Genomic DNA, 57,671 nt, shown 5'->3' on the forward strand with positions numbered 1-57,671 from the left:
CGCCAGCGTTCTGGAGACCCTGGTTGCCGCCGACATTCTGCAGAGCGTTGTCCTGATCGCCGCCGACATTCTGCAGACCCAGGTTGCCGCCCTCAGTCAGAGAGTGGAAATTCGGGAACAGAGAGTCGACCTGAACCAGCGGGCCCTCCGGGAAGTTCACGTTGAACTCAGGAGCCGGCAGCGGAGCCGGTGCTGGCAAGGAGGAAATCAGTTCGCAGATATTGCACAGGTTATCCATGATGATCCTTTAGAAAAACGAAGTGTAGATAGATATGTGGCGCGATGCCCAGAGCTGAAGGTAAAGGGCTTCTCGCCTTCTCCTTTGCGGCCACTGCCGTGCTCACACGAAAACCGTACCGGTGTTAAAAAATGGTCACAATATAAAAATTCGATACACTTCAGCCAACAAATTAAAAACAGAAAACCGGCAAATTTTAACCTGCACTTATGCCCAAACGGTGCATGTCACACACCACATTGTTAGCCTTTTGGTCACCCCAGACCAGGCTCGCCTTTTCCAGCAGAAAAGCCCCGGCACCTAAGTGCCGAGGCTTAACTTTTTGCGCTCTCAAATACCGCGGTTAACTACTGGTCAGCGACCAACAACTCCGCAATCTGGATGGTATTCAGAGCAGCGCCCTTACGCAGATTATCGCCAGAGACAACCAGCACCAGGCCACGCCCCTCCGGAACCGACTGATCGACACGGATACGACCCACCAGAGACTCATCTACACCGGCGGCAGCGAGCGGATTCGGAACGTCGACGACCTTCACACCAGGCGCAGACTCCAGCAACTCAGTTGCCTTCTCCACCGACAGAGCATTCTCAAACTCAGCGTGGATTACCAGCGTGTGGCCAGTGAAAACCGGAACACGCACACAAGTACCAGCAACAGCCAGCTCAGGGATAGACAAAATCTTGCGGGACTCATTACGGAGCTTCTGCTCCTCATCGGTCTCCAGCGAACCGTCATCAACAAAGTTGCCGGCCATCGGCAACGCGTTGAAAGCAATCGGTGCGACGTACGGACCAAAGTCCTCCGCAACCAGAGCCGAACCATCAGTGGTCAGCTTCTCCAGATTGTCGATGTTCTCGCGCACTTGACCAGCCAAAGTATTCACACCAGCAAGGCCCGAACCCGAGACCGCCTGATAGGAGGACACACGCAGACGCTGCAACCCGGCCTCGTCGTGAAGCGGCTTGAGAACCGGCATCGCAGCCATCGTGGTGCAGTTCGGATTCGCGACAATGCCCTTCGGAATGTCCTGCAAAGCATCCGGGTTGACCTCGGAGACCACCAGCGGGACCTCCGGATCCTTACGCCACGCCGACGAGTTATCAACAACAACAGCGCCAGCAGCCGCAAAACGCGGAGCCTGCTCCTTCGACAGCGTACCGCCAGCGGAGAACACCGCGACATCAATGCCCTTCAGATCCTCATCCGAAGTAGCCGCGACATCCTCGACAACAATCTTCTCGCCGCGGAACTCCAACTCCTTGCCCGCACTACGAGCAGAAGCGAAGAAACGAACCTTATCTGCCGGGAAGTTACGCTCCGCCAGCAGAGTGCGCATCACACGGCCAACCTGGCCAGTGGCACCAACAACAGCAATTGTGGTCATAAGAACTCCTTAACGTCCCGTACCAGCGTAAACAACAGCCTCAGTGTCGCCACCGAGATTGAAAGCGTCGTGCAGAGCCTTCACAGACTTATCGACATCCTGGTCATTAACCAGCACCGAGATACGAATCTCAGAAGTGGAAATCAGGTCGATATTCACACCCTCATCAGCGAGCGCCTCACAGAACGTCGCAGTCACACCCGGGTGGGACTTCATGCCAGCACCGACCAAGGAGACCTTGCCCACGTGATCGTCGTAAAGCACGTCATTCCAGTCATTGTCAGCCTGCAGCTTCTTCAGCAACGCCATCGCCTTCGGAGCGTCCTCGCGCGGGCAGGTGAAAGTAATGTCAGTGCGGTTATCCGCGATGGTAGAGACGTTCTGCAGCACCATATCGATGTTGATCTCCGCATCCGCAACAGCACGGAACATCTTCGCCGCCTGGCCCGGATCATCCGGAATGCCCAGCACGGTCACCTTCGCCTCGGAGCGGTCATGCGCCACACCGGTCAACACTGCTTCTTCCATAGGGATATCCTCCATCGATCCATCAACAAGGGTGCCAAGTTCATTGCTATACGACGAACGCACACGCAACGGGACGTTAAACGCGCGGGCGTATTCGACACTTCGCAGCTGCAAAATCTTCGCGCCGACCGCGGCCATCTCCAGCATCTCCTCGAAGGAAATGTTGTCCAAACGCTGTGCATTCGGCACAATGCGCGGATCCGCTGTGTACACGCCATCCACATCGGAGTAAATCTCGCAGACGTCTGCCTCCAAAGCTGCCGCGAGAGCGACCGCAGTGGTATCCGAGCCACCACGACCCAGCGTAGTGACGTCCTTAGTCTCGCGGTTCACGCCCTGGAAACCGGCCACCAGACAAATATGGCCCTCATCGAGAGCCTCACGGACACGCCCCGGAGTGACCTCGACAATGCGGGCGTTACCGTGGCGTTCCGTAGTGATCACGCCGGCCTGCGAACCGGTGAAAGACCGAGCCGAGGCACCGAAGCTTGCAATCGCCATAGCGACCAGCGCATTGGAAATACGCTCACCGGCGGTCAGGAGCATATCCATCTCGCGTCCCGGCGGGACCGGATTGACCTGCTCAGCGAGGTCCAGAAGCTCATCGGTGGTGTCGCCCATTGCCGAGCAGACAACCACGACGTCATTGCCCTGCTTTTTGGTTTCCACAATTCGTTCTGCAACACGACGAATGCGTTCGGCGCTCTCCAGGGATGAACCACCGTACTTCTGCACAACCAGTGCCATGGTCGGCAACCTCCAAAAACTAGGCAACTATATGCACGTAACTATTATTGACTCAATTTACTTGAGTTGCATTCGTAAATACATAGTGGGTTACCAAAACGTAGCTTGTGGGGGTTGCGTGGGAGTTTTGGGGCGGGTTGCGCGGGGGTTTGTGGGGTGTTTGGGCGCGGGGTCGTGGTTGGGCGTGGGGTGAGCGCGGCTGCGCGTTGAGAGTGTGACGGCTGGGGTGTTTGGGGTGCTTGGGCTGTGGGTTGGGTGTGAATCGGGCGCGGCTGCGGGCTGCCAGCGGGCTGCAAATGTGAAACTGATTGAGTTTATGACAAAAATAGGCCCTGAAACTTGTCAAAACTGACATAAACTAGGTCAGTAACTCTCGGTACTGTGCCAGGAACTCCGGGCTCAGTCAGTGTCACTCCCGAACTCCCGGTATCCGCCAGCATCTTGGCCGGGCCAGCTAATCCGCCAGCGACTCCCCACGGCGCTGCGGGCACCAAACACTGCCCCGCCCAACCCCTGCGAAGTGGACATGACAAGTGTTGCATGCCTAGCATTCCCTACGTGAACAATGACCTTCTCGCTGCGATACTGGCACTGCTGTCCGCGCTCAGCATCGCGTGGGGAACCGTCATCCGCCACAACCTCTCCGGAACACTGGAAGAGGGCACCAGCACACTTCGCGGAGTGGCGAAGACCCTGAAACTGCCGCGCTGGTGGTTGGGCTCGGGCCTGGCGATTGCCGGGTATGTATTTCAGGTCGCGGCGTTGGCATTTGGCACGTTGCTCCTGGTGCAGCCGTTGTTGGTCATGAAGCTGATGCTCACGCTCCCGCTGGCGGCGAAGGTCAATGGTCGGCGGATTTCGCGGTCAGAGATGATTTGGTCCGTGGCGCTTACTTTTGCGGTGGCGACGCTGGTGTTGCTCGGCAAGCCGACTGCGGGCTCCACCGATGTCCCCACCTACCTGTGGGGATGGGCTCTTGCCGCCGGTGGCGTGGTCACCTGCGGACTGTACGCCGCTGCAGTTCAGTGGCCCAATACCGACACAGGTAGCGGCTCCAACGCAGGTAGCGGCTCCAACACGAGTGACAGCCCAGCCATCGCAGACCGCTCCAGCACCGACAACAGCACAGGTAGCACCTCAGACACGAAACAGCGCGGAGTGCTACGCCAGAACCCGAAGGCCCTGCTGCTCGGCACGGCAACCGGCTGGCTGTACGGCTTCGTCGCGCTGCTGTCTAAGTCGGTGGTCGATACCTATGTCAACGGCGGACTCGTCCAGCTCTTGCTCTCCTGGGAACTCTGGCTGCTGGTGGCACTGGCAGTTATTGGCGTCGGCCTGCAGCAGGCGGCTTTTAACGCGGGACCGTTGCAGGCTTCGCTGCCAGCTATGACCGTCGTGGAGCCGATTGTTGCCTTCAGCTTGGGATACATCGTTCTTGGTGAACGCTTCCAGGCAGTTGGTGTGCAGTGGGTGGCGCTGTTTATCGCACTGGCGACCATGATTTCTGCCACTATTGCCCTGGCGGCTCGGCCGGCAGAAGCCACCGCCACAGCCTCCACAAGCGCCCCAAGCACCGCAAAAGCCGATGCAAACACCGCAAACGCCGACACCACAAGCTCCGCAAACACCACCACAGATTCCACCGATGCCGCAGCGCGGTAAGTAGAGTTCAACTCTCCCGGGCCACATCACCTACATTGGTATTTGCACTTATTAAGTCGTTAGCGATTTGTCGGCCTGGCTATCCCCTGCCCGGGAACTGTCCCTGGTGAGAAAGACCCCGTGGCCGCTATGCACAAGGTCACCAAAGGTAGGATTCGATGGGGCGTCATTCCCATTCCAAGCGGGCATCTAAACCGACATCTAAGCGGAAGTCCGAACGCGCAAACGATACCAACGCCAGCGCCGCAACCAACACCAAAGCAAAGCCCCAAAAGGGCAAGAAGCTCAACTCGAACACCATCATCGCCCTACTGCTAATCATTGGTGGTTTGGGCGTGCTGCTGTACCCGGTTGTCGCAACGCAGTGGAATAACTTCCTGCAGGCCCGCGCCGCAGATGAGTACTCCAAGCTGGAGAAATCCGCTCCTCCTGAGGTCTTGGACACCGCCTGGAACGAGGCCCACGAGTACAACGCCAGCCTCGGCGAGGTCAATCCGGGCGATGCCTGGACCACCTCCGATGACGAGTCTTCCCCGGAGTACCAGCGCTATCGCCACTACCTCGACGTGCTTGGCGAGACCGACGCGCTCGGCCGCATCGTCATCCCGTCCATCAACTCTGACCTGCCCATTTTCCACGGCACGTCGGAAAAATCGCTTTCGCGCGGGGTCGGTCACCTCTACGGCACCGACTTCCCGGTCGGCGGCGTGGGCGAGGGTGAAGGTCGTCACGCGTCGCTGTCGGCGCATACGGGTCTGCAGAATGCGACGCTGTGGGACAACCTCGACAAGGTCAAGAAGGGCGACGCGTTCTACATCGCAGTCGCGGGTCACAAGTTGAAGTATGAGGTCCACGACGTAGCCGTCGTAAAGCCGGATGAAACCGATGCTTTACGACGCGTCCCCGGAGAAGACCTAATCACCCTGATTACGTGCACGCCTTACGGCATTAACACGCACCGCCTGCTGGTGACGGGGCACCAGGTGCCGATGGATCCTGATGAGGAATCCGTGTTCGACGGCAGCGGTTCGCAGTGGCAGTGGTGGATGTGGGCCATCCTGGCAGCAGCGGCGGTGATTATTGCGCTGCTGATTTGGTGGCTGCGGAAGCTCTCGCGCGATGGCAAGGGCGAACCGGAGGCCGAGCGCGAGAGCGACGAGGCGGGCGCAGTGCCGGAGGCGGAGGATTAGGCCACTTACGAGGTGGCCATCACCTTCGTCTCCTCGATTGCGTCCTTGATGCCGTTGATTCCCTTTTCAAAGATGCGCTGGAGGCCCAGCGCCAGGATCAGCGACGGGATGATGAACAGCGCCAACATGAACATCAGCTTCCAGTAGTCGGCCTCGTAAATACCGGCGATGGAGCTGCGGAACATATCAATCGCGTAGGTACCCGGCAGCCACGGGCTAATGTTCTGGACCCACTGCGGCACCAGAGGCAGCGGATACGCGCCACCTGCGGCCGAGACCTGCATCACCAGCAACAGCACGCAGATGGCCTTGCCGGCGTTGTCGAAGGTGAAGACGAACGAGAAGACGATCATCATGAACACCAGCGAGATCATCCAGCCGGCCAGCAGCATCAGGAATCGGTGTGCGGGATCGACGTCCACGTACACCTGGAGTCCCAACACCATCAGCGTGGCCTGAACCAAGCCAACGGTGGCGAAGGTGGCGAACCGGCCGAAGTACTTCTCGACGCGGGTGTAGTCATCGGTCTGGGCAGCGTTGATTTGCTGGTCGCTGGGCTCGACGGCCTCGGCGTCAGCATCATCGCCGACCTCAGCGGCTGCATCGCTCTGCGCATCATCGAGCGCTTCATCGCTCTGCGCCTCATCGACCGCGGCCTCGACCTCATCAGCACCGACCTCATCGCCGACCTTCTGAGCGCCGCGGCTACGCACCGTGGTGCGAATCAGCACCGACGACAGCAGCGCACCGATCCACAGTGCGAGTGTCGCATAGAACGGCGCCATGCCCGCACCGAAGCTCTTGACTGGGAAGACGGGGTCTTCCTCGACCTGCACCGGCGCGGCCAACTGCGCTGCCAGGGCACTGGGGTCGTCACCGATGGCCGCGGCAATGCGCGAGAGATCACCGGTGTCCTTCGCCTCTTCCAGCGCGTTGTGGATCTCGTCGAAACGAGCGGCCAGATCATCGAAGCGGTTGCTCAAGCCCATCGTGGCAGCGCTGGTCTTACGCAGCGTATCCACCGGCGAGCCGGAAATCGTACCGCGAATGCCGCGAATGTCCTCGCCAATGACCTCGATGTCATTGCTCAGTCGCGACACCGGTTCCGACAGTGCGTCGATCTGCGGGCGCAGGTTCTGCTCGTAGGAGTTCTTGGCATTTTCCACAGCGGCAATCGCAGCCGTGAAAGCGTCCTTCGCCTGGCTTATCGACGATCCCGTATCCCGACCACCACGCAAATCCGCTGCCACGGCAGAGAAACTCTCCTGCAGCCCACGGGTGCGAGCAATCGAGGTGTTCAAGTCGGAGATTGCATGGTCATAGCCCGGCTTCGCGATACCCGGAACCACTGCCCCAACAGTGTCTTCCAGGCGGTCGCGCATCGCAGTCAGACCATCGGCCTGCTGGCCGAACTTGGCCGCCATCGCATCAAAGGTATCCGCGGTCGCGCCGCTGGTGGCCTGGGTGCCGTCGACAAGCTCGTTGACCCGGTCGCGCACGCCTTCGTAGCTCGCCTGCGTTGCGTCGAGCGCCGTGCTAACCGAGCCGCGGACATTGCCGACCGCGGCCTCCAGATCGCCGGCGACGTTGCCGTCACCCGAACCATTGCGCAGAATATCCATCCGCGCACCAGCGTTTTCCAAGATGGAATCCGCAGTCTCCACCAGTGGCACGGTGGTCTCCACCAGCGTGGACAGCGAACGAGCAGTCTGCGCGCCAGAACGCAGTCGCGCGGCGGTGTCATCAACGCGGTTTTGCACGCGCGTCAGCGCCTGCTTGGAGTCGGAGGTGTCCAGGTACTCATCCAGCGAGGTGATTGCGCCCAAACCAACGCTGGCGACGACCTGCGTGAAGTTCTTATCGATCTCCTGAATAACGCCACTTGCGCCCTTGCCCGTAATGATCGACGACAGCGCGTTCTTCTTCTCATTCGTATAGAGCGTCAGCTTCGGCGCCTTGGTACCGCGGACGTAGAAGGTCATCAGTTCGGTACTGAAGTTCTCCGGAAGCACGATTGCCGCGTAGTAGTCACCGGACTTGGTGCCATCGATGGCGTCATTGGAATCCGTAATCCGCCAGTCAATGTCGTGATTACGGCTCAGCTTCGACAGCACCTCATTGCCCAAGTTGAGGTCAATCGCACCGATATCCGTGCGATGACCACGGTCATTACTGGCGACCGCAATCTTCAGCTTTTCGGTGTTCTCAAACGGCTCCCAGCTGGCCAGCACGTTAAAGCAGGTGAACAGCAGCGGAATCAGCACCAGACCGAAAACCATGATGCCGGTCATCGTGTTCTGGCGGATCACCCGAAAGTCGTTCCGCACAATTTCAAGAACGTTTCTCATTAGGCTTCACCTTCTGGGGAAGTCTTCACGCTTGCCGACGACACCTTCGTCTGTGGCTCAAACGTATCGCCAGCATTTTCCAACGAGTACGCATGCGGATGGGAAGTCTGGTGCTCCATGTAGGCGCGCAGCTCTTCCTCCGACAGCTCGCTGAGCTCCTGGGCGTGAATCACAGACTGCTTGACGTACTCGCGCACCGCGATGTAAGCGAGGCAGAGCAGTACGAACAGGCAGGCTAGACCGAAGAACAGGGCCTTCTGATCCGGGTAGTTGCGGGCCAGAATACCCAGTATCACCAGGGCGACCACTGCGACACCAATGGCAATGCGCATGAACAGCGTGTAGCTGCCACGCAGGTTCTCCATCCGCTCATCGACTCGCGTCTGGTACTCCTCGCGGTTGCGCAGCGCGAAGACCAGGTCACTGAGCTTGTACCCACTACCGACCAGATGGACTTCTTCGTTGTTGACCAGACCGCCCTCTTCAAGCTGGTGGTTAACCAAGACGTTGACCGAGGACAAGCTGCGGCGCAGCCAGTAGCCGACCACGTAGGCGATCACTGCCATGACCATTAGGGTGAGCATGTTCTTCAGGTAGTAATTGGAGTAGAAACCACCAATTGTCTCGCGGAGAGCATCAATACCGTAGGTCAACGGCAAGAACGGATTCAGTGCCTGGAAGAAGTCCGGTGTCATCTCAATTGGATAGAGACCGGCGGCACCAGGGATTTGAATAAACGCGAGCACCACGGCGATACCGCGTCCCACGTGCCCAAATGCCGCCACCATACTGTAAATAATGGCGAGATAACACAACTCCACCACGACACAGGTGAGGACGAACGCAACCGCGCTGACATTCTGCACACCAATGACAATGTCACCGATGGAGACAATCAGCGCCTGGAAAATAGCGATGATGCCCAGCAGCAAGGTACGGCCCATGTACGCCTGGCCGACCGTGATTTCCTTGAAACCTTCCGCATCAACTTCCACGCGGAAAATCACAATCAGGATGAACGCGCCAATCCACAACGACAGGTTGGTAAACAGCGCCGCCATACCCGAGCCGTAGTGATCCACCGGGAACACGGCCTCAGTCTGGATCTCGGCCGGATCGCTCAGGAACTGCGAAATTCCCTCGGGGTCGAGGTCATTGACCATTTCCATAGCTTCGCGCTCTTCGGTGGTGCCCAGGGTAAGAACATCGAGACGCGCGGTTTCCAGGCCATCGCGTACGCCATCAAGGTCAGCCTTGAAACTCTCGAGGACCTGATTCGCGGCGGAAAGCTGCCCACTCGTAGCGTCGAGAAGCGCGGACGTTTCCCGGACGGTGTCCTTTTGCGCGCCGAGCGCCGCCGCGTACGAGCCCACGCGCGCGTTGAGCTGATTAAGCGCCCTGCTCAACTGCGGGAGCGCGTCCTGGGACGCCTCGCGGATCTGATCCGAGGCGGCCTTGCCGTCCTTGGTGGCCTGCGCCAATGCCTCGCTGGTGGCGTTGAGGGAGTCGAGAGTTCCCTGCGCCGAGCCGGAGACGTTCTTCAGGCCCTCCACCAGCTCTTTATTGGTGGCGTTGCTCTCGTCGAGCGCATCGATGGTGCGCTGGATTGCCTGCTTATCCGGGCCGTTGAGCGGGCTGGCATCCAACAGGGAATTCAGCCCACCAATGACCTGATCCGCCTGCTTGACGATGTCCTCCGCCGCAGCCGTCGCGGAATCCGAACGGGAAATTGCGCCCTGCAGATTGCCAGTCATCGCGCCGATCGCGGCGTTGGCATTGCCGGTGCCCTCTACCAGGGCGGTACTGCCCTGCAGGTAGGCATCGTTGAGATCCGCGGAGAAATTCAGGACCTCGTTGTTGAGCTCACCAGTAATCGCCTGCACCTGCGTCAACGCATCCTGGGCATCGTCGAGGGCCGTATCTACGCTGCCAAGAGTCTTCTTAATCTGCGCAATCGTCGGCTGCAGATCGCCAATCTGCTCCTGGATAGCGCCGACTTCATCGCGGCTATTGGCAACCGCATCAGCGACATCCTGGAAAGCGTCGGCGGAATTGAGACGGGCAGCGTCGAACCGGCCTTGCATCAGACCGCCAGCTTCCTTGACCTGCTCGGTGACCGCCTTCGCGATCTCCTTATTAAAGGAAGCGGAGATCTGACCATCAATGCCGGACGCGCCCTGCGCCGTGATGTGCGGCGAGATTGCGTTGATCTTCTGGTTAGCGCGGTAGGTCAGTTTTGCTGGATGCCCCTTGCCTTGGATCAGATCAACCATTTCCTGGGAGAAATTCGACGGAATGGTGATTGAGGCATAGACCTTACCGCGCTTTAGATCTCGGTCTGCCTTCTCGGCATCGGGGAACTGCCAGCCCAGTTCATGATTTTGTTTTAGTTGTTTGACCACCTGGTTACCGATATTGAGGCTTCCAGTAACCGTGGAACTCGCGCCTTTGTCCTCATTCACAATTGCCACACCGATGTTCTCGGTGTGCTCGTACGGATCCCAGAAGCCTGGGATGTTGAACCAGGAGTACAAGGCAGGGGTAATCATCACACCGATGATGATTACCCACACTCTTGGGCTATTGCGGAGACGGCGCAAGTCTCGCTTAAGAATAGACCAGCTAGTTTGCACCTTAAGGAGGCTATCATCTTTACTTCACTAAATACATTGGTACTAGTTTTAGAACTATCGGCGGGCGGGGTGGTTGACTGGGAGCCGTCGACAACGCCGTTCACCCCTTATGGCACGTAACTCTTACGGCACGGAAAACCCGAGCACATTTCCCCCACCAAAACCCCCGAATGATGAAATTCATATAACCATCGGGGTAAGGTACATCACATGCAACGCGGACTACTGCTTCTATGCCGCGGCGGGGCTTGGGTTTAAGGCCGGCTCCCCGTCGCGGGGTTAGTTGTGCCGGCCTACAAGAAAAGTCCGAATTAGAAAGGCCCACAACATGTCTCCTTCCGACGCTTTTATTTCCGCTCCTTCTGTAATCTCCACTCCTGCTGGCGAGATTCCGGAAGGACAGCCTGCTTGGAATAAGCAGCGCAACTCCCAGATGGCAACCAACCGCTACCTGCCTTACGACCAGGAAGTTCAGGACTTCCAGCTGAAGGACCGCACCTGGCCGGACAAGCGCATTACTAAGGCACCGGTTTGGTGTGCCGTCGACCTGCGCGATGGCAACCAGGCGCTGATTGATCCGATGAGCCCGGAGCGCAAGCGCCGCATGTTCGAGCTGCTGGTTCAGATGGGCTACAAGGAAATTGAGGTCGGATTCCCGTCCGCTTCCCAGACCGATTACAACTTCGTGCGCGAGATCATTGAGAAGAACATGATCCCGGACGACGTCACCATCCAGGTTCTGGTTCAGGCTCGCGAGCACCTGATCCGCCGCACCTTCGAGGCGTGCGCCGGCGCTAAGAACGTCATCGTTCACTTCTACAACTCCACCTCGATCCTGCAGCGCGATGTTGTGTTCCGTAAGGACAAGGACGCAATCAAGAAGATTGCCACCGACGCCGCAGAGCTGATTAAGACCATCGCGAAGGACTACCCGGACACCAACTGGCGTTGGGAGTACTCGCCGGAGTCCTACACCGGCACCGAGGTTGAGTACGCCAAAGAAGTTGTCGACGCCGTGGTGGATGTCATCGACCCGACGCCGGAGAACCCAATCATCATCAACCTGCCGTCGACCGTGGAGATGATCACTCCGAACGTCTACGCAGACTCCATCGAGTGGATGCACCGCAACCTCAACCGCCGCGACTCCATCATCCTGTCGCTGCACCCGCACAACGACCGCGGTACCGGCATCGCCACCGCCGAGCTGGGCTACATGGCCGGCGCCGACCGCATCGAGGGCTGCCTCTTCGGCAACGGCGAGCGCACCGGTAACGTCTGCCTGGTCACCCTGGGCCTGAACATGCTGACCCAGGGGGTCGACCCGCAGATTGACTTCTCCGACATCGACCTGATCCGCCGCACCGTCGAGTACTGCAACCAGCTGCGCGTTCCGGAGCGCCATCCGTACGGCGGCGACCTGGTCTTCACCGCTTTCTCCGGTTCCCACCAGGACGCCGTGAACAAGGGCCTCGACGCAATGGCAGACAAGGTCCGCCCGGGCGCTGCCGTCAAGGAGCTTTCCGACGAGGACCTGCGCGCGGTGACCTGGGAGGTTCCTTACCTGCCCATCGATCCGAAGGACGTTGGTCGTTCTTACGAGGCCGTTATTCGCGTGAACTCCCAGTCCGGTAAGGGCGGCGTGGCCTACATCATGAAGACGGACCACGGTATGAACCTGCCGCGCTCCATGCAGGTTGAGTTCTCCTCCGTCGTGCAGGCAGTCACCGACGCCGAGGGCGGCGAGGTCAACTCCAAGGCGATTTGGGACATCTTCGCAGGTGAGTACCTGGACCGCGAGGCTCCGCTCGAGCAGATCGCCCTGACTGTCGATGCCCCTCAGAACGAGTCGGATGCCACCAAGATCAAGGCTCACATCGTCTACGAGGGTAAAGAGCAGACCGTCGAGGGGGTCGGCAACGGCCCGCTGGCCGCTTACGCCAACGCTCTGGAGAAGCTCGGCATCAACGTCGACGTTCAGGAGTATGTCCAGCACGCTCGCACCGCAGGTGACGATGCCGAGGCTGCGGCCTACGTCCTCGCAGATGTCAACGGCACCAAGGTCTGGGGCTCCGGCATCGCTGGTTCCATCACCTACGCATCGCTGAAGGCAGTCACCAGCGCGGTCAACCGCGCACTGGCTTAAGGCCTGTCGCGCTGGAAGCTGGCTGTGGAGTTGGGGCTCAGCTCTACAACCTTCCGCTCCACAGAGTTACTGACCAAGTTTATTGCGCTTCCGGCCCGAATTTGAGGCCGAATCTGCTATAAACCTGGTCAGTTTCTTTTTGGGGCAAACTATCCAGCGGCCCAGCTATCCAACTATCTAACGGCCTGACCCAACACCCCAACTACCCAATCAACGGACCGGCATTGCGCACATCCGCACGGAAGGTGACCCCACCTGCGGCTATGACGCGTTCGCGCTCGATGAGGATTGAACGGAGCGTCGATAAGCGAACTGCATGCGACGATTCCACCTCGTTCCACACCACCCGCGCGACATCAAGCCCCGTTGCGCGCAGCGAACGCTCACGATAGGTCTCCCGCGTGAGCAGCTCGGACTGGGCCGCGGGCGTCGGTGCGACCTCGCTCGCCGAATACTTGATGTGGCCGTCGAACTCCACCACAAGCAGCAGGTCGGGGACGTAAAAATCCACTCGGGCAAGAAAATGCGGCGCCGTGTGGCTGGTTCCGCGGGTCCAAATCTCGGCTTGTTCGTGGAATTTCAGGCCGAGCTCGAGAAGCGCCGCTTTGGTCAGAGCCTCACCGGGCGTTTCGCAGCGACCATGACAGACCGCAGACGCACGGTGAAACAGCTCCTGACCCCGCAAGCTAGGATAATGCGCTGGCATCTCCGCGAGCTGATCACGCGTGACGCCATGCCGCAGCGCACCTTCGACGGCCAACACCGCCGCCCGCCACGACACGGATTCCTGCCCCTTCTGTCTGAGTCGGACCCGACACTCATCGAAAGCCGCACGCGCGAGCACCGCCACCCGCCGGTCCGCGAGCCCCTGCGTGTGATCCAGATGGATCTCCGACCGCAGGCGCATACAATAGTCGATGCCGTGGAACTTCTGGCTCCCACCCACGACCACGATCTTCGCGTCGCGCACCAGCACCCACGAGCCATGCAAGGCCAGCGCTGCAGCTCCCGAAATAACGCCTGACGACGTCTCGGAGACCACCGCCAACGCAGTAATAGCCAGGCGTTTTTCGCGGTGGAGTCCCTCCCACGAGTGTGCGACTACATAGTGGCCTCGGCAAAGCCGCTCCAGATAACCGGCCCGCGCTTGCCTTGCGACCTCGCGGTACCCGTCCCCCGGCTGGTTCTCCGGCCTAATGATTCCATACTGGTCCGCCACCAGTTGCTTGCGTTTCTTATTGCTCACTTCTCCCCGCCCCGTGGTTAATGTGCTCCTTATTTAATAAGGCGCGAAAAGCACCCTCCCGGTTCCATCCCTTTCCGCTGGGCACCCTACCGGGGGAGAAACTTTGGGAAGTGTGTGGTTTACGTGGTTTATGGGACCCATGTGACCGTGCCCAACGACCCTTCCGATTGGGCACCCAAGTTACTGACCAGGTTTATAGCAGTATCGTCGCAAAGTTTTTGCTTAAAGTGCCATAAACCTGGTCACTTTCTCCGTGGGTGAGCGCACCCGCTAGTCTTGAGGCATGACTGAATCGGCGCGCGAGGAGCGCAATGCGACTGGGACCTCTTCTCATACGAAGAGGAGGCGGCGGAATCGTCGTCGTTCTCAACGCGCGTCGGGAGCTGGACAGCGCCAGGGCCAGCACAATCCGCAGCACCGAACCGACCCGGCTGCAACCGCCGCAACCACACCGGCCACAGCCGAGACCGCCGCAACAAAGGCCGCTGACGAGCACAAACAGTTCTCGTCGGCGGAGGACGCTCCCTACGCAATCGTGTCCATCCAGGCCACGGGCATCCATCCCAAGACGTCTCGGCTGGTCAGCCTGGGAGTGTCCACCGCCGACAGCAGCGGCAACATCGTGGACACCTGGCATGTCGTCATCAATCCCACCGAAGATCCCGGCCCGACACACCTCCACGGCCTCGAGCCCGCGGACTTCGAGGGGGCGCCGAAGTTCGGGGTGATCCAGGCCAAGCTCGCGCACGCGCTCGATGGGCGCACGTTGGTTGCTCATAATGCACCGCTGGTCTGGGGTTTTATAGTCGCCGAGGCCAAGAGGGCCCGTCGTCAAGCGAATCGTGAGCGGTCCGCACGGAACAAGCGGGGGCGTCGTCGTACGCGTACTCGCGTCGCGCGGATTCCGGCGCCCGCGCGGATTGCCGATACGTTGGAAACGGCGCGTCGCCAGGGCAAACGGCTTGACGACGCTCGCCTGCGCGCCGTCGCGCGCGCCTACGGCCTCGATGTGCCTTCACCCGAGGCATCGATTGCCGGCATCTCGGTGCCAGAGCGGGTGCGGACGTTGGATGATGTCACCACTACGCTTGCGCTGTTCCGCGCACAGGGTGGATTGGACGAGGGCGCAACCCTGAACATGTACACGCCCGACCAGCTGCGCGAGGACATTGTGGGCCTGCAGCGCTCGGCAGTGCGTGTCGACGCGATGGAGGCGCCGCGCCCCGTGGAGAACCCCGGCCGCTATACACCAGGGCGGAAGCTCGCTGCGGGCATGGAGTTCGTCGTGGCACCAGAGGTGTCGCTGGACCCGGATGATTTGATTGCGGCGGGCGTGCGGGCTGGGCTGGCGTACTCGGAGAAGGTCACGCGAGAGTCGTCGGTGCTGGTGTGTAACCGGCCTGCGGATGTGACGCCGGATCAACTGACTGGCAAGGCCATGCATGCCCACCGGAAGGACATTCCGATTGTTTCCGATGAGGCATTTTTGCGGCTGGTCGGAGAGATGGAGAAGTAGGGCTAGGGCTTGTCGCCAGCGCATTCGTTCTACGAATTATTCACAGTAAAATACACAGTTATGAAAGAAGGCACTTCACATAACGGCGTAAGTGACCACCGTCGCGATCGCGCAAGCTCCCCGAGCCTGCGTGCTCGGTTTGCGACTGCCGCCGCCCACGCCGCCACCTGGGCCTCCCGGAAGTCCGGCCGCGGCGCGGGTGGGATGATTGGTGGCCTGATTGCGCAGAAGATTGACCCGCGCATTCTGGCTTCCCTCGGCAAGGGACGCCCGGCCGCGATCATCACTGGCACCAACGGCAAGTCCACCACCACCCGCATGTTCGCGGCCGCCATGCGCGCCGCTGGCCACAACGTGGCCACCAACGAGGGCGGCGACAACATGGACGCGGGTATTATCTCCGCGCTGCTCGCCACTCCCGATGCGGACAGCCTGGTCCTGGAGGTCGATGAGCTGCACGTCCCGCACATCGCAGAGGATCTGAAACCACAGGTCCTGGTGCTGCTGAACCTGTCCCGCGACCAGCTCGACCGCGTCGGCGAGATTAACAAGATTGAGGCCACACTCCGCGCTGCGGTGGACGCTAACCCGCAGGCGACGGTCATCGCCAACTGCGACGACCCACTCATCGCGTCGGCTGCATGGGATGCCAAGAAGGTTATTTGGGTCTCCGCGGGCGGTGGCTGGACCAACGATGCCACCTCTTCCCCGCGCACCGGCGGCCCCATCATCCAGGACGGGCACAACTGGTATGCCGTGAAGCCACTCCCGGATGGCTCGGAGTTCAAACGCCCAGAGCCGGACTACCGCATCACAGCCGAGGGCGTCATCACGCCTGCTGGCGACACCCTTCCCATGAACCTCACGCTGCCGGGTAACGCCAACCGTGGCAACGCCACCTTGGCGATCGCGGGCGCTGTCGATATGGGTGCGGACCTGGAGAAATCCCTCCGCGCCACCGAAACCGTCGACAACGTCGCGGGCCGCTACTCCACCATGATTGTGCGAGATGACAAGGGCGCCGAGAAGCACGTGCGCATGCTGCTGGCCAAGAACCCGGCCGGCTGGCAAGAGGCGCTGTCCATGGTCGACCGCACTGCGGATGCAGTGGTCATCGCGGTCAACGGTCACGTCGCTGACGGCGAGGACCTGTCCTGGCTGTGGGATGTCCGCTTCGAGGACTTCGACGGCATGGATGTGTTATCCGCGGGCGAACGCGGAACTGACCTCGCGGTGCGGTTGCTGTATGCGGGCATTGATGCGAGGTTGGTCGCAAATCCGCTGCAGGCGATCCGGTCGTGTGAGGCGCGGGGGTCGTCGTCAAGCGTCACCCGAGTTGAGGTGCTGGCGAACTACACCGCCTTCCGCGATCTGAAGCGCGACATCGAACGAGCACAGGAGGAAAAGTAAATGAGCGAGCTATCTATCGGTCTGATCCTCCCGGACGTGCTGGGCACCTACGGCGATGATGGAAATGCGCTGGTGCTGCGGCAACGCGCGCGGATGCGTGGGATTGACGCCGAGATCGTCCCGATTAAGCTGGGCGATTCCGTACCCACCAACCTGGACATTTACACCGTCGGTGGCGGCGAGGACGTCGCGCAGACCATCGCGGTGGAGCACCTGATTAACGACGGCGGCATCAAGAAGGCAGCCGATGCCGGCAAGCAGATCCTCGCAATTTGCGCAGGCTTCCAGATCTTCGGCAATTCTTTCCGCGCGGGCGGACGCGACGTCGCAGGTCTCGGTCTTGTCGACTGCACCACCGATTCGCTGCCCACGCGCGCAATCGGCGAAATCTGCACGCTCGTCGATCCCACGAACGGTTTGCTTGACGACGTCGACGCCAGCCCGCTGACTGGCTTCGAAAACCACATGGGTCGCACGACCCTGGGAGCCGATGCGAAGCCGCTTGGTCGGGTTGTCCGTGGCGTGGGCAACTCCGGCCCTGAGGTAGAGCAGGCGGACTCCGGGATTGCTCCGGGAGTAGACGTTGCTGCACTTAACCCCGCCGGTGGCGTCGAGGGCGCGGTGCAGGGCTCGATTATCTGTACCTACCTGCACGGACCTGTGTTGGCCCGCAATCCGCAGCTGGCCGACCTGATGCTGGCCCGCGCGACCGACCAGGACCTGTCGAGCCTGGCTCCTCTGGACCTTGAGGTCGTGGATAAGCTGCGCGAAGAGCGCATCCTGTCCAAGCCGCGTCCGAAGAGCGAGCGCTAGTTTTTGTGGTTTCGCGCGACCGGCCGAGCTGACTGGTCAGCGGCCGGTTGGCGGGCCTAGACCTTCAGCCGGCCCGTCAGCGCGCGGGACAAGGTGAGTTCATCGACGAACTCCAAGTCACCGCCGAGCGGCATGCCGGAGGCCAACCGAGTGACCTCGAGATCCGGGAAGTCCCGGAGCAGCCGGGCCAAATAGGTCGCGGTTGCTTCGCCCTCGGTGTTGGGGTCAGTCGCGATGATGACCTCGTGGATTTCGGGGGGCTCGGTCTCGTCGACGTCGTCAAGCACGCCGGCGATACGTTGCAGCAGCGTGCGGATATTGAGCTCGTTCGGACCGATGCCGCCGAGCGGATCGAGCGCCCCGCCGAGCACGTGGTAGCGACCGTTGTACTCCCCCGTGCGCTCGATGGCCTGGATATCGCGCGCCTCTTCAACGACGCACACCAGACCACGGTCGCGGCGTGTGTCCGAGCAGTACTGGCACACGTCGCTTTCCGAGATGTTGCCGCAGACCCGGCAGAATTGCACACCCTCGCGCACCCGCCCCAGCGCGGATTGGAGTCGCCCGATGTCCTCCGGCTCCGCCTTCATCAAGTAGAAAGCGATACGCTGAGCTGACTTCGGGCCGATGCCCGGCAGGCGCGAGAACTCATCAATGAGATCTTGGAGTGGTCCCTCGAACAATGATAATTACCTACAATTACTGGTCTGAAAAGCTAATTTAGAAACCGAGGCCACCGAGACCGTCGAAGCCCTGGGACAGCGGGCCCATCTTCTGCTCTGCCAGCGACTGCACCTTAGCGGTAGCGTCCTGGAAAGCTGCGAGGACCAGGTCCTGCAGCCCGTCGACATCCTCCGGGTCTACGACCTTCGGATCAATGGCGATGTCCGTGACCTCGCCCGAGCCCTGCATAGTCACCTTGACCAGACCGCCACCGGCCTCACCGACGATGGTGGAGGCGACGATCTCCTGCTGTGCTGCCTGCAGCTGCGCCTGCATCTGCTGTGCCTGCTGCAGAATTGCGTTCATATCTGGCTGAGTCATAACTAACTTTCCTAACTATTGTGCTTTTTACGTGCTGATTTATAGTTACGCGCACGCTTAAAGGCTCATCGCCCTTGCTTTACGACGCGCATCGCCGCCCCATTCTAACGGCTCTAACGGTCATTGAGCGGTTTGGCTCCCAGCTCCTTTTCCAGCATCTCCATGACCACGTCCTTTAACGAACGGTGATCGAGCGACCCGACCTCGTTCGCGGCCTCGAAATACTCGGAGGTGTCCTCTTCGTAGTTGTTGTCCTGCGGGTTTTGGGAAACCGGGTTGTAGGTGGTGTTGGCGTTGGACGGGGTGTGCAAGCCGTAGCCCCCTGCGCCCTCTGCGCCCTCTGGTGGAGCGAACTCCTCCATCGGTTCTGGCGGCAGCGGGACGCCGCCGAAGCCCGAATCCTGATTGGCCTGAGCTTGGGCATTTGCCTGGGCGTTGGCCTGCGCCGCGCGCAGGAACGACTGCGGCTGCGGCTGGTTTGGCTGCTGTTGCGGCTGTTGATGGACCGAGTTCGGGTTCGGCTGAGTCGGTTGGCTTGGCTGAGCTGGTTGATTTGGCTGGCTTTGCTGATGTGGCTGCGCTGGCTGGTCGTGACCTGCCTGGTGCCCCATCGCAGCACGCTTGGCAGCCTCGATTTTTGCGCGGCGCTCAGCAACAGACGCGTAGGCCGACGATCGCTGCGGGCGCGGTGCTGGCTCTGACTGCGTCTGCTGTTCCCGCTGCTCAGATGTCTCTGGTTGCGCTGGCGCTGCTGGTGTCGGTGCAGGGGCGGTGTCGTTCGGCGAGGACGAACCTCTTGACGACGAATCATCCTCCCCAGCAACACCACTCGTAGCTGTTGACCGCGGTGCGCGCGGGCGCGTACCGACGACACAGTGCACCTGACCATTGAAGCCCGTCACCTGCTTCACGGCAGCGGACAGTGCCTGTGCGTAATCCGGTGTGTTTAGCCTGGTAGCGAGCGCTCCTGTGCTGTGCCCGATGATGAGCCTGTCATTTTCGACATCGAGTGGCACTGCCTGTTCAGCTAGCACGCGAATGGGGAACGCGTGCGGGCCGTCAACAGCTGCAAGGATGTCCTGCCAGCGCTCGCGGATTTGCTCGATACGAGCGGGTGCAGGTTCGGGCTCCGGCTGCGATTCTGGTTCCGGCTTGTGAACTGGCTGTTCAGGCTGCTCGGGCTGGGCGGCCTGAGTTGGCCGTGCCGACTCGGCTGATTGCTCGGGCTGGGTTGGCTGTTCAGACTGTGCGGCCTGAGTCGGCTGGGTTGGCTGTTCAGAGTGCGTTGGCGAGGAAGAGACAACTGGCTCCTCCTCGACAATCGACATCGAGCCGCCTTCACCCTCACGCTCACGAGTCTGCTGCTCACGCTCCTGTGCAAGCTGCGCCCGAGTCTGCTGCTCGCTAATCCGGGCATGCTCCGCCATCTTCCGACGGAACTCACGAATCTTCTCTGCCTGAGCCTCTTCCTCGGACAACGGCTGCTCAGCCGATTCCGGCTGCTGCAGTTGTTCGGTCTGCTGTGACTGCTCAACTGATTCGGCCGGCGTAGCCTGCGTAGGCTGCTCAGGCTGCTCAGCGGGCGCAGTAGGTGCTTCTGGTGCAGGCTTCGGCTCAGTTACCGACTCCTGCGACACCGCTGCCGCTGGCGCCGATTGCTGCTCAACGGGTTCCGACTGAACCTTAGGCTGCGGTTCCGGCTGGGGTTCTGGCTGTGCCTGGGACGGCACATGCGCTGCTTGCTCAGTACGTCCGCGCTGAGTGACCGAAACCGACTGCGCACCCTTCTTCCGCTGGGCATTCCGCTGACGCCATGCCTCCCGAGCCGACTGGCCAGACTGCATCGGCGACGCTTCAGCCGCACCCGCATCGGAAGACACCGGTGCCGCTGCGGGCGTTGCAGCCCCCGAACCGTCGGCAAGCGCGGGCCTGCCGTGCTCCAATGCTTCTACGCGCTGCAGCAGCGACTCCACGGAGTCTTCGGTGGCGGGCAGGAGCATGCGCGCACAGAGAACCTCGAGCAGCAAACGCGGCGACGTCACGCCGCGGAAGTGCCGCAGACCATCAGAGAGCACCTGCGTGAAGCGCGTCAGGGTAGCCGGAGGAATCTTTCCGGCCTGCTCCAGCACACCGTCGATTTGGCTCTCCGGAATCTCCACAAGACCCTGCTCCAGCGCATTCGGCACCGCCGAGAGCACCAGCAAATCACGCACCCGTCCAAGGAGATCCGAGGCAAACCGCGCCGGATCCTGACCCGACATAATCACACGCCCGACCACACTAAACATGGCCGCGCGATCACCAGCTGCCAGCGCCTCGATCGCATCCGTGATAATCACGCTGTCAGTGACACCGAGAATGGCCGCAGAAGTTTCATAATCCACGCCATCGGTGCCAGAGCCAGCGATCAACTGATCCATAATCGACAGCGAATCACGCGGCGAACCACCACCGGCCTGGATGACCAGCGGATACACGTCCGGGTCCACCTGCACGCCCTCGGCCGTCACCACACGTTCAAGCAACCCGCGCATATCCGGCGGAGTCAGCAACCGGAACGGGTAGTGATGCGTACGGGAGCGAATCGTCGGCAGCACACGCTCCGGCTCCGTGGTCGCAAAAATGAAGATGAGGTGCTCCGGCGGCTCCTCCACAATCTTCAACAGCGCATTGAAACCCGAGGCGGTAATCATATGCGCCTCATCAATAATGAAGATGCGGTAGCGCGACTCCGCCGGCTGGAAGATAGCCTTTTCCCGCAGCTCACGCATATCTTCCACACCATTGTGCGAAGCCGCGTCCAGCTCAATAACGTCCAAATTGCCCGGGCCACCCGGCGCCAACGCACGACACGACGCACACTGACCACACGGTGTGGCCGTCGGCCCCTCCGCACAGTTCAAACTGCGCGCCATAATGCGCGCCGACGAGGTCTTGCCACAGCCACGCGGCCCGGAAAACAAATACGCATGGTTAATGCGGTTGGGACGCCCCTGCGCATCCCGAGATTCCAACGCCGCCGACAGCGGGTCAGTTACGTGCCGCTGCCCCACCACTTCGGCGAACGATGCCGGACGATACTTCCTATACAGAGCCACGTGCTCAGCCTACCTTCCACCCCGGATCGGCTAGTTCGAACCCTCCTGGGAAACAACCGACTCACGGCACCAATCCCGCAGGTCAGCATCCACTTCGGCCAACTTCTGCATCAGCGCCTGCGGACCCTGCTGCTCATAAAACTCCAGCTCCGCATCCGTGATCGGCACCAGCTGCGTCATCGTGGTCATGCGCCCCTGCGGGGACTCCACATCGCCCTCATGCAGGCTGATTTTGCCCGGCATCTCGGACACATTCGGCACCCCGTCGCTCCACACGTACGGTACCGTGCACAGCACGTGCACCACGGTAAAGGCAGTGCTTGACGACGACTCCCCTACCTCGGCAACCCGATCGGACACCAGCCGCACCGCATTCGGGATGACACGGCCCGGAATTGGCGAGAGAAACTCCGGCTCTTCCTCCACCAGCGCTCCCGCGGCCGCGACCATGGTGGCCACGGGAAAGTCCGCGTAGGCGACGGCGAAAAGTTCCACACGGATATCGGTCTCCGCTGCGCCGGTCAGGCCACAGTAGTTGCGACCCAACTCCACCGTGGCGGCTGCCGTTTCCGGACGACGCTCGTTCGCTTGGCACTCCGGCTCGTCGTAAAGCGAGAACTCAGCGACCCGAAGCGGTGCCGAATCGTGTTCCTGCCCGTGCCGACCACTGGCCGGCAGCTCCGTCACATACTCGCCGACCTGGGGGTCTCCGGGGAAAAGCCCGGAGACCCAAAACTTCGTCTCTTCGAAGTTCATACAGTCCTATCCCGACCTACCTGGCTTGCTTGGCCTAGGCAGTCGCCTTCTCGGCGGCGGCGAGCAGCACACAGGTAGCGACGCCGTTCATAGCGACCTCGAGCTCCTCCATCGGAGGCAGCGACGGTGCCAGACGGATGTTGCGGTCATTCGGATCCTGCTTCAGCGGGAAGGAAGAACCAGAACCGGTTAGCGCAATACCGGCCTCCTTAGCCAGCTCCACCACGCGACGAGCGGTGCCATCAACCACGTCGAGGTTGATGAAGTAACCGCCGGTCGGCTTCGACCACTCTGCCACGCCGTACTCCGTCAGGCGCTCATCCAGAATCTGCAGAACCTTCTCAAACTTCGGAGCCAGCGACCCGGCATGACGGCGCATCTGCTCGCGCACACCCTCCGCGTCACCGAAGAACTTGGCGTGAGCCAGCTGGTTGACCTTGTTCGGGCCAATGCCGCGGATACCAGCGTGCTTGAGGTAATCCTCCAAGTTGGCATCCGAAGAAGCGTAGAAAGCAACGCCGGCACCAGCGAAGGTGATCTTCGAGGTCGAGCCGAATGCCCACACGCGGTTCGGATTGCCCGCCTCTTCCGCCCACTTAATGACGTTGTGAATCTCCGGGAACTCATCCGTCAGCGTGTGAACCATGTAGGCGTTATCCCACATCAGACGGAAATCCGGAGCAGCGGTTTCCATTTCAACCAGACGACGGCAGACCTCAGCGCTGTAGGTCACGCCCGTCGGGTTCGAGAACATCGGGACATTCCACATGCCCTTAATCTGCGGGTCAGAGGCAACCAGCTTCTCCACGACATCCATATCCGGACCGTCTTCGTTCAGCGGCACCTGGATCATCTCAATGCCGAAGTGCTGCGTAATGGAAAAGTGACGGTCATACCCCGGAACCGGGCACAGCCACTTAAGCACCGGCTCCTCGTTCCACGGGCGTTCCGAGTCGACGTTGCCGAACTGCATGGCCCACGAAATCAGGTCAAACTCGATGTTCAGGCTGGAAGCATCCTGTGCCAGGACGTTTTCCACCGGCAGATCCATCAGTTCCGCCCAGATAGCGCGGATATCAGTAATACCCTTGGCGTTGCCGTAATTGCGGACGTCCTCCCCAGAAACCGAAATGTAATCCGGCGCCGGGAGACCCAGCAGGGCATTCGCGAAATCAAGCTGCTCCGACGACGGCTTACCGCGAGTCAAATTCAGTGCGAGGTTACGGGACTTCAGTTCCTCATATGCCTTCGCAAACTCATCCTTGTGTGCCGCCAACTGCTGAACATCAAAGGAATCCACGGCCATGGTGTACGCACCCTCCCAGGTATCGGACATAAGTTAAAACCTGACAAACCTGGCACGGAAAACCTTTTCCCCGCGCCGCATCTGGCTTTGCAACTAAGTGTAAGGCATACTCCGGATTGGGATTTCTACAACTTCCCCGACAGAGCATCCAGACGCTGCTTACTCGGCCCCTCCAAGCCGATAATTTCCACCTCTTTGCCCCGGTCAGCAAACTTGACCCGCACCGAATCCAATGCCGCCACCGTGGAAGCATCCCAAATTTCGGCCTCCGACATGTCGATCACAATGCGCTGCGCAGGGTCGGTGTAGTCGAACTGGTACACCAGGTCGTTACTGGAGGCGAAGAACAGCTGACCCCGCACCTTGTACGTCCGGGAGTGGGCGCTGGGGTCGTCGTCAAGCACTTCGATCCTGACCAGGTGAGCGACACGGCGCGCGAACATCAGCGACGCCACGACCACACCCGAAACTACGCCGATGGCGAGGTTATCCGTCGCCAGCGTGGCGATGACCGTCACCAGCATCACCACCGTCTCCGAACGCGGCATCAGGCGCAATGTCCGCGGGGAAATCGAGCGCCAATCGACCGTGTCCACCGACACCACGACCATCACCGCAACCAGCGCCGCCATCGGAATCGCACCGACTGCGGAACTGAGCAGAAGGACCAGAATGAGCAGGAAGACGCCGGAAAAGAGCGTCGTCAAGCGAGTGCGTCCCGACGATTCCTTCACACCCACCATCGTCTGACCAATCATCGCGCAGCCAGCGATACCGCCGAAGAAACCGCCCGCGATATTCGCGACACCGAGTCCCCACGTCTCACGGGTCTTGTCCGAATGCGTGTCGGTGATGTCGTCCACGAGCTTCGCCGTCATCAGCGATTCCATGATGCCGACAATCGCCACGCCCACCGCATACGGCGCAATCAGCTGCAGAGTCTCCCAGGTCAGGGGCACATTCGGAATCAGCAGCTGCGGGAGAGATTCCGGGAGCTCACCCATATCGCTCACGTTCGGCACGCGCCAATCCGCCAACACCGCAACAAGCGTGACGACGAGCACAGTTACCAGCGGAGCCGGAATCGCGGTGAACACGCGGGGCAGGAACACCATAATTGCAATACCCAGAGCGACCAGCGGATACACCAGCCACGGCACATCGATGAGATGCTCCAGCTGCGCGGTGAAAATGAGGATGCCCAGCGCGTTGACAAAGCCAATCATGACCGCACGCGGAATGAAACGCTGCAGCTTAGCGATCCCCAACGCCGCAAAAGCAATCTGCAACACGCCCGCGAGCAACACCGTCGGGATGAGGTAATCCATCCCGTACGTCCGCGACAACGGCGCGACGACGAGCGCAACCGAACCAGCGGCAGCGGTAATCATGGCCGGGCGACCACCCGTGAAGGCAATCACGATGGCCATAATCACCGAGCTAAACAGCCCCACCGCCGGGTCCACGCCCGCCAAGATGGAAAACGAAATGACCTCGGGGATCAGCGCGAACGACACCGCTGCGCCAGCCAGCAGCTCGGTGCGCAGGCGCTTCGGTGAAGAAACTGCGAACCGGAAGGAATCCCACACGCCCATTGGCGCTGGGACTTCTCGGGCCTGTGGCTGTTGTGGTTCTGGAGTTTCTAGCGGTTCTCGTGTTGCCTGCGGTGGCACTCGCATGTCGTTGGCATCGCTCATACACAGTATTCTTCCAGACCAGCGAACGCGAAACGCGACCACTTGTGGCCAAGGTATTCACCTATCGATGCGCTGCAGCGTGGCCATAAGTGAATAGCTCATCGATAGGTGAAATGGCCTGGCCAATATCGCGGGGATAAGTGCCGAAAAACATCGATAGGTCACAGGAAACCGTCGACAAGTGCCCGAAACCTTGCCACAAGTGCCAGAAGAACGCCGGGGATAAAAAAAGGGGACCCCACGCACCCGTCAGAGCTCGCTGACCCTTGCTGCATTCCTGCCCTGGGGGAGTTCACGAGATGGACGCCACATGGGATCCGTGAAGACAGCCTACTACAGCTACGTACAAAAAGTCACACCACTGCCAGGCCAACAGTTTTAGTCTTGGTTCTTAGCCTTCAACGCCAAGTTCTCACCTGACTCAGAATCAAAGACATTCAACTTGTCCGTGTTGATGGCCAACGTAATCTTCTGACCTCGACGCACATTCGACTCCGCATCGACTCGAGCCACCAACATGGCATGCGGGTTATCCGCCAGGCCAGCCTCCTCAGCTGCGGCATGACCCTTCAAATCAATTTCCGGGAGTGGGAAGTGGATGAACTGCTCGGAGCCCATCGCCTCCAGGACGGACACCTCGACCTCGACCGTTGGTGCATCGCAATTGTCGTCGGTCAGGGCGGCGTCTTCGAAAGCCTCTGGTCGTAAGCCGACGATAGCCTTCCGGCCCGGGGCAAATTTTTCCGGGAGTGGCAGGTGGCCCAGGGCGGTGTCGACGCTGTGGCCGTCGTCAAGCACAGTGGCAGGCAGGAAGTTCATGGCGGGCGAGCCGATGAAGCCGGCGACGAAGACGTTGACCGGTCGGTGGTAGAGCTCTTGCGGAGCGCCAATTTGCTGGATAACGCCCTTTTTCAGCACGACGACGCGGTCGCCCAACGTCATGGCCTCAGTTTGATCGTGGGTGACGTAGACAGTGGTGGTGCTGAGGCGTTCCTGCAGCTGGGCAATTTCGGTGCGCATCTGGACGCGGAGCTTGGCGTCCAGGTTTGAGAGCGGCTCGTCCATGAGGAAGACCTTCGGTCGGCGGACGATGGCGCGGCCCATCGCCACGCGCTGACGCTGACCACCCGAGAGATGCGCGGGCTTGCGGTCGAGGAACTCCGTCAGATCGAGAATTTCGGCGGCCTCGTTGACCTTCTTCTCGATCTCCTTCTTCGGCAGTTTTGCCAGCTTGAGCGGGAAAGCGATGTTCTCGCGGACGTTCATGTGCGGGTACAGCGCGTAGGACTGAAACACCATGGCGATATCACGGTCCTTCGGAGCGACATCGTTCATGCGCTCGCCGTCGATGAGCAGGTCACCTTCGGAGATGTCCTCCAGCCCTGCAATCATGTTCAGCATCGTCGACTTACCGCAACCGGAGGGGCCGACGAGGATGATGAACTCGCCGTCGTCGATTTTGAGATTCGCGTCTTCCACACCGATGTGACCATCAGGAAAGCGCTTGTACACGTGCTTTAGTTCAATTTCAGCCATTTTTAGCTCTAACCTTCTTTAGCCCTTGACTGCGCCGGAGGTAAGACCAGCGACAATTCGACGTTGGAAAATAACCACAAAGATGACAATCGGAATGGTGATGACAATCGCGGCCGCCGCGATGGAACCGGTCGGCTCCTCGAACTGCGACGAGCCGGTGAAGTTCGCCATCGCCGCCGGTGCCGTACGTGCCGCCTCCGTCGAGGTCAACGACACCGCCAACAGGAAGTCATTCCACGCGAAGATGAACACCAGAATTGCAGCGGTGACAATTCCCGGAATCGCCAGCGGCGCCACCACCAGGCGGAATGCCTGGAAAGGGGTCGCGCCGTCCATTTGCGCCGCCTTCTCCAGCTCCCAGGGAATCTCCCGGAAGAAGGAGGACAGAATAAAGATCGCCATCGGAAGTGCGAAAGTGATGTACGGCAGAATCAGGCCCGGCCAGGTGTCGAACAGACCGAGCTTGCGCTCGATGTCGAACAGTGGGCTGACCAGGGAGACCTGCGGGAACATGGCGATTAGCAGCGAGACTCCCAAAATCACCGACTTGCCTGGAAACTCCAGGCGAGCGATTGCGTAGGCCGCCATCGTGCCGACAATTACCGCCAGCAGCGTTGTGATCAGCCCAATACCAATCGAGTTGATCAGCGCGCGGGTAAATTCACTGGTCTGGAAGATGCCGCGGTAGTTATCCAACGTCCAATTGCGCGGGATGAAGTGGCCATCGTGCAGATCGGTTGTCGGCTTGAACGACAAGCTGGCAATCCACAGCACCGGCACCAGCGCGTAAATGACCACCAAAGCGATGCCGATTGTCCATGCGACGCGTTGCTTCGGTGTCTTATCCGTGTTGTGCACTGCAATCGCCTCCTAATTATTCTTGCCCGTGGCCGCGCCTGGCGACGAGGCCCCGAAGCCCTTGACGAACACAATTGCAATCAGCGCCACGCACACGAAGATCAACACCGAAATTGCTGAACCAATACCCAGGTTGAACGCCTTAAACAGGTTGTTGTAACCCAGAATCGACACCGAACCAGTGCCATTATTGCCCTTGGTCAGAATGTAGATGTTGTCGAACACTCGGAAAGCATCCAGAGTGCGGAACAGCAGAGCCACCACAATCGATGGCTTCATCAGCGGCAACGTGATCCTGAAAAAGCGCTGCCAGAAACCCGCACCATCCAACTCGGCCGCCTTCAGCGCGTCGTCAGGCACCAGCGCCAGACCCGCAAGAAGCAGCAGCGCCATGAATGGAGTCGTCTTCCAAATTTCAGCGCCGATAATGATAAATATCGACGGCCATTGCTCCGTCAGCGGCGCGGTGCCGTCGGGAAGCAAATTAGCGAGATACCCCGTCCCCGGCGTCCACGCGTAATTCCACGAGTACGCCGCCGCCACCGTGACGATGCCGTACGGAATCAACACCACCGTGCGGATCAGGCCGCGGCCGAAAATCGCGCGGTACATCACCATCGCGATAGCCATGCCAAGCACCAGTTCAACCGCCACCGAAACCAGCGTGATAAACGCCGTCACGCCCAGCGCTTCCCACCAATAACTGCTGGTCAACACGGATGCGTAGTTCTGCAGGCCGATAAACTCGCGGTCATCGGGGAAACGCAGGTCATAGCGCTGCAGCGACAGCCAAATCGCGTACCCAATGGGGTACGCCGTCACCGCCAGCATCAAAATCAGCGCAGGAGCCACCAACAGCAGACCGAGGCGACGCTCGGCGCGGCGCCCGTCGGAAAGCGCAGACTTAGTTTTCGTAGATTTATCAGACATTTACGGCACCAGGCCTTCCGAGTTCACGGCCGCCTGAAGTTCCTCATCAAGCGTGCCGACCAGCGACTTCGCATCAACATCCTCCGGTGGACTAATGCGCGACGCCATCAAAATCGACAACGACTGGTACGCAGGGGACTTCGGGCGCGTCACCACACCGGCCGTGCGTGGCGACGGTAACAGCGCCCGCTCCTCCTGCGACAGCTCAGCCGAATCGGCTTCCTCCAACGTGTTCAACTGCTCGTAGATCTCGCGGTAGAACGGGTATTCCTCCTTGAATTCATCCGTGGCCTGCGTGTAAAGCTTCGCCAACGTCGGCGGCAGACCACCCTTCAACGCGTTGTTGAGCTGGTTTTGCTCATTGCGCAGGCAGTCGATGGCCTCGAAAGCGAGCTCCGGGTGCTTCGACGTCGACGGCACCGCAAGGTTAAGGCCACCAATCGTGACCTGCGCCGGTGTGCCCTCATCCATCGCCGGGTAGGTGGTCCAGGCCATGTCTTCGAAGACCTCCTTGGCCACCTGATTTCCCGACTCCGCCTTCTCCTTCGCACCGGCATAAACAAATGGGTAATTCACCTGCGCAAATGCATCGCCGCGGTCGAATGCCAGACGAGCCTGGTTCTCATCCGACTGCGAAATCGACGGGTCATGCCCCTTCGCCGTGGCCACGCGATGCATGGTGCTCAAGGCGCGCTCCGCGGCATCGTTATCCGCAATTGTGACCGACTGCCCATCCGGCGCGACTAGCTGACCGCCCGCCGACGCTGTCATCGAATTGAGCCACACCACCGAGCCCTCAAACTGGGCAGCCTGGACGCCAATCATCGACGGCTTGCCCTCATCGGCGAGCCTCTCCCCCGTCGCGATTAAGTCATCCCACGTCTTCGGCGGGCCATCTACCAGCGACTTTCGATACCACAGGAGCTGCGTATTCGTATTCAACGGAGCACCATAGAGCTGATCCTGCCACGTCGCCGTATCCAACGGACCCGACAGGGTACCCTCCGTAACGCGCTCGGCCATATCTTCCGGGAGTGGGAGCGCCCAGCCCGCCTCCGCAAACTCCGGAGTCCACGTCACATCAAGGCCCATTATGTCGAACGAGGAATCTCCGCCCACAATGCGACGAGCCAACTGAAGACGCTGATCATCCGTCTGCTTCGCCGAAATGTCATACTCCAGGCGATACTTCCCGCCCGACGCATCCGAGCACTTCTGCGCCGCCTGCGTATACTGATCCGAACCATCCGCCGGACCCATAATCCGCAGTACCGGCGCCGAATCCTGCTGAGCCTCCGAACCACAACCCGCCGCCAGCGTGGCGAGCGATACAGCCGACACCGCCGCGATGGCAGCTCGTAATTTCCGGCCAGAACCTAAAGAGCCGAAAGGAGCACCTGTACGGTCTCGACCGGCTCTTCGGATTCTCGGGCGCTTATTAAACATAATGACCACTCCGTGCTTCGACGTACAAAACTAACTGTACTCCGGAGTGGCGTATATGGCTGAAAACATAAGAAAACCCCCGGCGATAACCGGGGGTTTTCAATCTGCGGAGGATGTGGGATTTCGCCACTTTTTCGCTCCTCCGCTGGTGAGGGGCACTTATTCACCCGCTTACCATGTCGCGTGACAGCTTTTCGTGACAGTCTCAGTCCGTGACAGCCTAAAGCCAAAGGAAACCAACCCAACTATGGACACTCAGCCAACACTCACAGAACGGATCTATGAGGGGCTATCCAGCCTTCTCATGGCCGCAATGTTCCCAGGCGTACCAAGTCCCGGTGAGGGCGAACCAATCACCGATACTCACCTAGAGATCATCACAGACCAGATACTCAGCATTGACCGAAACGCGGGCGCCGATATTGCCGACGTATTCAATCGAGCCATGCGGGAACACATGGACGCTGAGTAACCCACTAGACCCGCCCGGCGCGCCGGGCTGATACCGGGGCGTAGGGGAAATTGTCGCGCGGTGCACCTATACCCCGCCCCTGCCGTGGTTTAGCCCGGTGCGCGTAGGCTCTAGCGTCTCGCTAGGCGATAGACGGTGTGCCCCGCCCAAAACTCTGCAAAACCCCTGTTCACAAATCACTTCTAAAGCGTTGAACGATAAGCGCACATACCTAAGTAGCCCCCAAGCGCTTAAAACGAGCCACAGCGCTCTTTTGTTTCTGGACTATATACCGCGCGCGCGTGCGCCCGGGAACGAGTTGGGCACGTGACAGTTTCATCAATGTTGGACGGGTTAGGACTTATCCCCGGCTGGTGTTGTCGTGTTTTTCAGTGGAGAATTTTGCAAAACACTGAGATTGGAAGATAAGCCCCTAGATACCGTCTCTGAACTGCAATAATGCAGCGTATTCAGTGGTTGAGATTCGCTAAGATTGCTGAGATAAACCCCTAATTCAGCTGTAGCTGTGCGGGGTGACCGGCTTTTTCGTCTCGTGGTTGCATGTTGGGTTTGTCGCCCCTGCGCGCCTGTGCGTTTCGAGCACGCTCCGCGTTGTCGCTGTGGGTCGTGCGATAGGTGGCGAACTGTGCTGTGAACTTCACGCCCGAGACACAGCGCCAACTCTTTCCGTCATCGTCTTTAGGTTTGGAGACTTCATAGTCCAATTGGGCACAGCGCCCTTCGATGCCGTTGAGAGTCTTTTCCTCCCGTGGAACCTTAGTGATTCCCTGCCTTGTGAGGTATGCGTCGAGTGCGGTTCTAATGTCTTGCACACTCAGCACATGCTCAATGCCAGCAGCTTCCAGCGCTTCGCTGTAGAACTCTGAAACGGCTGACCCTGCAATCCGCAGTTGGTCCATGACGTAGCCATGTTGTTCCGGTTCAGTGAATGTTCCTTGCTTTTCGAGGTCTGCCAGCCCATCGAGGGCGCGGTTAAAAATGCCGGGCATTTCCGCCGCGATACGCCGCCCCAGGTCGCTATCTTCTTTGCCCCTAAATGAGATAGGCAGGTACACGCCAATGAACCTGTTTTGGGCAACCCCGGCAATATCGTAAATAGGGATTGCAGTATTGGAGCAGACCATCACCCGCGAATGGAGCCGAACGGTGCGTTCATCTTTGCCTTTACCCTCCACGGTCACCCGATCATTGCCAATAACCTGCAACAGGATCTCAGCGAGCTTGCGGGGGTCGTTGACGCTGCGGACATCGGAAAACGCCACCAGGCTTTTACCCTCCCACTGCTTTGTAGAGAACTGCCCCACGTCTCCGCGTGGTGCCGCCGTGTTAGATTCCCCAACCAATGCCGCGCATACATCTGCGAACGTTGACTTACCCGAGCGGGTTGCACCCATCAAGTACACACCCTTTTGCAGGTCCGTCCGCCCGGATACGAGATAGCCGAGCCACTGCAGTAGGAACCTCTTCGTTTGTGGCAGGCCCTCCGTTATCGAGTCCAGGTAGCTATCGAACGTTGGGCACGTAGCTTCGGGTTGGTAGTCGAACGGAAGTCGCCACTCATTACCAAACCGAGGAGACCAGTCCAGCAGTTCCCCCGTGTCCACGTCGTACATGCCATTAGCCATACCAATATAGCGCTGCGAGGTTTCCAGATCCTGCTCTTCATACGGGTGGAGCTGCCCCATGCCGTCAACGAGTGCGACTACCTTAGACGCCGACCACTCTAGGGACTGCTGCTCTTCCCGCTCCTGCGGATCATCGAGCGCCGACCCTGCGCCCCCGCCCGTCAAGGGTGGCCGAATCGCGCGGACACGGGCATTAACAAGCCGGTTGGCTAGTACTGATTCCGCGCGACTGCGACGACAGTCAGCCCAAACCCCATCAGACCACAAGTAATAATCCCCGCACTCCTTGCGGAACAGAGTGGCGTACCCATCAACCTTAAAAACCTGCCGGTAGAGTACATCGGCATTATCGAGACTGGTAGACGAGCTGAACACATACAGTTTTTCTTGCATTTCAACCCCCCAATCTCAGCCAATCTCAATACGGAATTGAGACATATTAAAGCAGGTCAAAGCGTATAAATAACCCCAATCTCTAATCTCAGTGACATGTAGATATTTTTCAAAAGGGCTTATCATACTGCCACCTCTTTCCAGTCTTTGAGCGTCTCTGCGAGCCGGTTCCCGGCCAACATCGCGTATTTAAGATCTCCGGTGTTCAAGTAGTCGGTAAGGTATTCCCGAACGTTGTTAATCGACTGGAATTTGTGTTGCTGCTTCAACTCCTTTACGGCGCGGTCGATTAGCGCTGTTTCCGCCATTCCATACGGCACGGCTGGGGAAAACAGTTGATTGCCGGTGATACGTCGCCACACCTGCGTTCCGGCGCGTTCCTGCTGTTCCTGTAGCCATTGACCGACCTCCACCATGTCCACACGGTCTAACGGTTTACCGCTCTTTACGAGGGCATGGGCGCGCTTGGAAATGTCTAGGTATGCCAGCTTGTAGAGCGCGGGAAAATGCTGCGCGTTAAGTTTGTGCTGATTGATTACGTACACGGTCATTTCAGCAGTGCAGGACGCTAGTAGCGCTAAGGCTTCTTCCGCTAACGTTTCCCAAACCATAGGCTTTACCGGCGGGGATACGCTATAATTGCTACGCGCACCTTTTAGCTCTTTATTTAGCCCCCGGGTTTCCCAACCGGGGGTTTTTGCTGTGGTCACTAGCTAATCTCCCCCTCGCCCTGGTCTGCCAGAATCTCCGTGATAACCTCAGCGAGCCAGTACAGATCTTCCCCGTCTAAGGGGACTGCTACGCCCTCCTTTTCCTGTGTCGTGGTCTGTACGTACACCACGGCCGGGGTGTCGCTACGCTGCCAGAAATTCACGGCGTTACCGGTGTCGTGCGTGGTCACGGCGCCTAGCAGTTCGCTTGTGACAGGCTCTACGAACCCGAAACGTTCGAGCTGGTCGCGTGGTGTCCATGAGTCGTAAAACCCGCCCGGCTGAGTGTTGCCCTGGCTGCGTCGCTTTTCTTCGCGGCATTGGCGCCGGGCTAGGTATTCGTCGGCGCCGAATAGTTCCCAATCGCGGACTTTCGGGACGTTAGGGAGCTGCCGGCGGTGGCGGCGGCTTAGTAGCAGTTCGGTGGTGTTGCCGTAGGTTCCGGTGTCTAGGCCGATTTGCCATGCGATGCCATTACGAACTGGTGAGCCTGGTTTGTGGCTGCATGTGTGGCACCACTGATAGGCGGTTAGGTGCTGCTCGATCAGTTCGTCAGCGGGCTATTCGCCGGTTAGATCCTCGTATGCGCGTAGATCGTCGCTGAGGGCTTGCAGGTTGATTGTGTCCGGTTCTGCTTTGAGATCGGTGCCGGTAGTTGTGTTGTATCCGGCGCTGGTTGCGATTTTCTTGATATTGATCACGATGGTTCTCCGTATCTGTGTGGTTGCGGTTGTCTTATGCGGCGTTTGCTTTGACGTGCGCTTGCATAGAGTCGCGGTTGATGCGGAGCTGTCGTTTCGTGATGTAGCTAGCTTCGATTTTTCCGTCACGAACGAGGTTGTAGACGGTTGTTTTAGTTAGGCCGTATTCGTTCGCAATTTCGGAAACTTTAACCCATTTAGATGATGTTTCCACTTAGATTTTCTCTCTTTCTTAACTACTCGTTCTCACTCTTCCTTGTATTGCTTTGGTGGCTGTAGCTGGCTCTAAGTGGGGTGATCATCCAAACGGGTCGCTACCCCCTTACGTGGTGGGCACGCACTGAATCGAAGTGATGTGTCGAAGGTAATGACTTGTTTGGATACGACATATATTATCTTGTTTGGCCTGGTTGTGCTGGTGTCAGGTTCTCTTGACTCGCTTTATCATTAGCTGTCTCGTTTTTGCAACACGTAATATATTGCAACATATCGCATATTATGCGTTTTTCTTGCGTTTCATCTTATGGCACACAGTGGCCTACAGTGACCTACAGGGGTCTACAGGGACTAGTTTTCACTCACCAAACAACTAAGGGAACGTGTGTTTTATTCATGGCCAGACTCGCATGCGCTTGCGAACCAGTGGGTAAGAAAAACCCCGTTGTGTGATAGACATCACAACGGGGGGTGGGCCTTTTACTTCTCGTCTTACGCTACGTCTGGCACCGCAACCAACGGCATAACCATGCGGTTAGCGACCTCAACATCGCGCACCTCGGCCGCGTGCTGATAACGCAAAGCCGCTGACGTAGTTGTGTGCCCCAACCTCGCCATAGTCTCAGCCATTGTGCCGCCCGCCATAGCGAATTGAGTACCGCCATAGTGCCGAAGAATGTGGCTATGGATATTGTCATGTCCCAGCGCTTCGTGACATGCGGCCTTGAGCATTCGATTAAAGCGGCGACGGTCTACCCAGTCCCCTTCTTTGTTCGGGAACAGTAAACCGTCACGCCCCGCCCCTGCATAGGTGCCAATGTGCTGTTCAAGTGCAGGAACGATTGCGGCGGGTACTGTGACCCAACGATCCTGTTTGGTCTTCGTAAACGGCACCACAACCTTTCCGCTTTTCCCTTTAGCTTCACGGACTTGTCGGCATACGTGGACTTTCATAACCCCTGTAGCCGAGTCCCTACGCACGTCTTTTCGGCGAAGTTCCGCCCATTCGCCAATGCGTAGCGCGCACACGGCTGCGACCATTGTGGGGACTCGATACCGTTCGGGGACTGCGGCAACTAGCTTGGCGAACTCCTGTGCCGTGGGGATCTCCTGCTCTTTTTTGGCAGACGGTCGCGTAGACGCTCCTGGGATGTTCACGGGGCTGACTTGGACAAGTTCATCTTCAACCGCTTGGGAGAAGATCGTTTTAAGCAGGCTATAAACGTCCCTATTCCGCTTTTTACGGTCTTTATTGGCCTTGACCATGCTGTCATACCATTTGCGTACTTCGGCGCGTGTAATCGCCGCTAGGTGCATTTCTCCGAAAGTCGGCGCAATGTCGTTGGTGAACATTGACCTGTAACCGCGTTCTGTGGTCGGTTCCCAATTCCGTTTCGTTGGCAGGGTCTCGAAATACTCAGCGACCGTTAGCCCGGTGCGCTTCTTTCTACCTTCTCTTTCGGCCGGCGGAGTCCAAACATCATCGTGGATTAATGTTAGCTCTTTGCTTCGCCAGGCTCTCGCCTGCTCCATGTTAGGAAAAGTCTTGTAGTAAGTCCGGCCTTTGTGTTGGTAGCGTGCCCGGACGTTTCCAGACGGCAGGGGGGTAAGCCCCTTTGTTCTGCGTGCCATTAAAGGTGAAAACCTTTCGCGTGCGTGCCCACCGCCGCGTGACAGCTTTTCGTGACAGTTCAAACGATATCAGTTGAGACGAGTCAATACTTATTGTGTATGCTTTATGGTGCCTTACCAGCATGGATACGGGAAAACCCCCAGGTAGTTTTCTACCTGAGGGTTCCCATTTGCGGAGGATGTGGGATTTGAACCCACGAGGGATGTGACTCCCGCACGCGTTCCAGGCGTGTGACATAGGCCGCTAGTCGAATCCTCCAACGTCGTTAAAGACTACCCAACAAATCCGATTTTCCCAAAACACGCCGACGAACAGGGGAAACGTAGAATTCAAGTGGCACTATCGACACCACCAGTGCAACCAACAACCGAAAGCAAAAGACGGCACCCGACCACCGACCGCTGACCGCCGTTTCGCTTCACGACGGCCACCCCACTCCCGGAATTTTTCCGGGAGTTACTTAGCCAGCCGAGCGATTGCCGCCGAGGCCTCCTCCAGCTTGGCATCCAACTCCTCCTGGCCACCCTCAGCCGCATGCACCACACAGTGATGAAGATGAGCATCCAGAAGAGTCAACGCCAACGACTTCAACGCCGAATTCACCGCCGAAATCTGGGTCAAAACATCGATACAGTACTCTTCGTTCTCAATCATCCGACCAATGCCACGAACCTGCCCCTCAATGCGACGAATACGGGACTCATAACGCCGCTTCTCCGAAAGATAACCGGGATCAGTGGTGTCATGGCAGCAAGAACCGTCGTCAAGCGAATGCGATTGAGACGAACAACAAGACTCACTCATGAATTACTCCTTTTTAACTTTCTGTTTGACTCGGAGAAAACCGCGCAGACGCAGACTGTTGCCGACCACAAAAACCGACGAAAACGCCATTGCAGCGCCAGCCAACATCGGATTCAACAACCCCAGTGCGGCGACAGGAATTGCCAAAACGTTGTAGAAAAACGCCCAAAAAAGATTTGACCGAATCGTGCGGAGCGTCCGGCGAGACAACCGCAGCGCATCCGCAGCCGCCAACAAATCACCACGCACCAGCGTGATATCCGCGGCCTCCATCGCCACATCGGTGCCCGTGCCCATCGCCATGCCCAAATCCGCCTGCGCAAGAGCCGCAGCATCATTAATGCCATCGCCGACCATCGCCACGGACGCGCCGCTGGCCTGCAACTTCTCAATCGTCGCGACCTTATCCTCCGGCATCACTCCCGAAATCACGTCCTCGCGAGCAATACCGACCTTATCCGCAACGCGAAACGCAGGGCCGGCGGCGTCGCCGGTCAGCAGAATCGGCCGCACTCCCCACTCCCGGAATTTCGCGACCGCAGCCGCCGACGTCGGCTTCACCGAATCCGACACCTCCAACGTGCCCAGGAGCTCGCCGTCGCGGCGCACCGCAACCACCGTCCCCCCACTCCCGGAATTTTCCCCGGAGCGGCCGACCTCGATGCGGTGGCCGTCTACGGTGCCCTCAACCCCCACTCCCGGAATATCCCGGAAATCAGAAACCGGGAGTAGGGAATCCGGATCCGCCGCACGCACAATTGCCTGCGCAATCGGGTGGTGCGACGCCGCTTCCACCGAAGCGGCAAGCGGCACCAGATTTTCGGGAGTGGGAGGAACCTCCGTCAACTCCATCACACCCGTAGTCACCGTGCCGGTCTTATCCAGCACAACCGTGTCGACCTTCCGCGCCGACTCCAGCACCTCCGGGCCGCGCAGCAACACACCCGCCTTGGCACCTTCACTCGTGCCGACCAGGAGCGCTGTGGGCGTCGCTAAGCCAAGCGCACACGGGCACGCGATAATGAGTACGGCGACCGCAGCCGTGACCGCCTCACTCGCGCCGTGCCCCGTGAGCAACCACGCACCGAGCGTGACCACGGCGATCGCGATGACGGCGGGCACGAACACTCCCGAAACCCGGTCCGCTAGCCGCTGCACCGGTGCCTTGCCCGTCTGCGCCGCCTCGACCATCGCTGCCATCTGCGCCAACTGCGTCTCCGAGCCCACGCGCGTCGCCCGCACGAGCAACCGCCCAGACGTATTAATCGTCGCCCCTGTCACCTCATCGCCAGGGCCGACCTCGACAGGCATCGGCTCTCCGGTCAGCATCGACGCATCCACCGCCGACGCACCCTCCACGACAACGCCATCCGTCGCGATCTTCTCACCAGGCCTAACGACGAACACCACTCCCGGGCGGAGCTGTTCCACGGGCAGCCGCTTCTCCACTCCCGAACTTTCGAGAACGGAGACCTCCTTGGCGCCGAGCTTCATCAACTCCCGGAGCGCCTGACCAGCATTGCGCTTAGAACGCTTCTCGAAATAACGACCGAGCAGCACAAACATGATGATGCCGGCCATCGCCTCGAGGTAGATGTTCATATCAGCATCGCCGGGAGTGACCGTTAAGTGGAACTCGTGCTTAAGCCCCGGCAGCCCGGCGCGCCCGAAGAACAACGCCCAGACGCTCCAGAGGAACGAGGCGGTCGTACCCATGGTGATCAGCGTGTCCATGGTGACTTCACCATGACGCAGGTTCTTCAGCGTCGCGCGATGGAACGGCCAGCCGGCCCACACAAAGACCGGCGCCGAGAGCGTGAGGCACAGCCACTGCCAATTAGTGAATTGGAGGGCAGGAATCATCGACATCGCGATGACGGGAACCGTGAGGATGACAGCGCCGACGACGCGATTGCGCAGGTCCTGCAGCTCCCGGTCTTTTTCTTCGGGAGCAGCTTCCGGTTCCTGTTCGGACTCCTCCTGCGGAAGCTCAGCAGTGTAACCTGCCGCCACGATCGTGTCGATGAGTTGCTGCGGGTTGATGTCCGCCGGCGCCTCCACATGCGCCTTCTCGGTCGCATAGTTCACGCTCGCGTTAACTCCATCAAGTTTGTTCAGCTTGCGTTGAATACGGTTTGCGCACGACGCACACGTCATCCCGCCGACGGGGATATCAAGAGTGAGAAGTTGCTGCTCGGACATCTACTTTCCTCTTTTTTTGGGGGGGTTAGTTTGCGACCGCCTTGTAGCCAGCTTCATCCACTGCTGCGATTACGGCAGCGGTGTCGATGTCTGCCTCCGAAGTCACGGAGAGGAAATTCCGGGAGCGGTCAACCTGGACATCGGTGATTCCCGGGAGTTCAGAGACTTCCTCCCGCACCGACGCCTCGCAGTGCCCGCATGTCATGCCAGTAACAGTAAAAGTTTGATTAGCCATACCCCAACATATACCCCCTACGGGTATATATGTAAAGCTATTCGCGCTGACGGTAGCCCGAGTAGGCCCGCCCCGCGAGAGCTGTCGGGAAGGCAAGGTTGAATTCGGGCGGCGCGTGCGGAGACGGCGGGTGACGGTAGACCGCGCCGGAGCCGTCGTCACGCTCGAGGTGCCCGTTGAGGCCTTGCCTGTCGTCATCGTTGGCGGCGTTGTGCTCTTTGCAGGTCATAACCATGTTTTCCATGGTCGTGGCGCCCCCGTTTTTCCTGGCGACCAGGTGATGGGCCTGCCCGGCGTGGGCGGGGCGCGGGCACCCGGGCCACGCGCAGATGGGGTTGTCGAGGATCATCGCAATGCGCTGCTCCTCCGTCGCCAGGCGCGGGTTGTGCATCGGGAGTAGGTCGGTCGGCGTGTTGTGCTCGTCGTAGACCAGCACCCAGCCGGTGTCTGCGAGCAGCGCCTCGACGAATTGTCCGGGAGTGAGGACGGAGCCGTTGGAGGTCGCCGCAAACCGCGGGCTGTACTCCACGATGTCTTGCGCGGTTACGATGAGCGCGGGCTGGTAACGGAGCTTATCGACGTCGTCAAGCGGCCCTTCCGACCCGTGCGCCAGGCGCTCTGCCAGCGCTTGACCGACGCACCGATCCCGGGTGTAGTCCTCGTGCGCTTTGGCGATTTCGGCTGCACGCACGGTCAGCGGCGCGACCAGGTCGTCAATCATGTTCGCCGGACCGGTGACCTGCAGGTGCTTCATCCCGCGAATGTCCGGATTCCGGGAGACGTGGGCGCGCAGGTGCTGCGGCGGCTCGTCGGTGCGGTTGAGCTCCTTGACCTTGGTCCGCATGTAGGTGTCGAGGCCCTCGAAGTCGTAGGCCGCGGCGGCGCGGGTGAAGTCCAGGCGGTAGTACTCCCGGATTTCGACATTGTTGAGCTGCCCGGAGCGCTTGTCGATCTGCATGACCGTGTCCAGCGACAGCTTTAGCTCCCGGGCAATCGCGACGGCTTTGTCGCGGGATTCGACATCAACATCCTTCTCGACGGTGCCGAACAGCCGCTCGGCGCAACACAGCAGGCGCTTGAGCCGGAAGGGGTCGAAGCCGATGCTGGCCGCCAACTCCCGGTGCCCGGTGGATTTTTCCGGGAGTGCGGCGCGCAGGTCGGCGAGCACGTCAATCCCCCGTGTCGCCAGCGCGCTGAGCAGTCCCAATGTCGTCATGGGGCTAAGGCTAGCGTCCGGGAGGGGACGGCTTCAATCGCTTTTTGGCGTTGTCCACAGCCGTCGTAAAGCATGCACAATCTGCACAAACGGGCTTGACGACGCACTCCCGAAAGTGCCCTACCGGAACGCAACCTCTCCCACCGGCCGACGCAACTTCCGGGAGTGGAGGGTGTCGGGAGCGGTGGCCATGTCCTCGCACGCGCGCACGGCGGCCATGAGGTGCTCCTCCTTGGAGGATTGGTAGAACTCGCGGGCAGATTTCGGGAGTTTGGGTTTGTCGTGCAGTGGCATGTCGGAGACGCTGAGCAGCGCGCCGTAGGGCACGCGGAAGCGGTAGCCGTTGGCGGCGATGGTGGCGGATTCCATTTCGACGCCGATGGCGGTGGATTTCTGCAGCTCCCGGTAGAGGTCGGTCTGGGAGCGCCACTCCCAGTTGCGATCGGAGGTCGACAGCACGGTGCCGGTGCGTAGGCGCTTTTTCAGCTCATCGCCGGAAAGTCCGGAGACGCGGGCGAGCGCGTTGGTGACGGCGAGCTGAATTTCCGCAATCGGCGGGATGGGCTTTTCCAGGGGCACGTAGTTGTCGAGGACTCCGTCGGCGCGGTCGTAGCCGTTGGCGAGAATCATGTCGCCGATGCGCATGCGGCCGTCGAGGCCAGCACAGTGTCCAACCATCATCCAGCAGTGCGGGCGCGTGACGGCGAGGCAATCGGTGATGGTCTTGGCATTCGAGGGGCCGACGCCGATGTCGATGATGGTGATGCCGCATTGGTCGTCGCGAAGCAGGTGGTACGCCGGCATCTGCGAGGCGTGCGCGTGCTGACGGCAAATTCCGGGAGTGGGGATGGCACCGATGTCGTAGCGCTTCCCACCCGGGCACGCCAGCGCCGTGTATCCGCGGGGATTTCCGGGAGTGAGGGTGGCGGCGTACTCGAGGAACACGTCGGTGTGCAGCTGGTAGTTGGTGAACAGTACGAAGCGCTGGATGTTGGCGGCGTGCGACCCGGTGTAATGCTCGAGGCGCTGGAGGGCGAGGTCGATGCGCTGGGCGGTAAAGAGGCTCAAAGGTTTGATGGGAAGGCCCAGGTAGTCGGCTTCGCCGTCGGCGATGGTGTCGTCAATGCAGGCGGAGTCGATGGGGGTGAACGTTTTCTCCACTGCCGCCAACGCGCTTGCCGACGCTCCTTCCCTCCCCGCCGCTTCCTCGGCGGCCGCATCGAAGCCGCGGCACATCCGGAGTGGGATGGGCTGGTCAGAGACGCGCACCTCGACTTCGCCACCGTGGTTGGCGAGCAGGTCGTTGATTTGCTCTATGAGGTAGGTGCGGAACATCACCGGGCGAGTGATGGTGGTGGCGTACACTCCCGGGCGGTCGACGAAGCCGTGTGACAGGGAGGGGTCGACATCCTCGACGGCGCTGCCGGCTGGGACGGTGAAGCGTAGTTCGGGGTAGTAGGCGCGCACCGGCCCACTCCCGGAATTTCCGTTAGTGGCGGCGGTGTACTGCTCGATTAGGTAGGCCATTCCTGCCCGGTGGATTTCGGTGAGCCGGTCGACGGCTGCGGCGGGGTCGGTGTAGAAATCGCCTTCGCCCTCGGTGGGCCAGAACGGGGGTGTTGCGGAGTCTCGTACCTGCATATCCCAAGGCTAGGCGGAGAGTTTCCCGTTCGCATCCGCGCCGCGCTCATCACCACGCTCACCCACGCAACGCCGCGCTCACTACATCAGACGCGCCGCGCTCATCACCACGCTCATCCACGCGCCGCGCTCATCCACGCAATGCCGCATCCATCACGCGAAGCTCACTGCACCAAGCTCAGTGCCGACTCCACACTCCCTCACGGCTGCGGCGGACTTCAAAGACCTGGTGCACGTGGTAGCCACCGACGGTGGGGATGGTGAGGAAGTGGCGGCCGTCGTCAAGCTCATGCCAGAGGATGCGACCGTAGCGTACGCCGTCGCGGACGTGGGCGCTGAGGTAGTCGGCGCGTTGTTGGCCGCGGAGGGTGGCGTAGAAGGCGGGGTCGACGGGGAGTTGGACGAGATTCCGGGAGTGGGGGTCGATGTCGGCTTCTTGCAGCCGGATGGCGACGGGTCGACCGTCGACGAGGAGGTCAGCGGTGTGACGGCTGAGGTGGATGATGTGGACGTCGCTGATTGTGGTGTGCATTTGGCGCTCCTATTCGCTCTTCCCCGCAGGCGGTCTGTGGGGCTGATCTTCCTTTGGGGCACCGGGTCCGCGAATCGGGCGGTTGCCTATCGACGCTGTCAAAGGCCATTTCTCGTCGATATCTTGTGATCGTGTCGCCCACCCTAACACCAACTAGACAGCTTTGTCTACCATCTCCCGCACGCTTTACGACGAAGCCCCCACCTCCCCCTCCCGGAAGCTACTACCTTCCACCTCGCCCGCTGACTACCCCTTCCCCATCAGCACCAGGACCACCAGCGCCACGTTGAGCGCGATGATGAGTCCGCAGATAACCCACGCGACCCGGCGCAGTAGTGGGGTGTTGGCCCAGATGCCCATCTCGGCACGCGAGGAGGTCATGTACACCAGCGGGACCAGCGCAAACGGGATACCAATCGACAGCACCACCTGACTGAGCACCAGCGCCCAGGTCGGCTCCGCACCGCTGGCGATAATGAGCAGCGCCGGAATGATGGTGACTATGCGGCGCACCAGCATCGGCACGTGTACTTTCAACAGGTCACGCATAATCAGGTCGCCGGCGTAGCAGCCGACAGAGGACGACGCCAGCCCGGAGGCCAGCAGCCCAACGCCGAAAAGTATGCCCACCACGGGACCAAGTGCGCTGGTCACGGCAGCGTGGGCACCTTCGATGGAGTCAGTCCCCTCCACTCCCGGAAGCGCTTCGGCCGCAAGACACAGCATGCCGATATTCACCGACCCGGCCAGCACGAGGGCACCGAAGACATCGATACGCGTGGCACGCAGGTGTTGGCGCAGCGAAGCGTCATCTTCCACCTTGTACTCGCGGTCGCGCACCAGCCCGGAGTGCAGGTAGACCGCATGCGGCATCACGGTCGCGCCCAGCATGGACGCCGCCAGTACCACGGTGTGCGCGCCTTGGAAGCGTGGCAGAATTCCGTTGGCCATCTCCCCGAGGCTCAAGCCCGTAACAAACAGGCCGGCCAGGAACCCCACCGTAATGACCAGCAGGAACGCCACAATCACGCCTTCAAAAGTGCGTTGCGAACGCCCACCCTGCAGCAGCAACAGCCCCAGCGAGACCACACCAACAATGACACCACCGAGCAGCATCGGCGTCCCGAAAAGCAGATACAGCGCGGTGGCACCACCAATAATTTCCGCCACATCCGTCGCTGCTGCCACGATTTCGGCCTGCACCCAGTACGCCAGTCGCCCCGGCCGGTTCGAACCAAAGCGGTCGGCAACACCTGCAGTCAGCGACCGCCCCGTCACCAGGCCGTACTTCGCCGACAGGTACTGCACAACCATCGCCATGAGGTTGGACACCACCAGCACCCACAGCAGCAGATACCCGTAGCTCGCGCCCGCAGACAGGTTCGCAGCCACATTTCCGGGGTCCACGTAGGCAATCGCCGCCACAAACGCAGGCCCCAGCAGACTCATCATGGGCTTGCGGTTTTTCTCGCTTGACGACGTCACTTGCGCCCCTTGCACCCCTGAATCTTTCACCTGGCCATTATTTCACGGCCCCGACACTAAATCTTCAATCAGCCCAAAATTTGGGCAGCCATGGTGCCACCGAGATTTACTAGGCGGTCGGAGATGTCGTCGTCAAGCGAACCGACAAACACGACGGGTTCGGCCGCAAGCTCCCACTTGTAGCCGGTCGTGATGGTTTTCATGGCATTTTCCGCGCCGGTGGTGTCGAAGCCACCGCGGATCCAGTAGGAAAATGGCAAACCCTTGGTGACTTCCTGAGCCTCCCGGAAGGTGGTGTCAAAGAAGTGCTTGAGCGCGCCGGAGATGTAGCCGAAGTTGGCGGAGGTGCCGAGCAGGATGGCGTCGGCGCTGGTCAGGTCGTCGATGGTGGCATCGAGAGCCTCGACGACCTTGACATCCACGCCCTCTAGCGCGGGATCGTTGGCGCCCTCGAGCACGTGGCTTAAGACTTCCTGCAGGAGCGGGGTTGGGGAATGGTGGACGACAAGAAGAGTAGGCATATCCCCGAGGGTAACGAAGTAGTAGGGTAAGCATAGGTTTCAGCAACAATCCAATGTGTATCAATTCGAGTAGTGGTGGCATCCAACAAGAAAGCCTCAAATTCGTACTGAACTAGGCGGAATTCGAAGAACGGAAAATTAGATGGAACCATACATCGGAATTGCAGTTTTTGAGTTAATAAAGCAAAGAGATTCAACCTCAGTGAATGGGAGCTTCTTCCGTGAGGACTTATACATTGTCTATGCCGATTCTGATAGTGCCGCATACGCACAGGTCGAAGCACTAGCCCGCGAAAATGAATTAACCCCAGAAGAGTCTTCCCACTCGGGCGGATCTGTCACGTTGCGCCACATCGTAGATGTCGCCCCCGCTCTTTACGGTCGCGTCGATACAGACATCGACATCTATTCTCGCCACTTCGCTTCCCTCGAGGATTACAAGAGCTTCGAAATGAAATTAGGCGGCAAAGATCCTCTAGCAGAGCCCTAGGCCCCGCATCATGAATCGCTACCGAAACTTCGCCGCTGCCGCACTCTTCCTAGCCTTGGCTTGCTACATTGGACTGTTTTTCGTCAGCACTGCACTCTCCAATTTCTGGACAATACCCCTCGCTGCCGGAGTCTTCGGATTCGGTCTGGTTAGCTTTCTTGCAGCACTGAAGGCCCGATCAAACGGTTTGACAATCGTGGCGGCACTAGTTGCATTCGCACTCTTGCCCCTAACGTATGCGCTTGCCGTAGTTCTCGGCGGGCCCTAGAAAATCACCTGTCCGCGAGGAATTTCCAGACCCGCACGCAGGGCTTCAGGGAGGTCGGCAATGGAGTCGAGCTCTGCGCTCGCGCCACCATCGCTACCATCGCCACCATCACTGCCGTTACCGCCACCGAGCGAATCCAGAATCCACCGCTGCGCTGCACCCACGGGTACCTCGCCGAGAGTCACGTCACCATCACGCTTGGACAACCGGCGCCCCTCCGAGTTCACCACCAGTGGTACGTGCACGAACGAAGGCGCCGCATACCCCAAAAGACCAGCCAAGTAAGCCTGCCGCGGAGCCGAGGACATCAGGTCATCACCACGCACGACTTCAGTGACACCCTGCTCGGCATCATCGACGACGACCGCAAGGTTGTAGGCCCACATGTCATCGGCACGCTGAAGGACAAAGTCATCGATCGGGGCGGTAATCTCGCCATGCAGCTCATCGGTCGCAGTCCCCTCACGCACCTGCGATTTCAGGCGTATCGACGGCCTTCTCCCCGCCGCCGCAAATTCGGCTTTTTTCGCGGCGAGGTGCTCGTCGTCAAGCGAACGGCACGTACCGGGATACTGACCTGGCACGCCATGGGGCGCGGAGGAGGCGGCGAGGATTTCGCGGCGCGTGCAGAAGCAGGGATAAGTCAGGCCGCGTTGCGTGAGGTCGGCGAGCGCGGATTCATACAGGTCAGAGCGTTCTGACTGGCGGACCGGGGTGCCATCCCAGTTGATGCCGATGGCCTCCAGATCGGCGAGCTGCTGCGCCTCATACTCGGGGCGGGAGCGCTGGCGGTCGATATCTTCGATACGCACGATGAAGCGGCCACCCTGCGCACGGGCGTGCGCCCAGGCCAACACTGCGGTGCGCAGGTTTCCCAGGTGCAGCCGACCGGTCGGCGATGGGGCGTAGCGGCCGGTGGGAGGTAGGAGCTTTGAACTGTTGACGGTTATCGCTTGCTTTGAATTGGCCACTATTACAGATTAGCGAGCCGACTAGAAGAAATGCGACAATCCCTTCATCCAATTAAAATTCATACAATCTTATTTATTGACTATCGGCTACCCCCAGATTAGACGGTTGCCAAAATAACGCAATTACCTCCCCATAGGGCATTAATTATTTTGTTATAATTTTCCCATGCCAGCCGATCAAACATATTTGAGGACACTCAATAATGACCAAAAAGGAAAAACATAACCCATCGTAAATTCACATCATTAATTCTGGCTGCAAGCGCTACCGTCACATCTCTTTGCGCAATGCATCCAGGAACAGCCTCCGCAAGCCCACATAACGCTGACGCATTACTCAACCAGGGAACAACGGACTTGCACCGCTAAAAAACGTTGATATCCAACCTGGAATGATGTGCGCCCGCCTTTTCGTAAGCGGATCTTTCCGAGGTGAGCAATGTCACCACATTTACAATTAAAGTCACTACAGTTCATTTCCGTTGCAGGAATAGCGGTAAGCATTATTTGCATACTAGGTATCGCAAATGGCATGTATACGCTGGGGCAGCTTGCTCAGCAAACTGCTCACATGAGCGCAACCGCTGTCACCGCAAAGGCCGACAGGGCATTGCTCTATTCTGAAATCTCTCTAGTTGCTCTCCTCGTTAGCTGCATTGCACTATTTATTTGCAGCATTCGTATGAAAAATATTAACGATGAGAAGAAGCCCTAGCGGTTAGCAGAGAGACTGGACTCCCGGAGATTTCGGCTCTCGCTAGAAAATTCAACCTCGAAGACTTCATCGGCACTCGCTTGGAGCCCTAAGCGGCAGGTAACATTCCCTCCCGTGACAAATAACGAAAACCTGCCCAAGTCTGGGCCGGGCAACGCCGAGGCTGCCGCTGTGAGCACCTCGCACGCGCCCGAGAACGCAACTAAGTCCGAATCCGCAGCACACACGCCACGCCACATCCCGGTACCGAAATCGCTGTACCCGATGTTCACGGCTATTTTCATCGGCGTGCTGATTGTCTCCAACATCACCGCCACCAAGGGCGTGGAAATCTTCGGCCTGGCCACCGACGGTGCCTTCTTCCTCTTCCCCTTGAGCTACGTCATCGGCGACGTGCTTTCCGAGTGCTACGGCTACAAAGCCACCCGCCGCACCGTGTGGACCGGGTTTGCCATTCTCGCCGGCGCAATGCTCTGCTTCTTTGCCGCCATCAAGCTCCCAGCGGCACCGTGGTATGAAAATCAGGAAGCATTCGCCACTGTGCTGGGCACCGTCCCGCAGCTTGTTCTCGCAGGTCTGGCCGGTTATGTCGTCGGTCAGCTGCTCAACGCCTGGTCGCTCAACGCCATTAAGAAGCGCACTGGCGAAAAGGCGCTCTGGGCGCGCCTGATGGGCTCGACTGTGGTTGGTGAGTTCGTCGATACGCTCATCTTCTGCTCCATCGCCGCCACCGCAATCGGCATCGACACCTGGGGCACCTTCATCAACTACGTCATCGTCGGCTTCATTTGGAAGACCGCGGTCGAAATCGTAGTCATGCCAATCACCTACGCCGTCATCGCGTGGGTCAAGCGCCGCGAAGGCTACTACGACACTCACGTTCCCGCTTAACGACGAAAAAAGTGCCGCGACCTCGCCTGAGATGCGAGTAGTCGCGGCACTTTTTGTTTTTCTACTTCACATCCCGTTTGGCATTGGCCCAATGAGCAATGCCAACAGCCACAACGATCCAGGCCACCAGCACCACGATGTTGAACCACATCGGCTGCGTCATGCCAGCCTCAAACCCGAGACGTGGATTCTCCGGGTTTGCCATCAGACCTCCCAGCTGCGTTGACAACTGCTGAATGCGCGCCCCCGGCGTGACCAGCCACAGTGGCCGGAAAATCGCATACGCCAGCGCCGCGAACTCCAGCATGCTTTCCACCACGAGAATCCACACCAGCGGGATGGCGACAGCGGCCACGCGCGAGCGAGTCAATACTCCCAGCGACATCGCGATCAGCCCAAACACGACAAAGCCAAGCACTCCGGCGAGCATGTCCGTGGCAGCGTCACCGCCCTCGAACTCCACGCGCGGCGAAACTGTCACTGCCAACCAGGCAATAGCTACACCGATGACCCAACAGGCAGCAATCAACACAAGCGTCAGCGTCATCCGCGCGGCCAGCCACAAACTCCTTCGATCCTGCGTCAAGAACGCATGCGCATTCATCTGATCGTTGTACTCACCCGCCAGGGTGGAGCCGCCAAAGGCAACCACAATCATGTTGAAGATCACCGTCCCCAACAGCAGCAATTCCCAATCAGCTGTCGCACCAACGTCGGCCGCCATGCTGAAAGCCACCATCGGCCCAGCTATCGAGCCGACCAACAGCACCACATACACCCACGTACCGCGCAGGCTGGCTAGCTTCATCCATTCCGACCGCAAAGCGTTTCCAAAACTCATCTCAGTCACTCCCCTACTGCCCAATCGCCTGCGCGCGGTACTCCTGCGATTCCTGGGTCGCAGCCAGGAACTTTTCCTCTAGGTTGTCGCGCTTCGTGTTCAACCGCGTCACCAGCAGCCCCTCACGCAGGGCAGCAGCCGCAATGTCGCGGCGGAGTTGCTGCTCGCTGATGCCGTCGTAAAGCGGAATGCGCAATTGCTTATCGACGTCAACCCCACGCGCCACCGGCCCCAACGCCTGCAGCAGCCGAGCCGGATCATCGACCTCAACTTCGACGACCGTGCCGTCGGCGAGGAATTCGTCCATGGTGTACTCGCCGATCATGCGGCCGCGACCGATGACGACAATGCGGTCGGCGGTGAGCTGCATCTCGGAAAGGAGGTGCGACGACACGAGAACAGCGCAGCCCTGTGCTGCCAGGGCCTTGATGGTGTGGCGCATCCACGAGACGCCTTCCGGGTCCAAGCCGTTGACCGGCTCATCCAAGATCAGATGCTGCGGCTTGCCGAGCAGAGCCGCCGCCACTCCCAGACGCTGCTTCATACCCAGCGAATAGCCGCCGACCTTGTCCTTCGCCGCCTCGGTCATACCGACCTGCTCGAGGCACTCCTCCACACGGGTGTCGGGGATGCCGGCGCCGCGGGCGAGGGCCCGCAGATGAGCACGACCCGAACGAGCCTTGTTGTGCCACGTCGCATCCAGGATTGCGCCCGCGACGCTGGGCTTATTCTTCAGCGTGGAAAAGGGCTGGTTGCTGTAGGTGTTGCCCTGTGAATCCGTCCCGGTGAACAAGGCCTGGCCCGTGGTCGGGGCATCGAGGCCCAGCATGCAGCGCATGGTGGTGGACTTGCCGGAGCCGTTTGGGCCGAGAAAACCTGTCACTACACCGTCGGGAACGGTGAAGGACAGGTCATCGACGGCTAATTTCGAGCCGTACTTCTTGCTGAGTCGTTCAACCGTGATCATGCCCTCCATGATGCCGGTTGAGACTGCCTCGCGCAGTAGAGCTAGGTCTAGTTTTGAGGTCCCCGGGCCCAAGTTCCACTTCACGACACGGGTGTCACCTCATGCCACCTCCACAGCTGGCACGAGGTGACATGGCTGTCGTGAAGTGCGAAAAGCTAGAAGTCTAGCCCCACCCCAGTCCTCAGCCGCTAATTCCCCACCGCGCGGCCGCCATTGGCGTAGTAGCGGCCCATGAACTCATCGCGGTACTCGAAGAACCGGTCCTCCAGGATTGCAGCGCGAATGTTCTCCACCAGCTTGACCATGAAAAACAGGTTGTGAATCGTGCACAGCGTGCCGGCCAGATACTCCTTGGCCTTCAACAAATGATGCAGGTAGGCCCGGGAATAATTCAGCGACGTGTAGGAGGGCACCTCCGCGTCCACGGGGCGGAAGTCGTTCTTGAAACGGGCATTGGTCAAGGTCATCCGGCCATCGAGCGTGTACACACCACCACGGCGGGCAAGCCTGGTCGGAGCCACACAGTCAAAGGTGTCGGCACCGGCCCCGACAGCGGCGAAAATATCGTCCGGCTCCGAGATTCCCAGTAGGTGGCGGGCGCGGTCGTCGGGAAGCTCGTCATTGACCCAACCGCAGATCAGGCCCAGATTCTGCTTCTCAATCGCCCCACCAATGCCATAGCCGTGGAAACCGAGCTGGCTGGCGTCCTCGAACTCGCGGGAGAGCTCGACCAGCCCGCGGGCGGCCTTGCGGCGCAGGTCTTCGTACTGCGCACCCTGCACGACACCGAATAACTGCTGGATGGGCAACTGGCCGTCGTCAAGCGAATGGACGTGCCCGTCGACCTGACCGCGCGAAACTGTCAGCTCGTTGTGAGCCTCCAGGCAACGGCGCGCCCAGCGGTGCGTGCGCGCGACGGACGCCTCCTGGTAGCCGCGGGTGTTCATGAGCGTGGTGAGCTCGTCAAATGCCATCATGATGTCAGCGCCCAGCGCGTGCTGAATACGCATGGACACCTCCGGCGTGAAACGGTGCTCGGAGCCATCGATGTGCGAGCGGAAAGTCACGCCGTCCTCATCGACGAACGCGTTGCGCTCTTTGCCCTCGGCGACGATGTCGTCTTTCTGCATGCCAGTGACGTCCATCGCGAGGGTCTTTTTAAAGCCCGCGCCGAGGCTGAGCACCTGGAATCCACCGGAGTCGGTGAACGTCGGACCGTTCCAGTTGGAGAACTTAGCCAATCCGCCGGCTTGGTCGACGATTTCCTCGCCGGGCTGCAGGTACAGGTGGTACGCGTTCGACAGCATCGCCTGCGCGCCGGTGGATCGCACCTGCTCGGGCGTGAGTGTCTTCACGGTCGCCTTCGTGCCGACCGGAATGAACGCCGGCGTAGCAATATCGCCATGCGGGGTGTGGATGGTGCCAGCACGTCCGCGCGCGCCTTCGATTTGCTTTACGACGTCAAAGCCCGTCGTCCTCGACTGCGACATGAAGCTCCTTGGTTGTGGTCCAGTGCTAATGCATTGAGGTTACCTGGGTACTATTCGCAAGTTACTCAGCGCTGTCGTTTTCCTCGGGCTGAATAGCGTTTTCCGGGTCCCACACGGCGCGGCTACGACGTGGCGCTTCCTCTTCGAGTCCTTCGCGCTTCATCAGTTCCGCAACCGTAATCTTCTTTCGCTTACGAGCCGGGCTGTAGTACGGACGGACCTCGATATCCTTGGCATTTTCCGGGTTCGGCTGGGCGTCGGTTGGTTCAGCTGGCGCTGCCTGCATGAGCTGTTCGGTCGGCTCTGCCTGCTCCGGCTGCTCAGTCGGCTCCGGCTGTTCGGCCTGCTCAGGCTCAGCTGGTGCCGTCGGGGCGGACGGTTCGGCCTGCTCGGAGCGCTCAGGTTGTTCGGCCTGTTCAGTCTGCTCAGCCTGGTCAGCCTGCTCGACTTCCTCCAGCTTTGCCTTCTTCCGCTTCGGAATCCAGCGGTTACGCTTCTTGGTCGCGACAGCCACAGCAGTGCCGCCCGCTGTACCCCCTGTACCAGCTGCAGCGGCTGCCCCCTCTGCACCAGCACCGACTTCACCATCGGCACTGTCTGTTTCGTCCTCGTCCTCGTCAGCGTCGCCAAAGCCACGCCCGGCACCTTCACTTTCGGGCAACAGGGACTCACCGCGAGCCATACGCTCCCGGCGGCCCTTCTCCACCAGCTCCTCGGAAACCTCTTCCAGGGCGGAGCCTTCGACATCCACAGAAGGCAACACCTTGTCCAGCCACTTCGGCATGTACCACGTAGCGCGGCCAAGCAAGAACATGGCTGCCGGGATGAACGTCATGCGGATAACGAAGGCGTCGAAAAGCACTGCGGCACCCAGCGCGAAACCGAATACCTTAATAATCGCCAGGGGCTGCCCGGCGAACGCCGCGAAGACGGAGATCATAATAATCGCAGCGGCCGTGACCACACGAGCGCCGAGAGTAAAGCCCTCGACGACCGATTCTTCGACCGCGTTGTACTTCGACTCTGGCGAGGATTCACCCTTGTTGTGGGTGTAATGCTCGCGCATGCGGGAAACCAGGAAGACCTGATAGTCCATGGCCAAACCGAACGTCACACCAATGAGGAAGATTGGCACAAAGCTGACCAGCGGACCCGGAGTGCTAATCACACCCCAGAGGCCATCCTGGAAAAATGCCACTGTGACACCGAATGCGGCTGCGACAGAGAGCAAGAAGCCCACACCGGCAGTCACTGGCACCATCAGGGAACGGAAAATCATCAGCAGCAGAATTACTGCCAGACCCACGACAACGCCCAAGTAGAGCGGCATTGCGCCCTGGAGTCGGTCAGTGATGTCAATTTCAATAGGCACCAGACCAGTGACACCGGTGAATAGGCCGGTGGTTTGCTCAATCTGCTTCTGCTGGTCGCGCACCGCGTTCATCAGCTGCTTGGTCGCAGGATCGAGCGGACCCGACTTCGGGGTCATGATCATCTTGACCGCAGTGCCGTCATGATTCATGCCAATCATCTGGATGTGCTCGACACCGACGTTGGATTTGAACTGGTCGACAGCGTAACTATAGGAAGCCTTGCGGGCGGCCTCGATGTCAGAGAGTTCCGGGTTGGTCTGCTTCAGGGACTCGATAAGCGGTTTGAGCACCGGCGCATCGGGCTTCACATCGTCCGACTTGGCAATAATGATGAGCTGCGAGTTACGTCCCGCGCCGAAGCCCTCTTCAATCATGGTGATGGCCTTGCGGTTCGTGCTGTCCTTAGCTGCAGTAGAGTCCGACGGCAGCGCCAGCTTCAAGTGCATGGCCGGGTAGGCCAACGCCAACAGCAAGACGATGCAGCCGACCAGGAACAGCCCTGGAGCCTTGTGCACGAAGGTGACCCAACGGCGCCCCATCGTCATCTCACCGAAGAAGGAAGAGCGGCGCCCCTTGCGCGGATTGCGCGAGGGGTTGCCAGCAACACCGGGCACACGACCAGCGAAGACCTTATCCCCCAGCAGAGACATAACTGCCGGCAGCAGGGTCAGGGAGACCAGCACTGTGAAGGCCACTGTGATTGCCGCCGAAATACCCATCAGGGACATGAACGGCACCTTGGCAACCGTCAGCGCTGCCAGCGCGACAATCACGGTGAGGCCTGCGAAAACCACAGCGGAGCCAGCCGTACCGGTCGCCATGCCGATGGCATCTTCGTTGGTCATCCCTCGGGCTCTTTCTGCCCTGTAGCGAGAGAGGATGAACAGTGCGTAGTCAATACCGACGGCCAGACCGAACATCACGGCCAGCACCGGGGTAATCGAGTTGACGTCAGTGAATGCGGTCATCAGCGTCACGCCAAAGACACCGATGATGATGCCCACTACCGCCGTCACAATAGGCAGGAACGAGGCCACCAGAGAGCCGAAGGTGACAACCAGCACGATAAACGCCACGGTCACACCGACAATCTCTGAGATCGGAGCTACCTCAATCGCGGGCTGCATGCCTGGGCCAGAGGCCTCGACCTTGATGCCTGCGTCACGACCGGCCTGCATGGCGTCGAGAAGCGCCTGCATATTCTCTGGCTCGATATCCTGTGGCATCTTGGCATCGAAAACAAAGGTGGAAATACCGTAGCGGCCGTCATCGGACACGGTACGCAAGGCATTGGCGTCGGCCTCGGCAACATCCTTGGGCAGGCCAGCGGCCATGCCCTGTTCCTTGACCATCGCCTGCATCTTCGGATTAAGGTCTACCGGGTTGTGAAGTTGCAAATCATCGGCGATTTGGCCGACATTGTCGCGGATGCCGTTAATGACCCGGTCAACAGCCTCTTTATTCTGTGGGTCATCGAGCCTTTGCCCCTCAGGAGCCTCGAAGGCGACATAAATACGCTGCTCTCGAATTGGGTTCGGAACATCGGGGAACTTTTCCTCAATCACGTGCGAAGCCGTTGCCGACGGCATGCCGGGGATCGAGAACTGGTCGATGAACCCCTTCTGGAATGCGGCAACTGCACCGCCCAGCCCTGCCAAAATCAGGAACCACGCGATGATCACAGTCCATTTATGCAGGTAGGAGAACCTGCCGAGTTTGAACAAGGCCTTTGCCATGTCAAGTTTCCCTTACGTCTAATATTCGCCTGGACCGCCCCAACTGCAGCTTCCCCAAGTTCGCGCTAACCAGGCACTCCCTCGGACTTTACCTGCAGTTTGAAGCCTCTTCGCTACTCCGATGCTAGCGACCACCCCGGATTGGCCAACATCAACTCTGGCGCTGACGTGGTCATTGGGGGCGGGCACGACATAAAAACCGGAAATACTTTTGCTAAGAGTAGCGGACTTCCCGGATGAACGTGAACAATGGGGTGTGTGTTACTGATGTTATTTTTGTGATTTAGGTGCGCCGGTCGGACACCTCGCCCTTTACCGCTTTACGACGAACACCTCTTGCACCCCCACCACGCTCAGGCACTCAGGACCGATTAAATGCAAAACCCCCGAGGCTCCTACTTAAAGGAACCACCGGGGGTTTTATTGGCGGTGACGGAGGGATTTGAACCCTCGGTACGGGGTTACCGCACAAAGCATTTCGAGTGCTTCACCTTCGGCCGCTCGGACACGTCACCGCTAGAAAACGTTACAGGTAGCCCCTTTATCTACCAAATCCCCAGGTCAGAAGGCTCAGCTGTCCGCACAGTCGACACCGCCGGTCCTCCGCCAAGCCGTTCACAAAGAACCACAGCCCCGCCATCCCAAATCACTCCATCTACTGCACCATTCACTTAAACCACCGCACTCTTCGGGGTGGCCAACGCCCTCTGAGATATGAAGGAATAGTCTGTAGCTTGAAATCTAGAAACTTAAACACAGAAGTGCAGCCACACAGAAAGGGTTCTCCCTCATGATTCGTTCCGCCATCATCGGCTACGGCAACTTGGGCCGCAGCGTCGAAAAGGTCATTGCCGACCAGCCGGATATGGAACTCGTCGGTGTTTTCTCCCGTCGCGATTCGCTGGACACTGAGGCCCGCGTGCTCCCGGCTGCGGATGTCGAAAAGTACAAGGACGAGGTAGACGTGCTGTTCGTGTGCCTCGGCTCGGCCACCGATGTCCCGGAGCAGGCCCCTGAGCTAGCAAAGAACTTTACGACGGTCGACACCTACGACAACCACCACGAGATTCCGAAGCACCGCGCGGCCATGGACGCCTCCGCTCGTGAGGGTGACAACATCGCCATGATCTCGACCGGTTGGGACCCGGGCCTGTTCTCCCTGAACCGCGTCCTGGGCGCTGCCATCCTGCCGGGCGCAGACCAGATGACCTTCTGGGGGCCGGGCCTGTCGCAGGGCCACTCCGATGCCGTGCGTCGTGTGCCGGGAGTGAAGAAGGGGGTCCAGTACACCAAGCCGAACCCGGAAGCCATCGAGGCCGTGAAGAAGGGCGAGGGCGCAGACCTGAAGGGTAACGAGTGCCACCTGCGCCACTGCTTCGTCGTCGCTGAAGAAACCGGCAACGCCGACGAGGACGCCAAGCTCAAGGAGCAGATCCGCGAAACCATCGTGACCATGCCGGATTACTTTGCCCCATACGAGACCATCGTGGACTTCATCTCTGAAGAGGAGTTCGACCGCGACCACCAGGGCATGCCGCACGGCGGCCAGGTCATTACCCGTGGCCAGGCCGGTACCTCCGGTCACGTCATCAAGTTCGGTCTCGAACTGGAGCGCAACCCCGACTTCACCGCAGCCGTCCAGGTTGCCTACGGTCGCGCTGCCTACCGCCTGAAGCAGGCTGGCGAGACTGGTGCCCGTACCGTCTTCGAGATCGCCCCGTACCTACTGTCCGCCGAACCACTGGATGACCTGGTGGCTCAGAAGCTGTAGCCAGCCCCAACGCTGACAGCCGGCCATCGAAACACAAAGAACCCCAACCGTCTCCGCACATCAGAAGCGGAGACGGTTGGGGTTATCTCTACCCGAGAGCTAAGCGCTTTACTTGTCAGTCAGCTTGCCCAAGGTCTCAGTGGCCTTATCCTTCAGGTCCTCAGCACCCTGCTTGACCTTGGACGCAGCCTGCTCGCCCTTGCCCTGGTTTGCCAGGTCGTCGTTGCCAACGGCGTCGCCGGCAGCTTCCTTAACCTTGCCGCCCAACTCGTCGGCCTTGTTCTGCAGCTCGCTCATTATGTAAGCCTCCTATGTAAACGACTTATCTATTCTCTAGAGCCACCGTCTAGCAGCCCCACTAGTTCCGACGGTACGTGAAAATGAAGACTCGTCACGGCCACAGTGGGAATTGTGACCTAACTGTGACCCCGCTCACGCTTCCGACTGCCGTTGCCGTTCGAAGAATTCCCGCAGGTAAACGGAGCATTCGTCGGCAAGCACACCCCCGCGCACCTGCGGCGTGAATGCGTGGGCGGGATCGCGGATGACATCGGCGATAGAGCCGCACGCGCCGGTCTTGGGCGACCACGCGCCGAAGACCACGCGCCCCACGCGCCCCATGACGCACGCGCCGGCGCACATCACGCACGGCTCAAGTGTCACGACCAACGTGCACTGCTCCAGCCGCCAGCCGTCACCAACAGCGCGGGTGGCCTCGCGCAACGCAATGACTTCGGCGTGGGCAAGTGGGTCACCATCCGCTTCCCGACGGTTCGAGCCCCGGCCCACAACCCTGCCCTCGGCATCCACGACCACAGCTCCCACCGGCACATCCCCGGGGGCCGTGTGAACAGCTTCGGCGATAGCCAGGCGCATCCACTCTTCGTCGAGAATGTCCTGTTTTCGACGGGGCAGGGCGCTTGGCCGACCAGCTGGCTGGCTGGCCGCAAGGGCGCTTGGCCGCCCGGCCAGATGACCTTTGTCAGGGTTAGTCGTCATAGGGGTCGTAGTCGTCATCGTCACCGTCGTAATCCAGGTCGGCGACATCGGCGAGCTCCTCGGCGCACCCCAGCTCCTCGGCAATGGCAAGAAGCTGCTCGGACGCCCACAGCGACTGATCGTCACAGATGGACTCCAGGGCTTCCTCCGAACAGCCCAGGTCAGCGAGGATATCCATATCTCCTTCGGCCCAGGCGTCGACATCGTCGAGCTCGTCCTCGTCGAGGTCGGGGATAT

Annotated in this window: 48 protein-coding genes, 2 tRNA genes, 1 other RNA gene and 1 riboswitch (2 of these 52 running past the window's edge); of the genes, 10 read left to right on the forward strand and 41 right to left on the reverse strand. The window is 59.7% G+C overall.

Going from position 1 to position 57,671, the window contains the following annotated elements; genetic code table 11:
* The 3 genes from I6J19_RS02090 to I6J19_RS02100 all read right to left on the reverse strand — a co-directional run.
* Positions 1-238: the 5' end (the start) of a hypothetical protein gene (locus I6J19_RS02090; RefSeq protein WP_038627374.1), read on the reverse strand. It extends 410 nt beyond the left edge of the window; the window shows 238 of its 648 coding nt (coding positions 1-238); it begins with the start codon at positions 236-238; its stop codon lies beyond the left edge, outside the window.
* A gap of 347 nt (positions 239-585) precedes the next feature.
* Positions 586-1,626 carry an aspartate-semialdehyde dehydrogenase gene (locus tag I6J19_RS02095; protein WP_038627372.1) on the reverse strand — a complete coding sequence of 347 codons (1,041 nt, stop codon included), beginning with the start codon at positions 1,624-1,626 and terminating at the stop codon, positions 586-588.
* Between the two features lie 9 nt (positions 1,627-1,635).
* The gene (locus I6J19_RS02100) at positions 1,636-2,901 is read right to left on the reverse strand and encodes an aspartate kinase (RefSeq protein WP_038627371.1); all 1,266 of its coding nucleotides are present in this window, start codon (positions 2,899-2,901) and stop codon (positions 1,636-1,638) included.
* A 558-nt stretch (positions 2,902-3,459) separates the two neighbouring features.
* Here I6J19_RS02100 and I6J19_RS02105 point away from each other — a divergent pair.
* Entirely contained in the window at positions 3,460-4,563 is a 1,104-nt protein-coding gene (locus I6J19_RS02105) for a DMT family transporter (RefSeq protein ID WP_038629284.1), read from the forward strand.
* A 158-nt stretch (positions 4,564-4,721) separates the two neighbouring features.
* A complete protein-coding gene (locus I6J19_RS02110; RefSeq protein WP_038627369.1) occupies positions 4,722-5,753 on the forward strand; it encodes a class C sortase in 1,032 nt (343 codons plus the stop codon).
* A gap of 5 nt (positions 5,754-5,758) precedes the next feature.
* Here I6J19_RS02110 and I6J19_RS02115 read toward each other — a convergent pair whose 3' ends face one another.
* Positions 5,759-8,101 carry a YhgE/Pip domain-containing protein gene (locus I6J19_RS02115; RefSeq protein ID WP_038627367.1) on the reverse strand — a complete coding sequence of 781 codons (2,343 nt, stop codon included), beginning with the start codon at positions 8,099-8,101 and terminating at the stop codon, positions 5,759-5,761.
* Positions 8,101-10,734: a YhgE/Pip domain-containing protein gene (locus tag I6J19_RS02120; protein ID WP_038627365.1), complete on the reverse strand. Its 2,634-nt coding sequence runs from the start codon at positions 10,732-10,734 to the stop codon at positions 8,101-8,103. The genes I6J19_RS02115 and I6J19_RS02120 overlap by 1 nt, the downstream gene beginning before the upstream one ends.
* A 328-nt stretch (positions 10,735-11,062) precedes the next feature.
* Here I6J19_RS02120 and leuA point away from each other — a divergent pair, with 328 nt between their 5' ends.
* Entirely contained in the window at positions 11,063-12,880 is a 1,818-nt protein-coding gene (gene leuA, locus I6J19_RS02125) for a 2-isopropylmalate synthase (protein WP_038627363.1), read from the forward strand.
* A 202-nt stretch (positions 12,881-13,082) separates the two neighbouring features.
* Here the strand turns inward: leuA and I6J19_RS02130 are convergent, their stop codons facing one another.
* On the reverse strand, positions 13,083-14,126 hold the full coding sequence (locus I6J19_RS02130; RefSeq protein ID WP_038627361.1) for a hypothetical protein: 1,044 nt from the start codon (positions 14,124-14,126) through the stop codon (positions 13,083-13,085).
* A gap of 283 nt (positions 14,127-14,409) precedes the next feature.
* Here I6J19_RS02130 and I6J19_RS02135 point away from each other — a divergent pair, with 283 nt between their 5' ends.
* Genes I6J19_RS02135 through I6J19_RS02145 form a run of 3 tightly spaced genes read left to right on the forward strand, consistent with a single transcriptional unit; the run spans position 14,410 to position 17,865 of the window.
* A complete protein-coding gene (locus I6J19_RS02135) occupies positions 14,410-15,642 on the forward strand; it encodes an exonuclease domain-containing protein (RefSeq protein ID WP_052155567.1) in 1,233 nt (410 codons plus the stop codon).
* Positions 15,643-15,702: 60 nt separating this feature from the next.
* Positions 15,703-17,052 (forward strand): MurT ligase domain-containing protein, encoded by a 1,350-nt coding sequence (locus tag I6J19_RS02140; RefSeq protein ID WP_038627359.1) that lies wholly within the window; start codon positions 15,703-15,705, stop codon positions 17,050-17,052.
* Entirely contained in the window at positions 17,053-17,865 is an 813-nt protein-coding gene (locus tag I6J19_RS02145; RefSeq protein ID WP_038627357.1) for a type 1 glutamine amidotransferase, read from the forward strand. It abuts the gene before it with no gap.
* A 56-nt stretch (positions 17,866-17,921) separates the two neighbouring features.
* Here the strand turns inward: I6J19_RS02145 and recR are convergent, their stop codons facing one another.
* The 11 genes from recR to I6J19_RS02200 all read right to left on the reverse strand — a co-directional run bounded on the left by recR (position 17,922) and on the right by I6J19_RS02200 (position 30,431).
* On the reverse strand, positions 17,922-18,548 hold the full coding sequence (gene recR / locus I6J19_RS02150; protein WP_038627355.1) for a recombination mediator RecR: 627 nt from the start codon (positions 18,546-18,548) through the stop codon (positions 17,922-17,924).
* Positions 18,549-18,585: 37 nt separating this feature from the next.
* Positions 18,586-18,909 carry a YbaB/EbfC family nucleoid-associated protein gene (locus tag I6J19_RS02155; RefSeq protein ID WP_005511884.1) on the reverse strand — a complete coding sequence of 108 codons (324 nt, stop codon included), beginning with the start codon at positions 18,907-18,909 and terminating at the stop codon, positions 18,586-18,588.
* A gap of 113 nt (positions 18,910-19,022) precedes the next feature.
* Positions 19,023-22,007 carry a DNA polymerase III subunit gamma and tau gene (locus I6J19_RS02160; protein WP_038627353.1) on the reverse strand — a complete coding sequence of 995 codons (2,985 nt, stop codon included), beginning with the start codon at positions 22,005-22,007 and terminating at the stop codon, positions 19,023-19,025.
* Positions 22,008-22,037: 30 nt separating this feature from the next.
* Positions 22,038-22,763, reverse strand: coding sequence for a suppressor of fused domain protein (locus tag I6J19_RS02165; protein WP_187402542.1), 726 nt, complete (start codon positions 22,761-22,763; stop codon positions 22,038-22,040).
* A gap of 34 nt (positions 22,764-22,797) precedes the next feature.
* Positions 22,798-24,069: an aspartate aminotransferase type Ic gene (locus I6J19_RS02170; RefSeq protein ID WP_187402557.1), complete on the reverse strand. Its 1,272-nt coding sequence runs from the start codon at positions 24,067-24,069 to the stop codon at positions 22,798-22,800.
* A gap of 125 nt (positions 24,070-24,194) precedes the next feature.
* The gene (locus I6J19_RS02175; protein WP_038627347.1) at positions 24,195-25,664 is read right to left on the reverse strand and encodes a SulP family inorganic anion transporter; all 1,470 of its coding nucleotides are present in this window, start codon (positions 25,662-25,664) and stop codon (positions 24,195-24,197) included.
* Positions 25,665-25,993: 329 nt separating this feature from the next.
* An RNA gene (gene ffs / locus I6J19_RS02180) (signal recognition particle sRNA small type) lies at positions 25,994-26,088 on the reverse strand.
* Positions 26,089-26,144: 56 nt separating this feature from the next.
* The gene (locus tag I6J19_RS02185; protein WP_038627345.1) at positions 26,145-27,302 is read right to left on the reverse strand and encodes an ABC transporter ATP-binding protein; all 1,158 of its coding nucleotides are present in this window, start codon (positions 27,300-27,302) and stop codon (positions 26,145-26,147) included.
* Positions 27,303-27,320: 18 nt separating this feature from the next.
* Positions 27,321-28,160, reverse strand: a complete 840-nt coding sequence (locus I6J19_RS02190; protein WP_167836000.1) for a carbohydrate ABC transporter permease — start codon at positions 28,158-28,160, stop codon at positions 27,321-27,323.
* A gap of 12 nt (positions 28,161-28,172) precedes the next feature.
* Complete coding sequence (locus tag I6J19_RS02195; RefSeq protein WP_038627341.1) at positions 28,173-29,090, reverse strand: carbohydrate ABC transporter permease; 918 nt, start codon at positions 29,088-29,090, stop codon at positions 28,173-28,175.
* Positions 29,091-30,431, reverse strand: a complete 1,341-nt coding sequence (locus I6J19_RS02200) for an extracellular solute-binding protein (RefSeq protein WP_239122793.1) — start codon at positions 30,429-30,431, stop codon at positions 29,091-29,093.
* A 352-nt stretch (positions 30,432-30,783) separates the two neighbouring features.
* Here I6J19_RS02200 and I6J19_RS02205 point away from each other — a divergent pair, with 352 nt between their 5' ends.
* Positions 30,784-31,008 (forward strand): hypothetical protein, encoded by a 225-nt coding sequence (locus I6J19_RS02205; protein ID WP_187402540.1) that lies wholly within the window; start codon positions 30,784-30,786, stop codon positions 31,006-31,008.
* Between the two features lie 488 nt (positions 31,009-31,496).
* Here I6J19_RS02205 and I6J19_RS02210 read toward each other — a convergent pair whose 3' ends face one another.
* From I6J19_RS02210 to I6J19_RS02280, 15 genes are all read right to left on the reverse strand, one after another.
* The gene (locus I6J19_RS02210) at positions 31,497-33,008 is read right to left on the reverse strand and encodes a DNA primase family protein (protein ID WP_187402539.1); all 1,512 of its coding nucleotides are present in this window, start codon (positions 33,006-33,008) and stop codon (positions 31,497-31,499) included.
* 140 nt (positions 33,009-33,148) lie between these two features.
* Positions 33,149-33,736: a hypothetical protein gene (locus tag I6J19_RS02215; RefSeq protein WP_187402538.1), complete on the reverse strand. Its 588-nt coding sequence runs from the start codon at positions 33,734-33,736 to the stop codon at positions 33,149-33,151.
* The gene (locus tag I6J19_RS02220) at positions 33,736-33,927 is read right to left on the reverse strand and encodes a hypothetical protein (RefSeq protein ID WP_187402537.1); all 192 of its coding nucleotides are present in this window, start codon (positions 33,925-33,927) and stop codon (positions 33,736-33,738) included. The genes I6J19_RS02215 and I6J19_RS02220 overlap by 1 nt, the downstream gene beginning before the upstream one ends.
* Positions 33,928-34,296: 369 nt before the next feature.
* Positions 34,297-34,437 (reverse strand): hypothetical protein, encoded by a 141-nt coding sequence (locus tag I6J19_RS02225; protein WP_187402536.1) that lies wholly within the window; start codon positions 34,435-34,437, stop codon positions 34,297-34,299.
* Between the two features lie 34 nt (positions 34,438-34,471).
* Complete coding sequence (locus tag I6J19_RS02230; RefSeq protein WP_187402535.1) at positions 34,472-34,651, reverse strand: helix-turn-helix domain-containing protein; 180 nt, start codon at positions 34,649-34,651, stop codon at positions 34,472-34,474.
* 494 nt (positions 34,652-35,145) lie between these two features.
* Positions 35,146-36,285, reverse strand: a complete 1,140-nt coding sequence (locus tag I6J19_RS02235) for a tyrosine-type recombinase/integrase (RefSeq protein ID WP_338078358.1) — start codon at positions 36,283-36,285, stop codon at positions 35,146-35,148.
* A 173-nt stretch (positions 36,286-36,458) separates the two neighbouring features.
* Positions 36,459-36,544: transfer RNA gene (locus I6J19_RS02240), tRNA-Ser, on the reverse strand.
* Between the two features lie 198 nt (positions 36,545-36,742).
* On the reverse strand, positions 36,743-37,090 hold the full coding sequence (locus tag I6J19_RS02245) for a metal-sensitive transcriptional regulator (RefSeq protein WP_038627339.1): 348 nt from the start codon (positions 37,088-37,090) through the stop codon (positions 36,743-36,745).
* A 3-nt stretch (positions 37,091-37,093) separates the two neighbouring features.
* The gene (locus tag I6J19_RS02250) at positions 37,094-39,292 is read right to left on the reverse strand and encodes a heavy metal translocating P-type ATPase (protein ID WP_038627337.1); all 2,199 of its coding nucleotides are present in this window, start codon (positions 39,290-39,292) and stop codon (positions 37,094-37,096) included.
* A gap of 25 nt (positions 39,293-39,317) precedes the next feature.
* A complete protein-coding gene (locus I6J19_RS02255) occupies positions 39,318-39,527 on the reverse strand; it encodes a heavy-metal-associated domain-containing protein (protein ID WP_038627335.1) in 210 nt (69 codons plus the stop codon).
* A gap of 37 nt (positions 39,528-39,564) precedes the next feature.
* Positions 39,565-40,743, reverse strand: a complete 1,179-nt coding sequence (locus I6J19_RS02260) for an HNH endonuclease signature motif containing protein (RefSeq protein WP_038627333.1) — start codon at positions 40,741-40,743, stop codon at positions 39,565-39,567.
* A gap of 120 nt (positions 40,744-40,863) precedes the next feature.
* Entirely contained in the window at positions 40,864-42,384 is a 1,521-nt protein-coding gene (locus tag I6J19_RS02265; RefSeq protein ID WP_038627332.1) for an AMP nucleosidase, read from the reverse strand.
* A 178-nt stretch (positions 42,385-42,562) separates the two neighbouring features.
* Complete coding sequence (locus I6J19_RS02270) at positions 42,563-42,916, reverse strand: hypothetical protein (protein WP_038627330.1); 354 nt, start codon at positions 42,914-42,916, stop codon at positions 42,563-42,565.
* Between the two features lie 10 nt (positions 42,917-42,926).
* A riboswitch (SAM riboswitch) is annotated at positions 42,927-43,047 on the reverse strand.
* A gap of 115 nt (positions 43,048-43,162) precedes the next feature.
* The gene (locus I6J19_RS02275) at positions 43,163-44,368 is read right to left on the reverse strand and encodes an Nramp family divalent metal transporter (RefSeq protein WP_235191286.1); all 1,206 of its coding nucleotides are present in this window, start codon (positions 44,366-44,368) and stop codon (positions 43,163-43,165) included.
* A 101-nt stretch (positions 44,369-44,469) separates the two neighbouring features.
* Positions 44,470-44,922: a flavodoxin family protein gene (locus tag I6J19_RS02280; protein ID WP_038627324.1), complete on the reverse strand. Its 453-nt coding sequence runs from the start codon at positions 44,920-44,922 to the stop codon at positions 44,470-44,472.
* A 142-nt stretch (positions 44,923-45,064) separates the two neighbouring features.
* Here I6J19_RS02280 and I6J19_RS02285 point away from each other — a divergent pair, with 142 nt between their 5' ends.
* The gene (locus tag I6J19_RS02285) at positions 45,065-45,412 is read left to right on the forward strand and encodes a DUF4288 domain-containing protein (RefSeq protein WP_038627322.1); all 348 of its coding nucleotides are present in this window, start codon (positions 45,065-45,067) and stop codon (positions 45,410-45,412) included.
* 264 nt (positions 45,413-45,676) lie between these two features.
* Here I6J19_RS02285 and gluQRS read toward each other — a convergent pair whose 3' ends face one another.
* Complete coding sequence (gluQRS, locus tag I6J19_RS02290) at positions 45,677-46,651, reverse strand: tRNA glutamyl-Q(34) synthetase GluQRS (RefSeq protein ID WP_052155566.1); 975 nt, start codon at positions 46,649-46,651, stop codon at positions 45,677-45,679.
* Between the two features lie 829 nt (positions 46,652-47,480).
* Between gluQRS and I6J19_RS02295 the strand changes: the two genes are divergently transcribed.
* A complete protein-coding gene (locus tag I6J19_RS02295) occupies positions 47,481-48,257 on the forward strand; it encodes a queuosine precursor transporter (protein ID WP_038627316.1) in 777 nt (258 codons plus the stop codon).
* A gap of 61 nt (positions 48,258-48,318) precedes the next feature.
* Here I6J19_RS02295 and I6J19_RS02300 read toward each other — a convergent pair whose 3' ends face one another.
* The 5 genes from I6J19_RS02300 to I6J19_RS02320 form a co-directional block, all read right to left on the reverse strand.
* Positions 48,319-49,098, reverse strand: a complete 780-nt coding sequence (locus I6J19_RS02300; protein ID WP_038627314.1) for an ABC transporter permease — start codon at positions 49,096-49,098, stop codon at positions 48,319-48,321.
* 13 nt (positions 49,099-49,111) lie between these two features.
* Positions 49,112-50,074, reverse strand: a complete 963-nt coding sequence (locus I6J19_RS02305) for an ABC transporter ATP-binding protein (RefSeq protein WP_187402556.1) — start codon at positions 50,072-50,074, stop codon at positions 49,112-49,114.
* A 179-nt stretch (positions 50,075-50,253) separates the two neighbouring features.
* On the reverse strand, positions 50,254-51,555 hold the full coding sequence (gene tgt, locus I6J19_RS02310; protein ID WP_187402533.1) for a tRNA guanosine(34) transglycosylase Tgt: 1,302 nt from the start codon (positions 51,553-51,555) through the stop codon (positions 50,254-50,256).
* Positions 51,556-51,616: 61 nt separating this feature from the next.
* A complete protein-coding gene (locus I6J19_RS02315; protein WP_038627311.1) occupies positions 51,617-54,664 on the reverse strand; it encodes an MMPL family transporter in 3,048 nt (1,015 codons plus the stop codon).
* A gap of 424 nt (positions 54,665-55,088) precedes the next feature.
* Positions 55,089-55,179, reverse strand: a tRNA-Ser gene (locus tag I6J19_RS02320).
* A 275-nt stretch (positions 55,180-55,454) separates the two neighbouring features.
* On the opposite strand from I6J19_RS02320, the gene I6J19_RS02325 reads away from it, so the two are divergent.
* Positions 55,455-56,435, forward strand: coding sequence for a diaminopimelate dehydrogenase (locus I6J19_RS02325; RefSeq protein WP_038627309.1), 981 nt, complete (start codon positions 55,455-55,457; stop codon positions 56,433-56,435).
* Between the two features lie 108 nt (positions 56,436-56,543).
* Here I6J19_RS02325 and I6J19_RS02330 read toward each other — a convergent pair whose 3' ends face one another.
* The 3 genes from I6J19_RS02330 to I6J19_RS02340 all read right to left on the reverse strand — a co-directional run.
* A complete protein-coding gene (locus I6J19_RS02330; RefSeq protein ID WP_005510930.1) occupies positions 56,544-56,732 on the reverse strand; it encodes a CsbD family protein in 189 nt (62 codons plus the stop codon).
* A gap of 135 nt (positions 56,733-56,867) precedes the next feature.
* Entirely contained in the window at positions 56,868-57,434 is a 567-nt protein-coding gene (gene tadA / locus I6J19_RS02335) for a tRNA adenosine(34) deaminase TadA (protein ID WP_370547516.1), read from the reverse strand.
* Positions 57,424-57,671, reverse strand: partial view of a tRNA adenosine deaminase-associated protein gene (locus tag I6J19_RS02340; protein WP_005510946.1) — the final stretch only. It continues 310 nt past the right edge of the window; 248 of the gene's 558 nt are visible here — the last part of the coding sequence; its start codon lies off the right edge, out of view; the stop codon is at positions 57,424-57,426. Before I6J19_RS02340 ends, tadA begins: the two co-directional genes overlap by 11 nt.

It is taken from the genome of Corynebacterium amycolatum (assembly GCF_016889425.1).
GTDB classification, from domain to species: domain Bacteria; phylum Actinomycetota; class Actinomycetes; order Mycobacteriales; family Mycobacteriaceae; genus Corynebacterium; species Corynebacterium amycolatum.

Bases quoted from the DNA above. Each gene is read 5' to 3' on its own strand.
- I6J19_RS02140 (WP_038627359.1), top strand. From the start codon at position 15,703: ATGAAAGAAGGCACTTCACATAACGGCGTAAGTGACCACCGTCGCGAT.
- I6J19_RS02270 (WP_038627330.1), bottom strand. From the start codon at position 42,916: ATGCACACCACAATCAGCGACGTCCACATCATCCACCTCAGCCGTCAC.
- I6J19_RS02155 (WP_005511884.1), bottom strand. From the start codon at position 18,909: ATGACTCAGCCAGATATGAACGCAATTCTGCAGCAGGCACAGCAGATG.
- I6J19_RS02165 (WP_187402542.1), bottom strand. From the start codon at position 22,763: ATGAACTTCGAAGAGACGAAGTTTTGGGTCTCCGGGCTTTTCCCCGGA.
- I6J19_RS02205 (WP_187402540.1), top strand. From the start codon at position 30,784: ATGGACACTCAGCCAACACTCACAGAACGGATCTATGAGGGGCTATCC.
- I6J19_RS02195 (WP_038627341.1), bottom strand. From the start codon at position 29,090: ATGTCTGATAAATCTACGAAAACTAAGTCTGCGCTTTCCGACGGGCGC.
- leuA (WP_038627363.1), top strand. From the start codon at position 11,063: ATGTCTCCTTCCGACGCTTTTATTTCCGCTCCTTCTGTAATCTCCACT.
- I6J19_RS02175 (WP_038627347.1), bottom strand. From the start codon at position 25,664: ATGGGCGTGTGGGATTCCTTCCGGTTCGCAGTTTCTTCACCGAAGCGC.
- I6J19_RS02110 (WP_038627369.1), top strand. From the start codon at position 4,722: ATGGGGCGTCATTCCCATTCCAAGCGGGCATCTAAACCGACATCTAAG.
- I6J19_RS02245 (WP_038627339.1), bottom strand. From the start codon at position 37,090: ATGAGTGAGTCTTGTTGTTCGTCTCAATCGCATTCGCTTGACGACGGT.
- I6J19_RS02095 (WP_038627372.1), bottom strand. From the start codon at position 1,626: ATGACCACAATTGCTGTTGTTGGTGCCACTGGCCAGGTTGGCCGTGTG.
- I6J19_RS02275 (WP_235191286.1), bottom strand. From the start codon at position 44,368: ATGATGAGTCTGCTGGGGCCTGCGTTTGTGGCGGCGATTGCCTACGTG.
- I6J19_RS02115 (WP_038627367.1), bottom strand. From the start codon at position 8,101: ATGAGAAACGTTCTTGAAATTGTGCGGAACGACTTTCGGGTGATCCGC.
- I6J19_RS02330 (WP_005510930.1), bottom strand. From the start codon at position 56,732: ATGAGCGAGCTGCAGAACAAGGCCGACGAGTTGGGCGGCAAGGTTAAG.
- I6J19_RS02260 (WP_038627333.1), bottom strand. From the start codon at position 40,743: ATGACGACATTGGGACTGCTCAGCGCGCTGGCGACACGGGGGATTGAC.
- I6J19_RS02170 (WP_187402557.1), bottom strand. From the start codon at position 24,069: ATGGCCGTGGATTCCTTTGATGTTCAGCAGTTGGCGGCACACAAGGAT.
- I6J19_RS02285 (WP_038627322.1), top strand. From the start codon at position 45,065: ATGGAACCATACATCGGAATTGCAGTTTTTGAGTTAATAAAGCAAAGA.
- I6J19_RS02265 (WP_038627332.1), bottom strand. From the start codon at position 42,384: ATGCAGGTACGAGACTCCGCAACACCCCCGTTCTGGCCCACCGAGGGC.
- I6J19_RS02305 (WP_187402556.1), bottom strand. From the start codon at position 50,074: ATGGAGGGCATGATCACGGTTGAACGACTCAGCAAGAAGTACGGCTCG.
- I6J19_RS02135 (WP_052155567.1), top strand. From the start codon at position 14,410: ATGACTGAATCGGCGCGCGAGGAGCGCAATGCGACTGGGACCTCTTCT.
- I6J19_RS02100 (WP_038627371.1), bottom strand. From the start codon at position 2,901: ATGGCACTGGTTGTGCAGAAGTACGGTGGTTCATCCCTGGAGAGCGCC.
- tgt (WP_187402533.1), bottom strand. From the start codon at position 51,555: ATGTCGCAGTCGAGGACGACGGGCTTTGACGTCGTAAAGCAAATCGAA.
- I6J19_RS02145 (WP_038627357.1), top strand. From the start codon at position 17,053: ATGAGCGAGCTATCTATCGGTCTGATCCTCCCGGACGTGCTGGGCACC.
- I6J19_RS02300 (WP_038627314.1), bottom strand. From the start codon at position 49,098: ATGAGTTTTGGAAACGCTTTGCGGTCGGAATGGATGAAGCTAGCCAGC.
- I6J19_RS02250 (WP_038627337.1), bottom strand. From the start codon at position 39,292: ATGTCCGAGCAGCAACTTCTCACTCTTGATATCCCCGTCGGCGGGATG.
- I6J19_RS02325 (WP_038627309.1), top strand. From the start codon at position 55,455: ATGATTCGTTCCGCCATCATCGGCTACGGCAACTTGGGCCGCAGCGTC.
- I6J19_RS02185 (WP_038627345.1), bottom strand. From the start codon at position 27,302: ATGGCTGAAATTGAACTAAAGCACGTGTACAAGCGCTTTCCTGATGGT.
- I6J19_RS02255 (WP_038627335.1), bottom strand. From the start codon at position 39,527: ATGGCTAATCAAACTTTTACTGTTACTGGCATGACATGCGGGCACTGC.
- I6J19_RS02315 (WP_038627311.1), bottom strand. From the start codon at position 54,664: ATGGCAAAGGCCTTGTTCAAACTCGGCAGGTTCTCCTACCTGCATAAA.
- tadA (WP_370547516.1), bottom strand. From the start codon at position 57,434: ATGACGACTAACCCTGACAAAGGTCATCTGGCCGGGCGGCCAAGCGCC.
- I6J19_RS02280 (WP_038627324.1), bottom strand. From the start codon at position 44,922: ATGCCTACTCTTCTTGTCGTCCACCATTCCCCAACCCCGCTCCTGCAG.
- I6J19_RS02235 (WP_338078358.1), bottom strand. From the start codon at position 36,285: ATGGCACGCAGAACAAAGGGGCTTACCCCCCTGCCGTCTGGAAACGTC.